The following is a 57,671-nucleotide window of genomic DNA, read 5'->3' as shown; positions in this document are numbered from 1 at the left end:
CTACGTGCTGGCGATCGCGCCCGAGAGCCTGCCGCTGTTCCAGGCCTTCTGCGAGCGCGAGCGCTGCCCCTTCGCGGTGCTCGGCACTGCCACGGCTGATGGCCACCTCACGGTGTCCGACCGCCACTTCGGCAACAAGCCGGTGGACATGGACATGAAGGTGCTGCTCGGCAAGCCGCCCAAGATGACGCGCAACGTGTCTCGCCGCGCCGTGCATCTGCCGCCCTTTGATACCACCGACTTCGATCTCAAGGAAGCCGGGATGCGTGTGCTGCGCATGCCGGCGGTAGCCAGTAAGAGCTTCCTGATCACCATTGGCGACCGCTCGGTCGGCGGCCTGACCGCGCGCGACCAGTTCGTCGGCCCGTGGCAGGTGCCGGTGGCCGACGTCGCGGTCACCGCGATGAGCTTCCAGGGCTACCGCGGCGAAGCCTTCGCCATGGGCGAGCGCACGCCGCTGGCCTGCGTCGATGCAGCGGCCTCGGGTCGCATGGCGATCGGCGAGGCCATCACCAACATCGCCGCCGCCGACATCGCCAAGCTCGGCGACGTCAAGCTCTCGGCCAACTGGATGGCCGCTGCCGGTCATCGCGGTGAGGATGCCAGGCTCTTCGACACCGTCCAGGCGGTGTCCGAGTTCTGCATCAGCGCCGGGGTGTCGATCCCGGTCGGCAAGGACTCGCTGTCGATGCGCACCGCCTGGCGCGAGGGCGAGGAGGACAAGCAGGTCGTCGCCCCGCTGTCGCTGATCGCCACTGCTTTCGCGCCGGTGCAGGACATCCGCAACACGCTCACACCGCAGCTGCAGCTGCCGGAAGGCGTCGAGACAGAGCTACTGCTGATCGACCTCGGCAACGGCAAGAACCGCCTCGGCGGCTCGGTGTTCGCCCAGGCCTACGATTCGGTCGGCGAGCATGCGCCCGATGTCGACCCCGTCCAGCTCAAGGCCTTCTTCGAAACCATCCAGCAATTGCGCCGCGATGGTCTCTTGCTGGCCTACCACGACCGCTCCGACGGCGGGCTCTTTGCGACCGTGTGCGAAATGGCCTTCGCCGCCAGGTGCGGCCTGTCGCTGATTCTCGACACCGTGTGCTACGACCCCTACATGATGGATGTCGATGGCCTCGAGAAGAAGCCCGACACCCTCAAGGGCCGTTTCGCCGACCGCCTGTTCGCGGGCCTGTTCGCCGAGGAGCTTGGCGCCGTCGTGCAGATCCGCCGCGAGGAGCGCGCCCGTGTCACCGAGCAGTTGCGCGCTGCGGGCCTCGCCTACCACTTCATCGGCGAGCCCAACACCCAGGACCAGATCCGCCTGCGTCGCAACGCCAAGCTGGTGTTCGAGGGCAGTCGCGTCGAGCTGCTGCAGGCCTGGTCGGAGACCAGCTACCGCATCGCCAAGCTGCGTGATGATCCAGAGTGCGTGCAGCAGGCGTTCGACGCCTTGGCGGATGCGACCGACCCAGGCCTGTCGGTGTCGCTGTCCTTCGACGTCAAGGAGGACGTGGCCGCACCCTTCATCGCCAGCGGTGTGCGTCCCAAGGTGGTGGTGCTGCGCGAGCAGGGGGTGAACTCCCAGTTCGAGATGGCAGCCGCCTTCGAGCGTGCCGGCTTCACGCCGGTGGACGTGCATATGTCCGACCTCCAGGCGGGCCGCATCGACCTCGCCGACTTCCATGGCCTGGCCGCCTGCGGCGGCTTCTCCTACGGTGACGTGCTCGGCGCTGGCCAGGGCTGGGCCAAGTCCATCCTGTTCAACGCCCGCTTGCGCGACGAGTTCGAGGCCTTCTTCCGCCGCAGCGACACCTTCGCGCTCGGCGTGTGCAACGGCTGCCAGATGATGGCTCACCTCGCACCGATCATCCCCGGCGCCGAGGCCTGGCCGACCTTCCGTCGCAACCGCAGCGAACAGTTCGAGGCTCGCTTCGTGATGGTCGAGGTTACCGACAGCCCGTCCATCCTGCTGCAGGGCATGGCAGGCAGCCGCATGCCGATCGTGGTCAGCCATGGCGAGGGCAGGGCGGTGTTCCGCAGCGAGGCCGACCAGGACAAGGCGCTGCTGGCATTGCGTTTCGTCGACAACCACGGCAACCCTGCGCAAGCCTACCCGGCCAACCCCAACGGTTCGCCGGCGGGCGTCACCGGCTTCACGACTGCAGACGGGCGTTTCACGGTAATGATGCCGCACCCTGAGCGCACCGCCCGCACGCTGCAGATGTCGTGGGCGCCACGGTGGCTGGTGAAGGATAGTCCCGATGCTTCTCCCTGGCTGCGCATGTTCGGCAACGCGCGGCGCTGGCTGTGCTGATCCTGTAGTCGATTGCCGCAGGCCTGCCGCGTCGGCTGCCCTGTTCATGAAGGGGTGACGGGATGTCCGTCAAACTGGCTTTGACCGCTGCCTGAAGAGGGGCAGCGGTAAGTTCACGTTATGGGAGCCATCGTTTGAAGCGCACGCTGTCGACTCGTGATGTGAAGATCGGCATGTTCATTGCCGAGATCGATCGTCCGTGGATCGAAACGCCGTTCCGCTTGCAGGGCTTTCTGCTAGAGAACGTCGATCAGATGCGTGCGCTGCAGGAGTACTGCCGCGAGGTGGTGGTCGATCACACCCTGTCGGTAGGCGAGCATCACAGCAGCAGGGTGATCGATGTAAGCGCGCGTCTGCTGGGGCTGGACGGTTTGCCGCGCAGCCATCCCAGCGATGTCGAGTCCCGCCTCCAGGCAAGCCAGTTCCTCAATGTTGCCCGCAGCTTCAAGGGCCGGATCCATACGACGCGCGTAGCCCATGTCCCGCGTATTCGCAGCGACGATGGGCGCAGCCGTCTCGAGTCGGAGCTGCTCTATTCGGCCCCGATCGTCGATGACGTCTATCGCGCCCTGCGTGAAGCTCGAATGGAGATCGACAGCGCGGGCGCTGTCGATGTCGAGCGCCTCGACGGCCTCGTCGGCGAGATGGCCTCCGGTGTGGAGCGCAACCCCGATGCGCTGCTGTGGCTCACCCGCCTCAAGCGCACCGATCACTACGCCTACGACCATGCGCTCAATGTCTCTGTCCATGCAATGGTGTTCGCGCGCTTCGTCGGCCTGAGCAGCCGCCAGGTGAGGCAGGTGGGGCTGGCGGGTTTGCTCCAGGACATCGGCAAGGTACAGATCGACTATGCGATCCTGAGCAAGGCGGGCCCGCTCGACGACCGGGAGTTCGAACTCGTCAAGGCGCATGTCAGCAACACGGTCGACCTGCTGCGGGCGAACGAGGATTTCGATTCCGAGGTGCTGGGAATCATCGCCGCTCACCATGAGCGCTTCGACGGCACGGGCTATCCGCGCGGCCTGGCGGGCATGCGAATCCCCTTGTCCGCCGAGATCGCCGGCATCGTCGACACCTACTGTGCGATGACCCGAGACCGGGTCTATCGCGATGCGGTATCCAGCCAGAGGGCGATGGAGACGCTCAATCAGCTGCGTGGCACCCAGTTCCGCGACGCCTTGGTCGACCAGTTGCTCCAGTGCATTGGCCTGTACCCGATCGGCACACTGGTCGAACTCAACACCGGGGAGGTGGGCGTGGTGGTCCAGCAGAACCAGGTACGCCGGCTGCAGCCCCGGGTGTTGGTGCTGCTCGCACCAGACAAGACGATCGATCGTTTTCCGCGCACGCTGGATCTCATCATGCAGCCGTTGGCGCACTCCGGCGAGCCGTATCGGATCGTGCAGGCGTTGCCGCCCAACGCGCACGGTATCGACCCTGCCGACTTCTTTCTGGTCTGAGCATGGACGTCCGTATCCCGCCCGGTCTACTGGCGGCCTTGTCCGAACTTTCCGCGCGGCTGGTCGAGCAGAAGTCCACGGATTGTGGTGTCGGGGTCATAGCCTTTGCCGTGATCCCCGATCCGCTGATCCTGCGCCTGCCGTTGGAGCATGTGCGCAAGTTCGAGCGCGCACTCGAGCGCCGCCTGCTGAACAGCCTGCGGGCGCAGGATCTGCTGTTTGCCCTTGACGGCAACGAGTGGTTGATCTTGCTGCCCGCGCTGTCGAGTCCCGCCGTGCTGACCTTGGCCATGCTCAAGCTCGATCAAGCCTTTGGCCGCGAGCCGGTGCAGGTGGAGGGGCTGGACCTGCAGGTCAAGGTCGTCAGCGGTGCGGCGATGTCGCCGATCCACGGCCAGGATGCCTTTCACCTCCTGCAGTCGGCACGAATCGCCTGCCTGATGGCGCAGCGCAATGGGTCGGGCAGCCAGGTTTACGATCCGTCGATGGATCGGGTTTCGCCGCATGCGGCACGGCTCGAACGCGACTTGCGCGAGGCCTTCTTCGGTGGCAGTGCGCCCGAGCTCCATCTGCAGCCCAAGATCCACGTCGCCAGTGGCGAATGCCGCAGTGCCGAGGGCTTGCTGCGCTGGCGCGACAGCGGCGGCGAAGCCGTGCCTCCGCCCGTAGTCCTTGGGCTGATCGATCGACTCGGGCTGCGCCACACCTTCAACCGCTGGTTGTTCCAGCATGCAGCGCGCACTTTGCACGGGCTGCGCATGGCCGGGCTCGACATCGAGTTGTCGATCAACCTCTCGGCCACCGATCTCTACGACGCGGAAGTCCCCGACCTGATCGAGCAGGCACTCAAGACATGGAATGTGGCTGCAGCCGCGCTCTGCCTGGAGATCACCGAAACCAGCATGCTCGAGGAGGCGGAGGGCGTTGGTGTGACCGATGTGCTCAAGCGCCTGCGCGAGCTCGGGGTGAGTCTCTCCATCGACGACTTCGGGACCGGCTTCTCCGGCATGAGCCGCCTCAAGCAACTGGCGGTGCAGGAGGTCAAGATCGACCGCAGCTTCGTCACCGATCTAGTGAGTTCCGAGCGTGACCGCGAGATTGCGGACTCCATCATCGATCTCTCCCATCGCCTTGGCCTGAAGGTGACGGCCGAGGGTGTAGAGCGTGCGGACACGGCGCGCGTGCTGGCCGAGATGGGGTGCGACTTCATCCAGGGCTTCCTGTACTCCAGGGCCTTGCCGCTTGACGAGTTCATCGCCTGGGTGCGTGCCCGAGCCGGTATCTCGATCTGAAGACGAGGCGCGATGAGCTGCGGCCTGCGGCGTATTGCCGCAGCTTGCAGCCTGCAGTGTGCGGGAACTGACTGGAATCAATTGTGGGGCAGCGCCTGCCGGTATACTCCGTTCCGTTCCAGAGCACAGACCGAATCCATCGACTCGTCATGCGGCGCCTAAATCAACCCCTCTTCGCCTGGCTCGCGATCTTCGCGATGATGATGGCGGCGCTCGCGCCCACCATCAGCCGGGCGATGGGGCCGGATGCAGATGGACGGTACCTGATCGAGGTCTGCTCGGCTGAAGGGTCGGGTTGGGTCGCGGTCGGCGAAGATCAGTTCGGCCTGTATTCAGTACAGGGCCCGGCTGGTGGGGACGATGGCGATCCCCTGCAGGCCTTCAAGCAGTGTCCTTACTGTGGCGCCCATGCCGGCGTGGCCTTGTTGCCTGCCCTCGCCATCGCCAAGCCAGGGCCGGACGCGACGGGCAAATCTCATCCATGGCTTTTCTTCCACGCACCGCGTCCGCTCTTTGCATGGTCGCCGTCGCGTCCGCGCGCGCCTCCGCTACCGGCCTGAGCACTCGCCTCCCGAGTATGCGTGGGCACCGCCGTGTCACGCGTCTGGGAGGGTAGATCCCGGTTGATCCGGCGCGAGCCGATCGTTCCGCCTCAACCGTATGCCGTATGCGCCCCATTCTGGAGAATTCAGTCATGAAGAAGATTGCCCTTGCCACCCTGCTCGCCCTGAGCTCCCTCCACACCCTCGCCGAGGTTACCGTTGCCGAGCCCTGGGTGCGTGCCACCGTGCCGCAGCAAAAGGCCACCGGCGCCTTCATGCAGCTCAAGTCCGACACCGGCGCGCGCCTCGTTGCTGCAGATTCGCCAGTGGCCGGTGTCGTCGAAATCCATGAAATGCTGATGGACAAGGATGTCATGAAGATGAACCGGATCGACGCGCTCGAGCTGCCGGCCGGTCAGGTCGTGGAACTCAAGCCCGGCGGCTACCACGTCATGCTGATGGACCTGAAGGCGCAGGTGAAGGAAGGCGAGCAGGTGCCGCTGACCATCGTCGTCGAGAACAAGGACGGCAGCCGCCAGTCCATCGAGCTGAACGCCCCTGCGCGTGCGCTCAATGCGCCGATGAAGATGCAGCACGGCAAGCACTGAGCCCGCCTCGGCGCCTCCGTGACAATGGGCTGATTTTCCCGCCCGGCGTTCCGTCGCGCCCCTAGCACCTCACCTCTGTACATGAAGCCATCATCCAGGCGCCCAAGGGCGCCCGGAGGGGCGGACTCATGCCTGCGCCAGGCGCGTCCGGCACGGCTGCCCCAGATATCGAGAGCACTGAAATGAACAAAAATCTCCGCCGCCTGCCGCTTGCAGTCGCCATCTCCCTTGCACTCCCGGCGCTCGCAAGCGCCCAGGATGCCATGCTTGGCAGCGTTGTCGTCACTGCACCGCAGATGGCGCAGCCGCTTACAGTTGAAGTCGACCCGAAGGCGCCTCAGCAGCCGCTGCCCGCTAGCGATGGCGCGAGCTTGTTGAAGAACATTCCTGGCTTCTCGATCATCCGCAAAGGGGGCACGGACGGCGACCCGGTGCTGCGAGGTCTTGCCGGCTCACGACTGCCGATCCTGCTCGACGGGATGGATTTCCACGGTGGCTGCAACCACCGAATGGATCCGCCGACGGCGTACGTGTTCCCGGAGTCCTACTCCAATGTGCGTGTCATCAAGGGACCACAGACCGTGCTCTATGGCAATGGCAACGCCGCCGGTGTCGTGCTGTTCGAGAATGAGCGTGTGCCGATCTCACCGGGCGTGCGCGGCGAGGGCAGTCTTCTCGTGGGCTCGTGGAGTCGCCGTGACGTGTTTGCGAGCGGTGAGGTTGCCGGCGAGCAGGCAGCGCTGAAGGCCACGATCACACATGCCGAGTCCGGCAACTACGAGGACGGCGACGGCACCGAGATCCACTCGCGCTTCAAACGCCAGAGTGCCACGCTTGTCGGCAGCTACGAGCTGGATCGCGATACCCGGATCGATCTGGACGGTATCGTCAGTCGCGGCAAAGCGGCCTATGCCGATCGCGCCATGGACGGCAGCAAGTTCGACCGCGAGAGCTATGGCATGACTTTCCGCAAACAGGATCTGTCGCCAGTGGTCAAGGCGGTAAACCTGCGGCTTTACCACAGCTATATCGACCACGTGATGGACAACTACTCGATGCGTGACACCGCCTCGTGTGTTGGGGGCGCGGCGACCGGATGCGCGGCGATGAATCCCGACCGTGAGACGGACGGTGCGCGCGTATCGGTCGACCTTGCGCTCGGCGCACGTAACCAGCTCACCCTCGGAGCAGACTGGCGACGCGATGAGCACACCACTCGTCATCAGCGGGGTGCCAGCGCAGCCGCAGCAGATACCTACAAGACCAGAGACCGTCTGACCGATTACAAGAGCCGGTTCACCGGCGTATTCGGCGAGCTGACCCACGAATTGAGCGACAACCAGCGCTTGATCGGTGGATTGCGCCTGGATGACTGGAAAGCCGATCGTACGTTCATTGGCATGGGGGCAGTCGCCAGTGCCCCGGGTACCGCGCAAGGTCGGGCCAGCGAGACGCTCAGGAGCGGCTTCCTGCGCTATGAGCAGGACCTCAGCAGCCCGGCAACGGTCTACGTCGGCTATGGCATGAACCAGCGCCCGATGGATTACTGGGAGGCCAATCTCTACGAGGGCATTCAGGCTAACACCAGCGGCCTGAGGCCCGAGACCACGCATCAGCTCGATGCCGGGCTGATGTGGAAGAGCGAACGCTTGCAAGGCTCGCTGTCGGCCTTCTATGCCAAGGTCGATGACTACATCCTCCTCTACAGCGGACCCGGTGTCGGTACCGCGGGTGGGCCGATGGGAGCAGGCACCATGCCTGGCGGCGCTGGTTGCCTGGCCGCCAGCGGGCTGTCGAATTCGCGCAATCACCAACTCAACTCGTGCCTTGCCAGCGGTAACGTCGACGCGACGCGCTATGGCGCCGAGGCTGACATCGCCTACCGAATGACGGATGCGCTGACTCTGCGTGGCAGCCTCGCATACGTGCGTGCCACCAATGACACCATTAATGTTCCGCTCGCACAGACGCCGCCGCTCGAGGCCAAGATCGGTGCGGATTACACACTTGGTGCATGGGGCGTCGGCGGCGTGATTCGCGCGGTTGCCAGACAGGATCGCATTCATGCCCGATACGGAAATATCGCCGGCGTTGACCGTGGGACGACGACACCTGGCTTCGCGACCTTGTCACTGAACGGCAGCTATGCGCTGAACAAGCAGGCGAAGATCAGCTTCGGTGTCGATAACCTGTTCGATAGAACCTATGCCGAGCATCTGAGCAAGGGTGATGCGACGATCCTCGGCTATACGAATGCAGTTGGTGACCGCGTCAACGAGCCCGGCCGAACCTTCTGGCTCAAGGCGCAGGTGGCCCTGGACTGAGATGGCTAGCGCCCTGTCTCTCCCCGAGCATGTTCGGACTTCGTGCGGTGTGGGGGGGTCGCCTTTTAATGCCATAGTTATGTTGAGAGCACTGAAATGAACAAGAATCTCCGCCGCCTGCCGCTTGCAGTCGCCATCTCCCTTGCACTCCCGGCGCTCGCGAGCGCCCAGGATGCCATGCTGGGCAGCGTTGTCGTCACTGCACCCGTGACCGAGGCCCCGCTGACCGTCACTACTGATCCGAAAGCGCCGCGCCAGCCGCTGCCTGCGCACGACGGCGCCGACTACCTCAAGGCCATCCCGGGCTTCTCCGTCATCCGCAAGGGCGGGGCGGATGGCGACCCCGTCCTGCGCGGCATGTCGGGGTCGCGTCTCGGAATCGTGCAGGATGGATATGAGGTGCATGGTGGGTGTGGCGGCCGTATGGATCCGCCGACAGCCTATGTGTACCCGGAGTCCTTCGATCGTGTGACGGTGCTGAAAGGGCCGCAGACCGTGCTCTACGGATCAGGCAACTCGGCCGGCATCGTGCTTTTCGAGCGCGACAATCCGCGCCTGGCTGAGGCCGGCTGGCGCGCCAACGGCAGTCTCACGGTGGGCAGCTGGGGGCGCAACGACCAAGTCTTCGATGCCAAGGCAGGCAACCCCGACTTCTTCGCCCGCATCGGTGCGACGCGCTCGGACAGCAACAACTACAAGGACGGCAGCGGCCGAGAGGTGCATTCGTCCTACACGCGCTGGAGTACCGATGCCGCGCTTGGATGGACGCCTGACGACGATACGCTTCTCGAACTGGCCTTCGGGCGCAGTGATGGTGAGGCCGCCTACGCAGACCGTGGCATGGACGGCTCGAAGTTCGCGCGCGAGCATGTGAACCTCAAGCTGGACAAGCGCAAGCTCTCGCCGCTGGTGAGCCGTGTCGAAGCGCAGCTGTTCTACAGCTACATCGACCACGTCATGGACAACTACAGCCTGCGCCGGCCCATGGCGACGCGCAATGTCAGCAACCCCGACCGCGAGACCTGGGGCGCGCGGGCAGCGCTCACATTGACACCGTCCGACAATGTCGAACTGGTGCTGGGCGCCGATCTCAAGGATGACACCCATACCGGTCGCATGGTGTCGGTCGCTGCGCCGGCCTTCCCTGATCGCAATGCGGTAGCGCGCACGAAGGACTACAGCTTCGAGCGCCACGGCGTGTTCGGAGAACTGCGCTACAGCTTTGATGACGATAGCCGGCTCATTGGCGGCGTGCGTGCCGACCGCCACGAAGTGCGCAAGCACAGCGTTTCGCGAGACCAGGCAGATACCCTCGGCTCGGGCTTCGTCCGCTACGAGGCAGCATTCGATGAAGGGCGTGGCACATGGTATGCCGGCCTCGGGCATGCGAGCCGCTTCCCCGACTTCTGGGAGTACATGCGTGCATCTGGCGCCGGGGGTACCCGGACATTCGATACCCTGCAGCCCGAAAAGACCACCCAGCTCGATATCGGTGCGCTGTGGGCTGCGGGCGATCTGGCAGGGTCGGTTTCCGGCTTCTACGGCAAGATCGATGACCACATCCTGATCAAATGGATGCCGGCGCCAGTGGCCGTGCGCAACGTCGATGCTACGGTGTACGGGCTGGAGGGTGACCTCACCTGGCGCTTCGCCTCCAACTGGAAGGCGGTCGGCACGCTTGCGTGGGTGCGGGGCACGAACGATACCGACAACAAGGCGCTTGCGCAGCAACCGCCCCTGGAGGGCCGCGTCAGCCTGGACTACGATGACGGTCGCTTCTCGTACGGGGCGATGGTGCGCCTGGTGGCCAAGCAGGATCGCGTCCACATCGGCTACGGTGGCATCGTTGCCAATGGTGCGGATACCGGCACTACGCCGGGCTTCGCGACCCTGTCGCTCAATGCGGGCTGGCGTCACAGCAAGCATGTGCTGATGACCGCGGGTATCGACAACGTGTTCGATCGCACCTATCGCGAACATCTGTCCAAGAGCGGTGCGGCAATTCCGGGCTATATCGCGCCGAGCGGTGCGCCGATCAACGAGCCTGGTCGTACCTTCTGGCTCAAGGCGCAGGTGGCGCTCGACTAAGTCCGGTCGATCGCGGCAAAGTCAAAGCCCCCGGCGCCCCTCGAACAAGGGGAGCCGGGGGCTTTTCAGATGCGCTCCTGGATTACTTCTTGCGCATCGGCGGCAGGTCGGTGCAACTGCCATGGGCCACTTCGGCCGCCATGCCCACCGTCTCGCCCAGGGTCGGGTGCGGGTGGATGGTCTTGCCGATGTCGACCGCATCCGCACCCATCTCGATGGCCAGGCAGACCTCGCCGATCATGTCGCCGGCCGACGGCCCGACGATGGTGCCGCCGATCACGCGGTGGGTCTCGGCGTCGAAGATCAGCTTGGTGAAGCCGTAGTCGGCGCCGTTGGCGATGGCCCGGCCGGACGCCGCCCATGGGAACTTGGCGGTGTCGACCTTCTTGCCTTCGGCCTTGGCCTGCGCCTCGGTGTAGCCGACCCAGGCAACTTCCGGATGGGTGTAGGCCACGCCCGGGATCACGGTGGCGTCGAAGGCCGCCTTGTGGCCAGCGGCCACTTCGGCCGCGACGTGCGCCTCATGCACCGCCTTGTGGGCGAGCATGGGCTGGCCGACGATGTCGCCGATGGCGAAGATGTGCGGCACGTTGGTGCGCATCTGCGCATCCACCGGGATGAAGCCGCGCTCGCCGACGATCACGCCCGCCTTGTCGGCGCCGATCTTCTTGCCGTTGGGCGCACGGCCCGCCGACTGCAGGATCATGTCGTAGCGCACCGGCTCCGCAGGGGCGCCTTCGCCTTCGAACTTGACCCACAGACCGTCGTCCTTCGCCTCGACGGCGACGGTCCTGGTCTTGAGCATGACGTTGTCGAAGCGGTGGGCGTTCTGCTTCTCCCACACCTTCACCGCGTCGCGGTCCGGACCCTGCATCAGGCCGTCCATCATCTCGACCACGTCGATGCGCGCACCGAGCGTCGAGTACACCGTGGCCATCTCCAGGCCGATGATGCCGCCGCCGATGACCAGCATCTTGCCCGGCACCTGGCGCAGTTCCAGCGCGCCGGTGGAGTCGACAATGCGCGGGTCCTTCGGGATGAAGGGCAGGTGCACCGCGGCCGAACCGGCAGCGATGATGCACTGCTTGAACTTCACCACCTTCTTGGCGCCGGTCTTGTCCTGGCTGGTGCCGGTGGTTTCCTCGACTTCGAGGTGATGTGGGTCGAGGAAATGGCCGTAGCCGCGGATCACATCCACCTTGCGTGCCTTGGCCATGCCGGCCAGGCCGCCGGTGAGCTTGCCGATGACGCCGTCCTTGTGCTTGCGCAGCGCGTCGACATCGACCGACGGCTTGGCGAAGCTGATGCCGGCGCTGTGAACATGCTCGGCCTCCTCGATCACCGCGGCGACGTGCAGCAGGGCCTTGGAAGGGATGCAGCCGACGTTCAGGCACACGCCGCCGAGGCTGGCGTAGCGCTCGATGATCGCGGTCTTGAGGCCGAGGTCGGCAGCGCGGAATGCCGCCGAGTAGCCGCCCGGGCCGGCGCCGAGCACGACCATGTCGTACTCGACATCGGCCGCGCCGCCGTGCGAGGCAGCGCTCGGTGCCGCAGCGACGGCAGCAGCCCCTGTAGGCGCGGCGCCAGCCGCGAGCTTTTGGTCTGCAACCGTGCCAGCGGGGCCTCCCGAAGGGCTCGCGGCTGGCGCCGCGCCTACGGCGGAGGCGGCCTCGACCTTCAGCAGCACCGCGCCTTCGGCAACCTTGTCGCCAACATTGACCAGCACTTCCTTGACCACGCCGGCAGCCGAGGACGGTACGTCCATCGTTGCCTTGTCGGATTCGAGTGTGCAGATGGCGTCATCGACCTTGATGCTGTCACCGACTTTGACGAACAGCTCGATCACCGGCACGGAATCGAAATCGCCGATGTCCGGAACCTTCACTTCAACTAGGCTCATGGCGATCTCCTTACAGCATCACGCGGCGGAAGTCCGCCAGCAGTTGCGCGAGGTACACGTTGAAGCGGGTGGCCAGCGCGCCGTCGATGACACGGTGGTCTGCAGTCAGCGACATCGGCAAGGTCAGGCGCGGCACGAAAGCCTTGCCGTCCCAAACCGGCTTCATCACCGACTTGTTGACGCCCAGGATGGCGACTTCGGGCGCATTGACGATGGGCGCGAAGTAGGTGCCGCCGATGCCGCCCAGCGAGCTGATCGTGAAGCAGGCGCCCGACATGTCGGCGGGCTTGAGCTTGCCGTCACGCGCAGCCTTGGCCAGCGCACCGGTTTCGGCGGCGATGTCAAACACGCTCTTCTTGTCGGCGTCCTTCACCACCGGCACGACCAGGCCGTTGGGGGTGTCTGCCGCGAAGGCGATGTTAAAGTACTTCTTGTAGACCAGATTGTCGCCATCGAGGCTGGTGTTGAACTCGGGGAACTCCTGCAGCGCGCGTACCGAGGCCTTGATGATGAAGGCGAGCATGGTGAGCTTCTTGCCCGACTTCTCGTACTCCTTGTTCATCTGCACCCGGAAGGCTTCCAGGTCGGTGATGTCGGCATCCTCGTGATAGGTCACCGCCGGGATCATCACCCAGTTGCGGGCGAGGTTCTGGCCGGAGATCTTCTTGATGCGGCTCAAAGGCTTGACCTCGACCTCGCCGAACTTGGCGAAGTCGACCTTCGGCCACGGCAGCAGGTCGAGTCCACCCAACTGAGCACCGCCCAGAGAGGTGCCAGCCGCGACGGCCGGGGTCTTGCCCGGCACCACGCCGGTCGTCATCGCGCCCTTGATGAAGGCGGCGACGTCTTCCTTGAGGATGCGGCCCTTCGGCCCGGTGGCCTTGACCTGGCCGAGATCGACGCCGAGCTCGCGGGCAAATGCGCGCACCGAGGGGCTGGCATGCACCTTTCCGCCGACCTTGACCGCGGACGGTGCCGCTGCGGGCATCGAGGCGGGAGCGCTGACGGCGGGGGCGCCGTCGACCAGCGGCGCGGGCGAAGGCGCGGCGACCTGAGCTGCCGCGGCGGCCGGAGCGACGGGAATGGCGGCGACCGCTGCACCAGCGGCCTCGACCTTCAGCAGCACGCTGCCTTCGCCGACCTTGTCGCCGACCTTGACCAGCACTTCCTTGACCACGCCGGCGGCGGAAGACGGCACGTCCATGGTGGCCTTGTCCGATTCCAGCGTCGCGATGGCGTCATCCACCTTGATCGTGTCGCCGACCTTCACGAACAGTTCGATGACGGGCACGGCGTCGAAATCGCCGATGTCCGGCACCTTCACCTCGACCAAGCCGCCCGCGGCGGGCGCGGCAGCCGCCGGCGCGGCGCCGGCCCCTGCGGGAGCGGGGCTAGCCGCGAGCTTTTGCTCCGCGGCGGCGCTTGCGGGGGCTCCCGAAAGGCTCGCGGCGGGCGCCGCTCCTACAGAGGCGGATGCGGCGGATTCGAGCTTGATCAGCACGGTGCCTTCGGCAACCTTGTCGCCGATGCCGACGAGGATTTCCTTGACCACGCCTGCGGCGGACGACGGCACATCCATCGTGGCCTTGTCGGACTCCAGTGTGGCGATCGCGTCGTCGATGGCGATGGTGTCACCGACCTTCACGAACAGTTCGATCACCGGCACGGCGTCGAAGTCGCCGATATCCGGAACCTTCACTTCAATGAGTTGGCTCATGTTCTTGTCTCCTTGCGCGCTCAGACCGACATCGGGTTCGGCTTGGACGGGTCGAGGTTGTACTTGACCATCGCCGCGGCGACCTTGTCGCGGCCGATCACGCCGTCATCGGCCAGCGCCTTCAGCGCAGCCAGCGTGACCCAGTGGCGATCCACCTCGAAGAAGTGGCGCAACTGCTCGCGGGTGTCGGAGCGGCCGAAGCCGTCCGTGCCCAGCGTGACGTAGCTGCGGTCGAGCTGCGAGCGGATCTGCTCGGGGAACATGCGGATGTAGTCGGTGGCGGCGATGACCGGGCCTTCGAAGCCGGCCAGCTTCTGTTGCACGTGGGTCTTCTTCGGCTCTTCCATCGGGTGCAGCAGGTTCCAGCGCTCGATGTCGTGGCCGTTGCGGGCCAGTTCGTTGAAGCTGGGCGCACCCCAGATGTCGGCTTCGACGCCCCAGTCGGCCTTGAGCAGCTCGGCGGCGGCGATCACCTCGCGGAAGATCGTGCCCGAACCCATCAGCTGCACGCGCGGTGCCTTGGCTTCGGCGCCCTTGCGGAACAGGTACAGGCCCTTGAGGATGTCGCTTTCGGCGCCGGCGGGCATCTCGGGATGTTCGTAGTTCTCGTTCATCACCGTGATGTAGTAATAGATGTCCTCCTGCTCGGCGAACATCCGGCGCATGCCGTCCTGCACGACCACCGCGACCTCGTACTGGAAGGTCGGGTCGTAGCTGATGCAGTTCGGGATCATGTTGGCCATCAACAGGCTGTGGCCGTCCTCGTGCTGCAGGCCTTCGCCGTTCAGCGTGGTGCGACCGGCGGTACCGCCGATCATGAAGCCGCGGGTGCGCTGGTCGGCTGCCGCCCAGCACAGGTCCATGGTGCGCTGCAGGCCGAACATCGAATAGAAGATGTAGAACGGCACCATCTGCACGCCATGCACGCTGTAGGCGGTGCCGGCAGCGATCCAGTCAGCCATGGCGCCGGCTTCGTTGATGCCTTCCTGCAGCACCTGGCCGGTCTGGCTTTCCTTGTAGAACATGAGCTGGTCATGGTCTTCCGGCACGTACTTCTGGCCTTCCTGGTTCCAGATGCCGTACTGGCGGAACATGCCTTCCATGCCGAAGGTGCGGCTTTCGTCCGGCACGATCGGCACGATGTGCTTGCCGATCTGCTTGTCCTTGAGCAGCGTGTTCATGATGCGCACGATGGCCATCGTGGTCGACAGCTCGCGGCCTTCGCCCGAGGCCTTCAGCAGCGCGGCAAAGGCATCCAGCGCGGGCACGGCCAGCGGCGCGGCCTTGGTGCGGCGCTGCGGCAGGAAGCCGCCGAGGTCCATGCGGCGCTGCATCATGTACTTGTATTCGGGCGAGCCTTCGTCGAACTTCAGGTAGGGCAGCTCTTCGAGCTTGTCGTCCGGCACCGGCAGGCCGAAGCGGTCGCGGAAGCGGCGGATGGCGTCGACGTCCATCTTCTTCTGCTGGTGCGAGATGTTCATCGCCTCGCCGGCCTGACCCATGCCGAAGCCCTTGATGGTCTTGGCCAGGATCAGCGTGGGCTGGCCCTTGTGCTCGGAGGCGGCCTTGTAGGCGGAGAAGATCTTGAACAGGTCGTGGCCGCCACGGTTCAGGTTCCACACCTGGTCGTCGGTCCAGTCGGCGACCAGGGCGCGCAGCTCGGGGGTGTTGAAGAAGTGCTCGCGCACGTAGGCGCCGTCCTTGGCCTTGAAGGTCTGATACTCGCCGTCGCACAACTCCATCATGCGCTGCTTGAGGATGCCCTTCTTGTCGCGCGCAAAGAGCGCATCCCAGGCCGTGCCCCAGATCACCTTGATGACGTTCCAGCCCGCACCGCGGAAGCCCGATTCGAGCTCCTGGATGATCTTGCCGTTGCCACGTACCGGGCCGTCGAGGCGCTGCAGGTTGCAGTTGATGACGAACACGAGGTTGTCGAGCTTCTCGCGGCCGGCCATGCCGATCGCGCCCAGCGACTCGACCTCGTCGGTCTCGCCGTCACCGAGGAAGGCCCACACCTTGCGCTGCTCGGCGCGCGTGGCGTCGATCATGCCGCGGCTGGCCATGTACTTCATGAAGCGCGCCTGATAGATCGCGCACAGCGGGCCCAGGCCCATCGATACGGTGGGGAACTGCCAGAAGTCGGGCATCAGCCAGGGGTGCGGATAGGACGAGATGCCCTTGCCGCCCACTTCCTGGCGGAAGCTGTCCATCTGCTCTTCGCTCAGGCGGCCGAGCATGAAGGCGCGTGCGTACACACCGGGGACCGAGTGGCCCTGGAAGAAGATCATGTCGCCGTCGTGCTGCTCGGAGGGCGCGTGCCAGAAGTGCGAGAAGCCGACGTCGTAGAGTGCGGCGGCCGAGGCGAACGAGGCGATGTGGCCGCCGACGTTGGTGTTCTTGTTCGCGCGCACGACCATCGCCATCGCGTTCCAGCGGATGTAGGAGTGCAGCTTGATCTCCATGTCCGGATCGCCCGGGTAGGGCGGCTGCTGCTCGGCGGGAATGGTGTTGATGTACTCGGTGGTGGCCGAGTAGGGGATGTTCACCCCTTCCTGGCGCGCGGTGGCGATCAGGGTCTCGATCAGGTAGTGGGCACGCTGCGGGCCTTCGTGTTCGACGACGGCCGCGAGCGCTTCCAGCCATTCCCGCGTTTCCTGGGCATCCGTGTCGGGTTGCTGGAGCGCGTTGCTGATTCCGGTCATGGTTTGTCTCCTCATGACGTTCGGTTGGCGATGACTGCCTGGTAAGGCAGGACGATTTTGCTTGCGAGCGAGACCATGCCGATTGCCGCACGGCCATCTTTTCGAACTATAAAACGGTATTTCGCAATGTGCAATATGATTTCAGAAATTCGGTGAATCAGGCGGTGGCTCCTCATGCTTCGGTTGGAGGGGGCACAATCCGGGGCGCAGCAGGTGGCTCGATTGCCTGCACCACCCGCCCGCCGCGCACCTCGCCGAGCAGGATCTGTCGCGCTGTGCGCAGCGATTCGTGGTTGTCGCGCGAAAACGGTGTGCGGTAGGTCATGACCACGCCGTCGATCTCCTCCCGCAGCGCTTCCAGGGCGGTGCGGATGGATGGCCCCTCAAGGTTGCCGGCCTGCCGGATCGCAGCGGCCAGCAGCAGCATCGAGTCGTAGCCCTGCGCGGCGGCTGGCGGCACGGGAATGCGGTCGCTGCCTGTCGCCTGCACCCAGGCATCGAGAAATGCTTGCTGGCGTGGTGTGCGTGCGCCCTGGATGAAGGTCTGCGGCATGCGCGCCCCCTCTGCATTGCGGCCGGCGATCTCGATGAAGTTCGACATCGCCAGTGTCCAGCTGCCGATGATCGGCACCGGCCAGTGCATGTCTGCGCGACCGTTTGCGATATGGGCGAGTTCGGGGCCGATGCCGTAGGTGAGCAGGGCCTGGGCGCCGGCGGCGCGGGCGCGCTCCAGCATGGGTTTCATGTCCGTCTGCCGCAACTGGAAGCGTTCCAGCGCCACCGCTGCGATCCCGCGTTGCGCCAGCGCGGCCACCAGGTCCTGGCTGCCGAGCACGCCGTAGTTGGTGGCGTCATGCAGGATGGCGAGGCGGGTCAGGCCGCGGCGCAGCACGGCCTCCTCGACGATGACCTGAGCCTGTAGCGTGTCGTTGGCCGAGACACGGAAAACGTAGTTGTCCGGGTGTTCCGGGGGCAGGAACTGGCGGGTGATCAGCGAGCCGGTTGCCACCGAGGTGATGACCGGCACGCGTGCAAGCTGGTAGTGGCGCTGACAGGCAAGCGCGACGCCGGTGTTGACGATGCCAAGCCCGGCGACGATGCGGTCGCGGTTGATGAACTCGCGCACGATGCGTGCGCCGAGCGCATTGCTTGCTTCGTCGTCGCCCTCCAGGAGCTGGATGCGGCGCCCCAGGATGCCCCCCGAGGCGTTGAGCTCGGCTGCGGCGATACGGATGCCGGTGCGCATCGACAGGCCCATTGGTGCGGAGGGGCCGGTAAAGGGGCCTGAGACGCCGATGCGGATGGGTTCGCGCTCACCTCCCGGGGTGCTGCGCAGGGGCGTCGCGGGCGCGGCGGCCAGGCAAGCGCCGACGCCCGCCCGACCGAGCGAAAGCAGGACTAGTGCACGGGCGAGAAGGGCGCGCCGCCTTTGCGCGATCGGCAAACTCATGAACTCACTGTAGGCAGTGCGCCTCGGCGGACAAATTGGCGAAAACCCGGACGGTGGCGGCGCAGTCGCGATCCGCCTTGGCGGTTGCAGTGGTGCGCGCAGCGTGGGTAAGGGTTAGACCGGATGACCGCTGGGGCGCCAATCGACAAGAATGCAGGATTCATCCCACGTGCGTTGCACCCGTCCAGTCCCATGCATGCTCCGCCGTCCGACCCCGCGCCGCCACGCTGGTACTGGGCTGTCCCCTATGTTGTCGTGACGCTGTTCGCGGTGTCGATGCTCGCGCTCGTGTGGTTGCTGCAGCAGCGCGAGTCCGATGTCGAACGCGGTGCGTTGGCACGCGACCTGCAATGGACGGAGCAGGCCATCCGTCGGGTGGTGCTCGGGACGGAGGAGTTCCTGGGGCAGCTGGCACGAGACATGGCAGCCGGCACGCTTGAGCACGACGGCTTCCAGCAGCGCGCGAACGAACATCTGGCGGTCAATCCTGCGCTCACCAACATCGCCTGGGTGGGCCGTGACCAGGCGGTGAGGTGGACGGCGCCGTTCGATGCACTCGACTGGCTTGCCGGCGACACGCTGCTCGGGCCGCAGGTGCAGGGCTTTCAGCACAGTGCGCTGTCGTCGCGGCTGACCTACGGGGCGGCGTATCGGAATGCGCGCGGGGACGCCGTGCTCGAGGTCTTCGTGCCCGTGCATCGCCAGGGCGAGTTCTTCGGCGCTCTGGTTGCGGCCTACTCGGTCGAGCGTATGATCAGCCGGCTGGTGCCGGACTGGTTCACCGAGAAGTACCGGCTCGCCGTACTCGATACCGATGGTGTTGCGCTGGCACTCAGTTCTGCGTTGCCGGATCGCGAGCATCATCTTGCGCTCGAGCTCGTCCTCGAGCCGCCACGCAACGGCATGCGCTTGCAGGCCATGGCCTTCAGGCCGGGTGGCGACGTGATGCACGCCTTGCCCGCGGTCATCATCGTTGGCCTGTCGCTGCTTGTGCTCTGGGGTCTCTGGATGCTGCGCGGCCATATGCAGCGCCGCGTCCAGGTGGAGCGCGAGCGCGACCGCTTGTTCAACCTGTCGCTCGATCTGTTGTGCATCGTCGATCTCGAGGGGCGCTTTCGCCGCTGCAATCCGGCTTTCGAGCGCGTGCTCGGGCATGATCCGGCGACGCTGCCCGGCGCCCTGATGATCGATTTCGTGCATGCCGAGGACGTGGCGTCCACACTCGACAACATGCGCCGGCTTGCAGGCGGCGAGCCGGTGAGCTTCGAGAACCGTTGCCGTTGTGCGGACGGCAGCTACAAGTGGCTGGCGTGGAGCGTGAACCCGGTACGTGGCGAGGGCCTGGTGTATGCGGTGGCCCACGACGTGACCGGCCGCAAGGCGGCCGAGGATGCGCTGCGGGCCGAGTCCGCGTTCCGCAAGGCGATGGAGGACTCGGTCGTCACGGGCTTGCGCGCCATCGATCTGAGCGGGCGCATCATCTACGTGAACTCGGCGTTCTGCCGCATGGTCGGCTTCGCGGAGAGCGAGCTGGTCGGCACGGTGGCGCCGTTCCCGTACTGGCCGCCCGAGCAGCTGGCGATCTGCGAGCGCAACCTGGCGATGACGCTGTCCGGGCAGGCGCCGCGCAGCGGTTTCGAGATGCGCATCCAGCGCAAGAATGGCGAGCGCTTCGATGCCCGCTTCTACCTGTCGCCGCTGATCGACCTGACGGGCCGGCAGACCGGCTGGATGGCATCGATCACCGACATTACCGAGCCCAAGCGCGTACGCGCCGCGCTCGAGGCCGCGCATGAGCGCTTCGAGGCGGTGCTCGATGGCCTGGATGCGGCGGTGTTCGTTGCCGATGCCCGCACCGACGAGATCCTGTTCGCCAACCTTGCCTTCAAGCGCATCCACGGTTTCGACGCCGTTGGCCGCACGGTGCGCGGAGTGGCGGTGCCACAGCCCGAGCGCGGTGACTACCGTGTCGATCCGCGCAACCTGGCGCCGGCCGACTTGCCGCGCGAACTCTTCGACGGCGAACTGCAGCACCCGCTGTCGGGGCGCTGGTACCACGTGCGCGAGCAGGCCACGCGCTGGGTCGATGGGCGGGTGGTGCGCATGGGCATTGCCACCGACATCACCGACCGCAAGCAGACGGCGGAGGTGGCCCGTCAGCAGGAAGAGCGCCTGCAGCGCACCTCGCGCCTGATCACCATGGGGGAAATGGCGTCGACGCTGGCGCACGAGCTCAACCAGCCGCTCTCGGCGATCGCCAACTACTGCGCCGGTTCGGTGACCCGCCTGCAAGCGGGCAATGCGAAGCAGGAGGACATCCTGGCGGCAATGCAGAAGGCCAGCTTCCAGGCCGAGCGTGCGGGCAAGATCATCCGCCGCGTGCGCGAGTTCGTTAAGAAGAGCGAGCCGCGGCGCGCGGCCGTGAGCATCGTCGATATCCTCGAAGACGCCATCGGCTTTGCCGATATCGATGCCCGCCGCACCGGTATCCGCATCGTGACGGCTGTCGAACCCGGCCTGCCCGCGGTGTACGCCGACCGGATCATGATCGAGCAGGTGCTGCTCAATCTTGTCCGCAACGGCATCGATGCGATGGCTGACGCGCTTCCCGAACGCCGCGTGCTGACGGTGCGCGTGCGTGGTTGCGGGCCGGGGCAGGTCGAAGTGGCCGTCATCGACCAGGGCCACGGCATCAGCGAGGAGGGGCGCAGCCGCTTGTTTACCCCCTTCTACACGACCAAGGCCGAGGGCATGGGCATGGGGCTGAACATCTGCCGGTCGATCGTCGAGTTCCACGATGGCCGCTTGATTGTCGACGACAACCCCGAAGGCGGTACCATATTCTCCTTTATCCTGCCCACGGAGATCGCGAGTGAGCGAGTTGCCCGCAGCGCCTGACCAGATTGTCCACATCGTCGATGACGACGAGGCCTTGCGCGATTCGCTCGTCTGGATGCTCGAGGCCAATGGCTACCACGTGGTCGCCTACGAGTCGGCCGAGTCCTTCCTTGCGGCATGCGACCCCGACATGACCGGCTGCATCGTGCTGGACGTGCGCATGCCAGGCATGAGCGGCCTGGAACTGTTCGAGGAACTGGGGCGTCGCCGCTGTGGCTTGCCGGTGGTGTTCATTACCGGCCATGGCGACGTGCCGATGGCGGTGTCGGCGCTCAAGAAGGGGGCAGTCGATTTCATCGAGAAGCCCTTCGGCGAGCGCGACATGCTGCGTCTGGTCGAGCAGTGCCTGCAGCTCGAGCGCGACAGCCGCGGCAAGCGCCGTCTCGAGGCCGATACCTCGCGTCGGCTGCAGCACCTGACTCAGCGCGAGCGCGAGGTGCTCGAGCTGATCATCGTCGGCAAGCTCAACAAGCAGATCGCCGACGTGCTCGGGATCAGCATCAAGACGGTCGAGGTCCATCGCGCGCGCGTGATGGAAAAGATGGGGGTCAACTCGCTCGCCGAGCTTGTCCAGCACGTTGTCTCGGTAGATTCTTTAGCTCCGCGCTGAACTCTGCGTTGAGAGGCTGCTCAAAGCAGCCCCCGAGATGGTGCGCATAATGACATGCGAGTGATGTCTGCGGCTCGCTGGCCGTAGCCTCTTGGCCGACCCCCATACATAACTTAACCACTGGCTGTCCGAATGACCGGCATCAACGCACTCTTCCTGCTCACCGGCCTGCTGCTGTTCATCAGCGTTCTGGCCAGCACCGTGTCGGCTCGCCTCGGCCTGCCCCTGCTGCTGCTGTTCCTGGGGGTGGGGATGCTGGCCGGCGAGGATGGGCCGGGCGGGATCGTCTTCGAGGACTTCTTCTTTGCGTCGATGATCGGACAGGCGGCGCTTGCCGTCATCCTGCTCGATGGCGGCCTGCGCACGCGGGTCAGCAGTTTCCGGGTCGCGCTCAAGCCGGCGGCGGTGCTGGCGACCTGGGGGGTGGTTGGCACGGCGGCACTGCTTGGCGTCTTCGCGACCTGGCTGCTCGATGTGGATTGGCGCCTGGGCTTGCTGCTTGCGGCCATCGTGGGTTCGACCGATGCGGCTGCGGTGTTCGCGTTGCTGCGCAATAGCGGCGTACGCCTCAACGAACGCGTGCAGGCAACGCTCGAGATCGAGTCCGGCGCCAACGATCCGATGGCGATCCTGCTCGTGACCGCCCTGGTCGGCATGTTGCTGCAGCCGGAGTCGGCCAGCGTCGGTGGTTTCGCCTGGTTGCTGACGACCCAGCTTGGGCTCGGCGCGGTACTGGGTCTGGCCGGGGGCTGGGTGCTGTCGCGCTTGATGGCTCGACTCAGTCTCCCCGAGGGGCTGTATGCGCTGCTGATCCTGTCCGGCGGCATGCTCGTCTTTGCGGCGACCAACCTGCTCAACGGCAGCGGCTTCCTGGCTGTCTATCTCGCTGGGGTCGTGGTCGGCAATCGGCGCAGCCACGCTACCGAGCACGTGCTGCGTGTCATGGACGGCCTGGCCTGGCTCGCGCAGGCGGGCATGTTCGTGGTGCTGGGAATGCTGGTGGTGCCGTCCGAACTGCTCGATCACGCATGGGAGTCGGTGGCAATGGCCGTCTTCCTGATGCTGGTGGCGCGCCCGCTGGCGGTTGCCATTGGTTTGTGGCCGTTCCGTTACAAGCGCAACGAGCTTGCGTATGTAAGCTGGGTTGGCCTGCGCGGTGCGGTGCCGGTCGTGCTGGCGATCTTCCCTGTGGTGATGGGGGTGCCGGATTCGCGCCTGCTGTTCGATGTCGCCTTTGCGGTCGTGTTGCTGTCATTGCTGGTGCAGGGGGCGACGGTGCCGATGGCGGCGCGCTGGCTCAAGGTGGAAGTGCCGCCGCGCGATGAGCCGCGCGACAAGCGCGAGGTGTGGGTCGATGAGGAGGCTGCGGTCGACCTGCTGGAGTACCGCGTCGCTGCAGGCTCGCGTGCCGAGGGCAGGCATCCGGACGAGGTCGCCGACGACTTCGAGGGCATCGGTGTGCGCTGCGTTGCACTTGTGCGCAGCGGGCATCTGCACCGGCTCACCCTGGATACGCGCATGATCCCGGGTGATTCCGTGTGGTTCGTCGCACCCGACGAACTGGCCGAGCGCATCGCCAGGGTGTTCGGGGGCACGGGCGGCGAACTGTCGGCCAATGCCAGCTTCTTCGGCGAGTTCGTCGTCGATCCGTCCTGCCTGGCGAGCGATCTGGCCGATGCCTATGGGCTCGACATCGGCGCCGACGAGCGCGTGAAACCGGTGGGCACTTTGCTCGAGCACCGCCTTGGCCGCGCCGCCGTGGTCGGCGACCGGGTGCAGATCGGCGCCTTCACGCTGACCGTGCGCGAGATGACGGACAAGGGCGTGATCACCGCAATCGGCCTCAAATGCCCCGCGCTGGGCCTGATACGCTGAGAAGCCAGCGCACTCGCCAGTCCGAAGACGCTGGGCAAGCGAGCGCGGGCGGCGCGTGATGCTGTAAAATCCCCGGTTTTTTAGGGGCTCTACCGATGACCGCTCGCATCATCGACGGCAACGCGCTCTCGGCGCAGGTTCGTGGCGAAATCGCTGAACGCGCTGCAGCATTGACGGCGCGTGGTGTACAACCTTGCCTGGCGGTCATTCTGGTAGGAGGGGATCCGGCCTCCGCAGTCTATGTGCGTAACAAGGTTGCGGGTTGCGAGAAGGCCGGCATCCGCTCGCTGCGCTTCGATTACCCCGAAACGGCCACCCAGGACGAGGTGATGGCCAGGCTCGCCGAACTCAACGCCGACCCGTCGGTGCACGGCATTCTCGTGCAGCTGCCGCTGCCCAGGCATCTGGATGAGACGGCCGTGCTCGAAGCGATCGATATCAAGAAGGATGTCGATGGCTTCCATGCGGAGAACGTTGGCCGCCTGTCGCAGAACCGCGAAGCCTTCATTCCCTGCACGCCGCATGGCGTCATGAAGATGCTCGAGAGCACCGGCACGACAGTGCAGGGCGCAGAGGCCGTGGTGATCGGACGTTCGAACATCGTCGGCAAGCCGATGGCGATGCTGCTGACCAACGCTGGTGCCACTGTCACCGTCTGCCACTCGAGGACGAAGGATCTGGCCTTCCACACCCGCCGCGCCGACATCCTGGTCGCGGCCATCGGCAAGCCGCGCTTCGTCACTGGCGACATGGTCAAGCCTGGCGCCACCGTCATCGACGTCGGCATCAATCGCCTGCAGGACGGCCCCGACGCCGGCAAGCTGTGCGGCGACGTGGATTTCGACTCGGCCAAGACCGTGGCCGGTGCCATCACCCCGGTGCCGGGCGGCGTGGGCCCGATGACGATCACCATGCTGCTCGAGAACACCGTGATTTCCGCTGAGCGCGCCGCTGGCAAATAAGGACAGTGAGATGAGCGAAACCAAACCCGTCGTCGGCATCATCATGGGCTCCAACTCCGACTGGCCCACGATGAAGGCGGCTGCAAAGATGCTGGAAGACTTCGGCGTGGCCTACGAGGCCAAGGTCGTCTCCGCCCACCGCACGCCCGACCTGATGTTCGAGTACGCCGAGGCCGCGCGCGGCCGCGGGCTCAAGGCCATCATCGCCGGCGCGGGCGGCGCGGCCCACCTGCCGGGCATGGTTGCGGCCAAGACCACGCTGCCGGTGCTCGGTGTGCCGGTGCAGTCGAAGGCGCTGTCGGGGCAGGATTCGCTGCTCTCCATCGTGCAGATGCCCAAGGGCATCCCGGTCGCCACCTTCGCTATCGGCGAGGCGGGCGCAGCCAATGCCGGTCTGTTCGCGGTGGCGCTGCTCGCGGTCGAGGACGCCGTGCTGGCGCAGAAACTTGCCGACTTCCGTGCCCGCCAGACCCAGGCGGTGCTCGACATGACCCTGGATTGAGAGCCGCATCATGATCCTCCCGCCTGCCACCCTTGGCATGCTCGGCGGCGGCCAGCTCGGCCGCTTTTTCGTTTCGGCCGCGCACGAGCTGGGCTACAAGGTCTGGGTGCTCGACCCCGACCCTCACAGCCCGGCCGGCCTCGTCGCCGACCGCCATCTGGTCGCCGCCTACGACGACTATGTTGCGCTCGACACCCTCGGCAACGAATGCGCTGCGGTGACCACCGAGTTCGAGAACGTCCCCGCCGACACCCTGGACTACCTGACCAAGTTCATCCCGGTGCACCCGGCGGCGAGCGCGGTGGCGGTATGCCAGAACCGCATCGCCGAGAAGAGCTTCCTGGCCGACAACGGCTTGCCGCACGGCCCCTTTGCCGCAATCCGCAGCGAGGACGACATCCGCAATGCCAACGCCGGCCTGTTCCCCGCCGTGCTCAAGGTGGCGCGCTTCGGCTACGACGGCAAGGGCCAGGCCCGCGTTGCCGACCGCGACGAGGCAGTGGCCGCCTTCCAGCACTTCAAGGGCGAACCCTGCGTGCTGGAGAAGATGCTGACGCTGGACTTTGAGGTGTCGGTGGTGCTGGCGCGTGACGAGGCGGGTAACGTGCGCTGCTTCCCGACCGGCGAGAACCGCCACCGCAACGGCATCCTCGACGTCACCATCGCGCCGGCGCAGGCGTCGGCCTGTCTGAGGGACAACGCCCAGGCAATCGCCGAGCGCATCGCCGACAAGCTCGGTTACGTCGGCACGCTCGGGGTGGAGTTCTTCGTATGTCGTGGCGAGCTGTTCGTCAACGAGATGGCGCCGCGCCCGCACAACAGCGGCCACCACACCATCGACGCCTGTGATGTCAGCCAGTACGAACAACAGGTGAGGGCGCTGTGCGGCTTGCCGCTGGCCACGCCGCGCCAGCATTCCGCGGCGGTCATGGTCAATCTGCTTGGCGAGCTGTGGTACGAGGACGGCAAGGGCCACGGCACCTACCGCGAGCCCGACTGGTCGGTGCTGCATGCCGTGCCCGGCCTGCGCCTGCACCTGTACGGCAAGCATCACGCCCGCCCGGGGCGCAAGATGGGCCACTTCGTGGTGACGGGGGCCAATGCCGAGGCCGTACTCGGGCACGCCCTCGCCGCACGTGCCGCGATCGGCATCCGCGACGAGTGAGCACGGGCCGATGACCACGTCCGGGGCTGGGCCGCGCGGCCGTATCGAGTCCGCCACGGCGGCGTCGATTGCCGAGGCTGTCGCGCTGCTGCGCGCAGGTGACATCGTCGGCATGCCGACGGAAACCGTCTATGGCCTGGCGGCCGATGCGCTCGACGTGCAGGCCGTCGGCAGGATCTTCGCCGCCAAGGGACGCCCCGCCGATCATCCGCTGATCGTGCATCTGCCCTCGGCCGATCATCTGCCGCAATGGGCTGCTGCGATCCCCAAGGATGCGCTCGCGCTCGCGCGTGCGTTCTGGCCCGGCCCGCTGACCTTGATCCTCAAGCGTTCGCCGGACGTGCCCGATGAGGTCACCGGTGGCCAGGACACGGTCGGCCTGCGCGTACCCTCGCACCCTGTGGCGCTTGCGCTGCTGCGTGCTTTCGACGGCGGTCTGGCTGCGCCCAGCGCCAACCGTTTCGGCCGCATCAGCCCGACCACCGCGGCACATGTGCGCGAAGAGCTGGGCGAACGTGTGGCCATGATCCTAGACGGTGGCGCCTGCGAGGTCGGCATCGAATCCACCATTCTGGACTTCTCGCGCGATGTGCCGGAGATCTTGCGCCCAGGGGCGATCGGCCCCGAGGAGATCGCGCGCGTCATCGGCCGCCGGCCGCGGGTGCGGGGTGAGGCCCTACCGAAGGCCGATGAGACGGCTGCCGGGCATGAACGTGCAGGTGCTGCAGCTGTCGTGGGCAATGACGTGGTTGCGCCTGCCTCAGCCGATGCCGCCAAGCCCGCCCCGCGAGTCTCTGGCGCGCTCGCCGCCCACTACGCTCCGCGCACCCCGCTGCGCCTGGTCGAACCCGCGCTGCTCGCCGACGAAGCCGCCGCACTCGCCGGCGAGGGCAGTCGCGTCGCCGTGCTCGCCCACTCCACGCCCGACCCGCGCGATGCCCGCCTGACCTGGCGCAGCCTGCCGGTCGAACCTGCCGCCTACGCCCAGGGCCTGTACGCCAGCCTGCGCGCGCTCGACGCCGTCGGCGCCGATTTCATCCTGATCGAGGCGCTGCCCGGCGGTCCCGGGTGGCGCGCTGTCGCCGACCGCCTTGGCCGCGCGGCAGTTGGCTCTGGCGGCGCCGAGACGTAGGCGCGAGCCCGCTCCGCCGGTCGCGGCGGAAAGGTCGTGGAGCCCCCATGGGAAGCAGGGATGGGGCTTCCATTTCGATCGTCCGCTCTCTATAATGCCGGCTCTTCTAGGGCCGATAGCTCAGCTGGGAGAGCGCTGCGTTCGCAATGCAGAGGTCGGGAGTTCGATCCTCCTTCGGTCCACCAAGAATTCCTAGTAAAAACAGCGCATTACACTTTGCAGTGTGATGCGCTGTTTTGCTTTGTATGGCAGGTTTTTGCGACCTCAGTGTGGCAAATTTGTGGCAAAGACCGGGCTTGCCACAGTCATGCACTGCGTGACACTGCGCAAGAACGCGTTGTAGGATAGCGCCACTCGCGCTGAGGACGTTGTGAACGGCTTCGAGAAAAAAGCAAAGGGTACAAGGAGCCTTGCAAGCTGAACCTTGCCCAACAAGCGAAAGCCACGGACTGTTCAGCGGCCGCCTCCGTAAGCGGATCGGAGGAGAGGTAGGAAAGGATGCCGACAGGCATCGCCTGGTAGCGCCCCGCCGGATGTTGTGATGAGGCCGGTTTGGCTGCGCTCCCCAGGAGAGCGAGGGCACCATGGGGGATAACCCCGCCGTGTTTGGCTTGTTGCAAAGTTGGCTGCAGTGGCACTGGGCGTAAATCTCCGGTCAACTGAGCTGGATACGGAACCGCGGACTCATCCGACATGACCGGCTTCGGCCGGTCGGTTTCGGAGACGTTCGCCCATGAAGGCCCTTCTGACCGTAGATCAGCTGTCCCAGTACCTGCACAAATCCGTCGCCAGCATCCGCAGCGATGCCACCCGCAATCCCCAGTCCCTTCCGCCGATCTGCCGGCTGCCCGGCACCAAACGCCTGCTCTGGCGTGTCGAGGACGTCGAGAACTGGCTCGCCGAGCACGTTGAGGGCGTGACCTCGCCCCAGCGGCTGCCTGTGGCGTTCGACGATCACAAGCCCAGACGCGGGCGTCCGACGAAGGCGGAGCAACTCGCCCGGCAGCGGCAGCTCCAGGCGTCCGGGCCCGGTAGAGGAGTCTCATCGTCCGCGCGGGCGTGAGCGATGCGAACCGCGACCGAGAGAAAGGCGAGCTGTCCTCAGCCGGCCCTTCCGACCCTTGCCCCTTCCGCGTCGGGGCATGGCCTTGCCGAGACCATGTCGAAGCTGCAGGAACGTGCCAAGGTGGCGCGCATGCGAATGGAGCACCGGGCGGCGGCTGAGCCCGTCCAGCTCTTCCTGCCCGGCATGGAGGCCTTCGTACGAGCCATGCCGAACCACATCGCCCGCTCCAGCCTCTTCGCCCCCGTTGCCCGGGGGCGCAAGCGTTTCTACAACGAGGAGCCGCTCATCACGCGATCCGACGTCGTGCTGACCTACACCGGTGAGCAACTCGACGAATCCCAGGCGGACGTCGCGCTGCAGCTGATTTATGAGGCACGCTGCATCCCTCTTGGCGTTCCCATTCGGATCAACCGGGCGGCGTTCCTGCGCGCGATCGGGCGCAGCACTGGCAAGCACGACTACGAGTGGCTGCATCGGGTGATGAAGGCCTTCTACAAGGCCAGCTTCATCATCGAGGTGAAGCGGCAGGACGGATCCACCAAGTACTGTGTTGGAGACACCAAGGCTTTCCGCATCGTTGCCGACCTCGACTACGACGCCGACAACGAGCGCTACACGGTCACGCTTGACCCGCGCTGGCGTCAGCTTTTCGAGAACCAGGAGTTCGCCCTCATCGACTGGAACAAGCGCCTGCAGATCGGTCGCGGGCAGGACATGGCCAAGGCGCTTCAGCGTCTGATTGCGGCGTCGGCCGACCCCGTGCAGGCCTATGCGATGTCTTGGCTGAAAGACAAGATGCAGTACGCCAGTCCGATGCGGAAGTTCAGGGAGGCGGTGGCGGCGGCCGCGGAGGAGCTCAAGCGGGTCGGCGTCATCTCGCGTGGAGAAATTGACGTCGGTAGGCGCGGCAACGCTCAGCTCGTCCTGTGGATAACTCGAGCTCGCGCATCGGGATAGCGTTCCACTTCGATCGGGATAGCGTTCCGCTTCGTCGGGATAGCGTTCCGTTTTATCGGGATAGCGTTCCTCCCCCCTCTCTGGAACCCGCGCCAGCACTGGGATTCAGGGCCGCAAATGACCGTCTACCTATTTCTACCTTATTTCTACCAAGGGGCTGTTGTGGACAACTGCCGATATCGGGGTGGTTCAGAACGGCTCGCGGGTAGGGCGTGTAGCAACGCGAAGTCTGCGATGCGCCGGTTTTAACGCCAGGGACAAGAGCGCTGCGAGCCGACTGCACGATGCTCACGAGAAGCCGGGGAAGGCGCTGGGTACGTGCCAAGGGGTGACTCTACCGACGATCACCATGGCATCATCTGTCGCTCATCTCCATTGACGGCGGCGTCCTCATGAAAGTTATCGGTCTCATCGGTGGCATGAGCTGGGAGTCCACCGTGCCTTACTACCGCCTGATCAACGAGGCGGTAAAGGCCCGGCTGGGTGGTCTGCATTCGGCGAAGATCGTGCTCTACAGCGTCGATTTTGCGGAGATCGAGCGACTGCAGCACCGTGGCGATTGGGATGAGGCTGGCGCGCTGCTGGCAGATGGAGCGCGGGCGCTGGAGCGGGCTGGGGCCGATCTTGTCGTCCTGTGTACGAACACGATGCATAAGGTGGCGCCGGCCATCGAGGCCGCGGTGGCGATCCCGCTACTGCATATCGCCGATCCCACGGCGACAGCGATCCGCCAGGCGGGCTTGTCCTGTGTCGGGCTCCTGGGAACGCGTTTCACCATGGAGCAAGACTTCTACCGTGCCCGGCTGACCGATCGCCAAGGCATCGACGTCGTCATCCCGGGCGATGATGACCGCGCGCTGGTTCATCGGGTGATCTATGAGGAGTTGTGCCTGGGACGCGTCGAGGAGGCGTCGCGCCGGGCGTATCGCGATGTGATCCAACGTCTGGTCGCGCAAGGCGCGCAGGGTGTAATTCTGGGATGTACGGAGATATCGATGCTGGTGGGCGCAGAGGACGCCGCTGTGCCGCTGTTTGATACGACAGGGCTTCATGCTGCGGCGGCCGTTCAGGCGGCGCTGTCGGGTAATTGAGCCCGTTTCAGGGGCTGTCATCGGCCAGCTCGTAGCGTACGCGAGCAGATGGGGTCGGAGGTCTCAGTCCGGCCAGTAGCCGTCATTGACCACCAAGCCGGATAGCGGTCATCTGAGTGATAGATTATGCTAATTGTTTTAAGCCGGCCCCGATGATGATTTCATTGCGACGTGCTTTTTGGTTCTTCCTGCTGATTTTCCTCTATGGGAAGTTGGTCTATTTGGCTATGGATGTGCGGGTGTTTGCCTTCGAGAACTACTGCCCAGAGGCACTGATGTATCGGTCCCAGGAGTTCGAAAAGCGCTATCTCGATTTCTACAACTATGTCGATTGGTGTGCGAGCGACTGGTGGCACCCTCTCCGGTTAGCCAGTCACCTCATCGTTGGCGGCTTGGCTGGAGCCTTGGCCTATCTGTCGGGTTGGATCGTCATGGGGCGTGAATTCATGCGCTCGCGAGTTGCGATGGTCATGATCTTTGTCATCGCGTCCGTGCACATGTTCTTGCTCTCTCTGCCCCCGACGATATTGTCATATCCCGACATGACCCAGAGAGCGTGCAACCACCAACTCTTCGATCAAGATGAAATGGGGCTGTGCGAAGTCCAGCTTGGCTCATACGGCGATGTTCGGTTCTTTTACCCCTTGGCTTATCTCGCGGTGTTTTTGCTAATCGACCACCTCAGGGTGCGGCGCACGCATGCGCAAATACACTGAACGGCTCATGCGGCGGATGGGGTTTGCTCTGACTGCGCTGTTGTCGTGCGTGCTTCTCTACACCTTGCTGGTTGAGCCTAGTTGGGTCGAGGTGACGTACCTCGGTGAGAGTTCTGCCGGTCGGCCGCCAATCCGCATCGCCGTGCTGTCTGATCTTCATCTTGACGGTATCGGTTACCGCGAGCGTGTCGTCATCGAGCAACTGCGCGAGGTGCGCCCGGACATCCTCATCCTGGCCGGTGACGTGATCGATGAGCCTAGTGATCTACCAGCCTTACGCACGCTGCTATCGCAATTCGATGTGCCGCACGCCGTCGCCGTGTTGGGCAACTGGGAGCACTGGGGCAATGTGTCCCTAGAGCAGTTGCAGAAGCTCTATCGAGATCACAAGGTGGCGTTGCTCGTGAATGCCACGACACAATTCCTGGTTGATGGTCGCCCGGTTCGACTGGTTGGCCTTGATGACGCGACGGCGGGGACTCCGCACCTCGATCTCGCCATTCGGGGCCCGGGGGTAGCTGCTGCGGAGCTCACGATCTTGGTCCAGCATTCCCCCGGGTTCTTTGCGTCGAAATCTGCGGATGTAGGGCTGACCAACAAAGCGTTCGACTTGTGTTTGTCAGGCCACACCCACGGCGGCCAAGTCACGCTGTTCGGCTGGGCGTTTGGGCCATTGCCTCCTGGCAGTGGCCCGTTCGTGGCAGGGCGGTACGAGACGGCGGCGTGTCCGCTGTATGTGTCGCGGGGGCTGGGTACATCAGTGCTGCCGCTGCGGTTGTTTGCGCGGCCGGAGATTGCGGTGTTTGACCTTTAACTATTTTAAGCAGCAGTACTGTTGCTGGAAAATAAAGCTGGTAATGGAGGTAGTCTGGGTGGATGGGGAACAACTTTCTAAGCTAGTAGAAGAGCTTTACAGTGTCGTTCACGAATTGGAAAAAATGTTTCCCGGCAGGCACTTCACTCCAGATGGTCATCTCGTCGGGAGCCTTGGTGAATGCCTGGCTGCACACCACTACGGATTGGATCTACTGCCAGCCTCTACGCAGGGCGTGGATGCGTTGAAAGGCGAGAAGAGGGTCGAAATCAAAGCGACCCAAGGCCGACGAGTTGCCCTTCGGTGCGCACCAGAGCACTTATTGGTTCTCAAGCTGAATAAGCGGGGAGGTTTCCAAGAAGTCTACAATGGCCCTGGTAGCCTCGTCTGGGAACAACTGGAGTGCAAACCAGCGCCAAGCAACGGGCAGTACCAAATATCGCTGGAGCGACTCAAGAGCCTCATGAAGAAGGTTCCGGAAAAGGACCGCATCCCGATGCTTATGCCGAACAATACGCGCCAGCCGATGGGTTCTTCCGTCTCCGCTCCAGAGGGGGCAACTTAACTTCAGGGTTGGGTCGCCGCTTCCCTGGAAGCTCATTGGCAGCAACGGGTCGTCCTGAGACGGTCGTGGCTGGCCTTCCGAGGTGCTGCGGGGTTCGGCCCTGGAGGTCTTAGTCCGGCCATGAGCCGTCAGTGGGCACCCACTTCGGATAGCGGCCATCCGGGCGAGTCGGTATGCTAGCTGCCTATGTACTGGATGAGTCGAATCACCCTACTATGTCGTTATGCATCACGGGGGACGTTGCAACCAATGGAAGCGAAGACCTGGCTCGACTACATCACCGCAATTGGAAGCATCGCCACTCCCTTGCTAGTTCTGGTACTTTCCGCTGTCGGGTGGCGAGTGAAGGCTGGAATTGAAAGGCGAATTGACCTTGAGAACCAGCTCCGCGAGGACCGAGTCTCTATTTACAACAAGATCCTCGAGCCATTCGTCATGCTTCTAATGTCGGACGCGGCATGGGCGTCTGACAAGCGAAACAAGGGTAAAGATAAAAACGAACTTGCGACAGCAAAGATGCTATCGCTTGAGTACCGTGAGTTTGGTTTCAAGCTTTCTCTCCTCGGTTCTGATCCTGTAGTAAATGCCTACAACGATCTTATGCAGTATTTCTACAACATTGGAGATAATCTGGCGGCAGATCCGCACCACAATCAGCTGCGAGAAATGATGAGGCTTTTAGGAACATTTCTACTTGAGATCAGGCGTAGCATGGGGAACGACGCAACTACGCTAGATTGCTGGGACATGTGTGAATGGTGGATGTCCGATACAAGGAGGCTTCGGGATGAAGCACCTGGTGCATAACGCATCACTCAAAGGGGCGCCCGTTTCACTGCATGCTCCTTAGCTTGGCGTTGAATCTCATGAACGACACACTCGATCCAGACATTGCCACCGCCGCTCTAATGTCGCTTCGCTCATTCGTCCTGCTGCCAGCACTTAGGCGGCCGCGCTCGTCTCTGCGCTGAGTCCCAATCGAACGTTAGGCATCCAAAACTCACATCTGTAACATGCGCACAAACACCGACCAAACCTCGCTCTTCGCCCGCGCGAATTTGTCAGACGCGCTGCGCGCCCACTCCGCAAACATCGAAAAGCGAGTTCAACTGATTGCCGAGAGTGTCATCCGAGCCAGGTCTGACGCGGAATTGGTTGACGAACTTACGCCAGAACTGCAGATTGTTCCTTTGTCACTGAATCGTGCCGGCGCGAAAATGGTGCGTGAAGAAACTCAAATCGATGTTCGTGGGGATCCCAGGCGAGCTGTTTTCGACCGTAGTAAGCCAGTATTTATTCCGGGAATCAAGGTAATTGTCTCGGTTCCGTTCACCGGCGACAAAGAACTTTGGTACTTGCAGCCAAGTTCCTTCCAACTCTCTAGCCCGAAGGGAACCATCCACTTTGACCAAGGGAGCGGTACTGGCGAACTCGATTTGGCGTTCAAGCAACCTTCTGACGAACCGCTTGACCAAATCAAGGCAGCGCTGGAACGCAGGCTCAACGACATCGAGTTCTTCCTCAATAGCCAAGCGCGAGACCTGGAAGGCTACAGTTCGCAACTTAGAAGCCAAATTGCCTCCGTCATCGCGGATCGACGATCTCGGCTGACAAAACACGATAGCCTCTCCTCCCTGCTTGGAATCCCGGAGGTTCAGAAACCCGAGAGCCCCATACAAAGCTCTACGCTTCCGGCAAACATGGCTGTCCGTGCTGCGAATTCGCAAACTACACGGACCTGGGATGTATTCGTGTCGCATGCCTCGGAGGACAAGGAGTCATTTGTTCGACCACTAGTAGATGCACTAAGAGAAAGCGGGATCAGTGTCTGGTATGACGAAGCAACACTGAGAGTAGGAGACGGGCTGAGACGCTCCATCGAAAGAGGCCTCGCAAAATCGCAGTATGGGATCGTCATCATCAGCAAGGCATTCCTAGCGAAAGAATGGCCCCAAAGAGAACTTGATGGCCTTGTTTCGAAGGAAGAAGATGGATCAAAGGTCGTTCTTCCCGTTTGGCATGACATCACTGCACAGGAGGTTCGTAGCCATTCGCCTATGCTTGCGGATCGCTTGGCAGTTCCCTCTTCCCGAGGTGTTAAAGCCGTAGTTCAAGAATTGCTTCAGGTCATTAGGCCCGAATAGTCCACGGAGCCTAACCCTCCATTCTATTTCGAGGTTACGTTCAATTCGTTTTGGGGGGCGCACTACCGGAACTGCACTTCAGAGCTGGGGACGTTGCAAGTGAACCCTGCCAAGGTCAGCCCGCCTAACCACGCGTTCGAGTGCAGACGCGCTGGGACGCGGCGCGCCGCTCAACGCGAAGGTTAAACGACAACTTTCCTCAAGGCTCAACGGCAGGAAGGGGGCGATTTCAGTAAATCATGGATGAGCAAACGAAAGACCTGACCCTTGAGTTCTCCGCACAGAGCAAAGAGGATGCGGGCACTTTATGATTTGGCGGGGTATGAATTACGAGCGTGGTCTTCGCATCCGCATCACGTTGCAGTGAGCTCCATCGCCACTGGCGTTGGCGCACGCTCAGCTCGAACGTTGAAGGACACCTCGCCCACAAGTTCAACGGCGGGGCGGTGTCCCGGAAAAAGCGATGGCACGATGGAAGTCGACCTGAACCTCAGTGCTGGCGCGGCATCGCCGGCTTTTCCATCAGCCTGTTAGCTCTATGACCGAAATACATGAGACTACCGAGTGTGCGGACTGCGGAGCCCCAGTCGACGATCATGCGGACGCATCGGAGATGAGAAAGCCCTGTAATGCGTGCGGGAGCACAAAGCGCATTCACAACGTTTCAATAACCGAAACGATTGTGGCCCGAGACGGATTCGGCTTGAAGGCAAAACGGCCCGGTGAAAAGAAGCCATACGTCGAGGACCTGTCGATGCCCGATTATTCCTACAGCTGCGGAAAGCATGTGCACCGGCAGCGAGTCATCGACAGAGACAAAGACTACTACTTTGAGAAAATTACCGATTACGAGACCGGAGATGTCATTCATCACTGCGAGGAACCTCTTTCGCAGCATCAAGGACACGGGGATGCGAAGCGCAAGAACAATGAGGGCTAACAAGGAGCTCCAGCAGACTGTTTTCCCGGTGCGGTGCGCCTCCAGATCGGCCGCTGATCCCAGGCGTTAACGACAGCTTTCCCCAAAGCTCGACGGCAGAAACGGGTCGTCCTGAGACGGTCGTGGCTGGCCTTCCGAGGTGCTGCGGGGTTCGGCCCTGGAGGTCTTAGTCCGGCCATCACCTGCCGTCTCGGACGAGCCCGTAAGCGGACATCTACGAGCAGATGCGCTATGCTGAAAATGTCCAGTAATTGAAGAACACTAACTCGAAACTGAGAGGTCAAGATAAAGGCATGGCATTCAATATTCTAATAACTTGTGCATTAATTTTACTCTCAGTTTTAAGCAAAAGCGCCATATCAAAAGGCCTCGCAGAGATCCAAAATGCCGATAAATTAAATATTGCATTTGGAACGGCCTTCTTCTACAACAGCGAAGGTGAAATGTTCACAAACAGGCATGTAATTGAAAGTTGCGATCCGAACTCAGTGGTCGTGAAGACTCACGATGGCAAGCTGAATAAAGCTAAAATACTTGCAAAAAGTCATGAATATGACTTGGCTGCAATAAAGATCAGTTATAAGAATGACGCTTTCGGTGCAATAAGAACAGTCGACGAGAAACATGTATCGGTCCCAGAGGAAACTGAAGATGTTTTTTCCAGCGGGTACTCATCGCCCCTAGAGCGTAAATTCGAACCCTACACACGGTGGGGGCAGATTCAGCGTTGGTTGTCTCCCAATGAATTTCCTTATATCAACAGGATGAGGATGGACGCTTACCCCGGAGCATCTGGATCCGCAATCCTCGATTATGCAGGTCTTGTTGTTGGAATATTATTCGCAGGTTCAAGAGAGCCCGTTGTCGACCTCAGTCAATTACACAGGGCGGGCTATGGGGACAAGTGGATTTTCTTGCATAACAACAACGCCATCGTCGACTTCTCCAATTCAAATAATTTGAGAATAAACGTATGGAGCCATTGGAGTCGCAAATCCCCGATTTTTATTGCTGGCCATGCGCTGAGAATCACAGGGTTGGTTGTTTGCGAGACAGCCAAGAGTGAATAAATACTAAGAAGATGTCATAGGAGGACCGCGGTGCTGCTCAAGTTCAAACTAAGGTGCTTTTTCAACTTGCTTGCTCTGTCGTTTTTCGCGTTTGGCAATATAGGAATCAGTCAAGCGGCTCCTTTTGGCGTGGAGATGGGGGTCGCTTTAAGTAAGCTAAAAGTCATTGAAGATATGGGTGACGATCTATACATAGTTGATCCCCCTGTAAAAAACGAAAATTTCGGAAGCTACTTCGCTTTCGTGAGTCCTGCACTCGGTGTTTGCGAGATATCCGCACACACCCCACCTGGACTGAAGGATAACAATAGTCTTCAGGAGCAACTGGAGAAAATTAAGGAGCAACTTGTAAAGATCTATGGGAAACACCTTCCGAGTGAGCCGCCTAAGATTCTAGCAGGCCAACAGTTAATGTTTGGCGCGGCCAAGATAACGCAACGTGAATATGCTTGGTTACTTAACCCGAAAAACAAAAAGCATGAAGGAGTGGAGAAAATAAGGCTGAGAACTGTAGAGGCAAGAAACGGCGGATTCATTATGCTGAAGTATTCGTTTTCGAATATCACAGAGTGTCACCTTGGAAGCGATGGATCGAGCGCGACGGGGCTTTAATAAGGTGCGATTCGTGGCGTCCGGCAACCTCGCACTTTATGCCCGTCCATGAGAGCCCTTGAAGCTCTGCTGTGCCGAGTATTTCTTAGTCGCGCACTAGAACGTGCATGCGAGCCACCCATTCCTCGTTCCGGCGAAGATGGCAAAAGAGTCAATTGCTTCAGTGTTTCCATTGACCGGTTCGGTGAACCATACTTTCTCGTGTCCGCTCTTTCGGGATCGAGACTTCACGGCCTAGAGTGGACCGGTGAGCGATACGCGATTAAGCGAAGTATTGAGCTTTCCGATATAGACCCTCGCGGTGTTTTCGTCGCGCACTATTATGGCCTGTCCGATATCAGCTACTCTGGCATTCTCGACTTGGCCATAGGTCGGATATTTTTCTGACCTTATATCAAGATCCACACTAACCGCTTCTTTTCGAGAGTTGACCAGTATTTCTTCAACAAGAAAAAACTCATTACAAAGCAGCGAATTGACCTATTGCGCTTCCTTGTGGATAGGCATCTTGAGGGCTCCCCGATCAGGGACACGATTGATTTAATGACTGCGCTTTACACTATAAAGTGGGTATTTCATCCTGATCGTGATTCACAACGCCTCAAACTGAGATTCTATCTTCGATCTCTTGTAGATACAGGCGAACTGAGGGAGTTAAATGGTGGCTATGAAGTTACTGGCAATGCGCTTCGTGCAATTGAAGAATACGAGGAGCAGGAGCGAAAGCACACAGAGAGTGTAAAAACTCAACGTAAGATCATGTGGTTGACATTGGTGATTGCATTTCTTACCGCCGTCCAAGCAGGGTTGCTCAAGCTCCCAACGATATTTGACCTTTCGGGTTAAAGCCTTTGGCATAAAGCGGCGGTCGAGGGGCGCGCCCCTCAACATGAATTCCGACGACGGCTTTCCTCAGGCGCCGATGACGGCTCTGGGTCGGGTTGAGACGGTCGCAGTCCGTTCGCAGCATCCCCGCGCAGAAGGAGCCGAAAGTCTCAGGCCGGCCAGAAGCTGCCAGTCACCTGCTGATCCAGCTAGCGGCCGCTCGGGCGAGGAGGTATGCTAACGGCCTGTATGTCATATTGGTAGCATCAACACGCAAGGCCGACGGCTTCTGCTTTTCCGGACCGGTCATTCTGTGTTGCGCGTAGTCTCTGATTCAAAATAGTAACGTGCAGAGCACTTTATCAGGCATTCCGATATTACGCGGAAGAACTGTTGCCCAAAAAAGTTAGCTATTACATCGCGATCTCTCAAACCATGGAAATGCATCAGACTCGAGACGTCTTTACACCGACAAAGCCTGCACGAATTGCGTTTGTTGAGCGCGACTCTGTTAACGATAAGCTAGTGAATTCTCTCACTACGCCGGGGAAGCAGATCGTAGTTTACGGACATTCCGGAACGGGTAAGACTACGCTCCTGGTCAACAAGCTAAATCAACTCTACGAGCATCACATCACGACACGGTGCATGAAAGGGCTTAAATTCGAGCAGCTCGTTCTCGATGCATTTGACCAGCTGGCCCCGTACTATACTCAGGAGCGGCAGACAGTCCTGAAAACGACGACCGGAATAGATCTTGGCGCCACGTACAAGATGCTGCAGGCCAAGATAACAGCCTCCTCATCTAAAGATGAATCTGAGAAGCAGAGCAGAATTCTCCCGCCGCAGCTGACGCCACAAACGTTGGGCCGATTTCTGGGTGCTCAGAAAGCATGTTGGGTTCTTGAGGACTTTCACAAAATTGATGAGGGGGAGAAGGAGCGTCTTTCTCAACTCATGAAAGTATTCATGGATCTGTCCGATGAGTATCAGGATTTAAAGATTATTGCCTTAGGAGCGGTAGATACCGCTAGACAGGTAGTTGACTACGACCCGGAAATGCGCAACAGGGTTGCAGAAATTCAAGTTTCAGTCATGACGGAACAAGAAATTGCCGCAATTATTGAAAAAGGTGAGTCGGCTTTGAACGTCAAGTTCAGCCCAGATATCAAGCGTCTTGTTGCACGCCACTCGAACGGACTGGCGTCCGTCTGTCATCATCTTTGTTTGAATATGTGCAACGCGGCTGGCGTAATGACTACCGTAGAAGGGCCTCCGATTGAGCTAACTAAAAAGCATTGCGAAGACGCGGTAAGAATGTACGTCGAAGAGGCATCCGATAGCATCAAGAGCGCATTCGACAAGGCGCTAAAACAACGGCGCAAGACGCAGTATGCAAATGCGCATCTCATACTGGATGCATTAAGTGGCCTCGGTGAATTGGGAGCTGCACGATCTGATATTCATCGTAGAATACAGCGTACGGAACCAAGATATCCGGAGGCGAACCTTAAATACTTACTCCCTAAGCTCTGCACGCCTGAGTATGGAGGGATTCTCCGATTTGATTCCAATTCTGGTCTTTACTCTTTCTCCGATCCAATCTATAGAGCTTACGCAATGGCTCAATTTCAGAGGGCACAACCGTCTGCCCGACCAATGTCGCAGAGTGACTTTGAACAGACCCTACTGAAGTTTCTCACAGAAAAGGTTAAGTTAGACGTTGGAACCGACTTCAGAATACTGATCGACCACCATCCAAAGAAAAAGACCTAACAGCTGCTTGCAGCGGATCGTCAAACTGCTGGGCGGTTTGCCGTCCGCTGAAGCAGCATATTGAACGACAGCTTTCAACAAAGCTCAACGGCAGCCACGGGTCGGCTACTGACGTTCGGATGACAGCGCCCTCCGCGGCACGTCACACCAGCGAGCTCCGCCAGAGCCTTTCGAGCTTGTCCCCAGCCGATCGGGACAGGGTTGTGGGAGGGCTTGTGGATAACTCGCGCAAGCTGTTGAGGCCAAGCCAGATTCGAGCGCTGCCCAATTTTTGAGCGGCGGCAGAGGTCGAGTCCCCGTCGAGGTCGGCGGTCTCGTGCTTGTAGCCGAGTCCGAGAGCGATCAGTTGCCGTTTCGCCACGGGAGGGGCGGTGCAACCAGTCGCGGCGCCTGGCCGTCGCCGATCACTCCGAATCGGGCGGCTCCTTGTTCCCACTCGGTTTGTGCCTGCGCGATGTCTGCCTTGCTGAAGCCGACGAAGTTCCACCACATCAGCACCGGCACCTCGAACGGCTCGCCCCCCAGGAACAACACCCGAGCGCCTGCGGGTAGCGCAAGCTGCAGTTTGCTGCGCCCCTTGCCGAGGTAGGCGAGCTCGTCGGTGGGGACGCTTTCGCCGTCGACCGTTGCGTCGCCCACGAGGGGCATCAGGCCGTACTCGAAACCGGGATCCAGTTCGAGCGTGAGTTCGCTCGGGCTGTCGCAGGCGATGTCGATGCCGACCAGCGGGGAGTGGATGTGCGCCGGCGCGGTTCGCTCACCGTAGCGGCCGGCGAGCAAGGTCAGTTCTGCGCCGTCTGCGCGCCAGTGCGGGAGTTCGGCGTAGTGATCGAAGGCGGGCGGGCAATCCTTGTGCTCCGGCGGCAGGGCGATCCACAGCTGTGCCGCGTGCAGCCGCTTGCCGTCGCGCAGCGAATCCTCGGTGTGGGCGATGCCATGTCCAGCGGTCATTAGATTGACCTGGCCAGGGCGGATGACTTGCTCGTTGCCCAGGCTGTCGCGGTGCAAGACCTCGCCCTCGATCAGCCAGGTGAAGGTCTGCAGGCCGATGTGCGGGTGTGCGCCGACGTGCATGCCTTTGCCGGGCTCGAACTGCACGGGGCCGGCGTGATCGAGGAAGCACCACGCGCCAATCATCCGCTGCTGACGATTGGGGAGCGCGCGGCGCACGAGCATGCCTTCGCCGAGGTCGGCGCTGCGGGGTTGGATGCGGACGATCGGGTTCATGGTCGGTGTCCTTGGGGGCTGGGCCTGTTGAGGGCCGCAGGAAATTTTAGCCGCTAAAGTTCTGCGGGCTCTTTGAGCGCCCACAGTCGCAGGGTGGCCTGCTGCCCACACGGCGCGGCGCTTCATGCAATCCAGTCTAGACGCGATGTCAGCGCATTCCACCTTGCGGCGGCGGGTGTCGTGGCGAGCTCTTCGTGTCCGGCCAGCCAACCGGAGAGCTCCGCATCCACATCGTCGAAGATCCCGAGCGACGCCAACTCCGCCGCAACGGCCGTGTCATCCAGGCAGCGCCGAATAGCTCTGTAGGTGCCCTCGCCGTCAATCCCGACGGGAATGATCCGGGCGTTCAGCTCATGCACCAGTCGATGCAATGCGACTGCCTTGGCGAGATGCGCAATGGTCAGTGGCTCTTGATAGGCCTCTGCCAGCAGAAGGTCGCCCTCGAACTCGGCCACCAGAGCCTCAAGCGTTGGCCACGAGGCGAGTTCAGTCGAGACGATCGACCTGAGATCGTGCAGCGGCGCCCACATGGCATGCCAGAGGTTTGCCGGTCCCATTTCATGGCGTTCAAACACTTCTGGGTCGATGCGCGACAGCAGCTGCAGTTGCTGTGTCGATAGGGCCTTTGCGCCGTTGAAGCTCGAGCGCCATTTTCCGGATGACTGCGTATTCATCCCGGTAAGTGCGTCGAAGTGAAGCGCGAATTGGTTTGGGTTCTGTACGTCAATTTGGAGAGCAAGCGAATTCATTAATGCTGCCGCTCGCATGCATCCCCGCTTTCGTTCGGTATCAGTCCTTCGTGGTCGTGCCATAGGGCATTTTGTCCTGGTATGAAAATGCCGAATTAATTGCACTCCAATTCTATCTTCGTTTCCACAAGAATCGCTGCATCGATCTCAGTCAACAGAATTCTGATCAAGAAAATGCGATCCACGATAGAGATACTGGAGGAGCGATTCGGGGCTGTGATGACCCTGGAGCAGCTCGCCATCACCCTGAGCCGCAAGCCCGAAGGGCTACGGATGGCGCTGCTCAATCCGAAAGAGGATTGGGTCCGGGAATTGAACGCGCGAAAGGTCTATCTGGGGCGTCGCATGTACTTCCCTGTCGAGGTGGTCGCGTCCTTGCTGAACGGGGAGCAGGTCGCTCAGGAGCAGGGCGAATGAGCGCGTTCCTCGACGAGCTGGCGGAGTGGGTCGCCTCGGCGCAGCGGCGGCGCAAGGAATCGCTGGTCGCCTTTCTCGCGGTGCGCAGTGACATCGAGGAGGCGATGCGGGCGGGCTATGCGCTCAAGACCGTCTGGGCGCACCTGCGCGAGACCGGTCGAATCGCCTGCCGTTACGAAACCTTCTGCGCCCATGTCCGGCGGCACATCAAGCTCCAACGCCCTGACCAGCGAATTGCATCTCCTGGCATCAAATCGAAGCGGTCCGACATGGCACCGAGTAAGCCTCTTGGGCAATTCACTTTCGACCCGAATCCTCGCAAGGAGGAATTGCTTTGATGATCTTCCTCATGCTCTGCAAGCCCGTGTTTATTGCGCTATGCGTGCGCTATTCAAGCGCTATAAGCACGCGGTTTTTCGCCACTCTTGGCCATTTCAGCGCGACAAGTGTTGAGCTACGAGGAAATAGCGCATGCATGGTGCCAAAACCGCATAGGCGTCCGTGCAGAAATGGCGCGCAAAAGGCGGGCAGGATGTGTGAAGTAGGCCCACCGCAAGCGGCGGTTCCTCCTTCACGGGTCCTTTTTCGCGCCGGGGGCGCTCAACGGACATCCTGCCCTGCGGGGCTTCCGGCTGCCGCCGTCTTGGAGCTACGCCATGGGTGAGGCGGTGACGACCAGGAAGAGCGGCACGCCGATCAAGGTGTATTGCCTGCCCGAGGAGAAAGCGTTGATCGCCGCGAATGCCCGGAATGCGGGCATGAGTGTGGCCCGCTTTCTGCGCGAAGTCGGGCAGGGCTACCGGGTCCATGGAATCGTCGATTACGAGCGGGTGCGCGAGCTGGCCCGAATCAACGGAGACCTCGGGCGTCTTGGGGGGCTCCTCAAGCTATGGCTGACCGACGACCGCCGCACTGCCCATTTCGGAGAGGCCACCATCCGCGCGCTGTTAGCCCGTATCGAGTCGACCCAGGATCAGATGGGTGCGGTCATGCACGCCATCGTCAGCCACCGACGCTGATTTTTTAGCCGCTAAAAATGTGAGGACGTGAAATGCACAAGACGAAATCCGTCGTTCTGACTGCCTTGGTCGTATCGATGACGCTTGGGGTACTGCCGCCGGTGCAGGCTGGCATTCCGGTGATCGATAGCACCAACTTGTCTCAGAACGTGATGACTGCGATCGAGAGCGTCGCCCAGACGCTGAAGCAGATCGAGCAATACCGGACGCAGCTGCAGCAGTACGAGAACCAGTTGCAGAACACCATGGCGCCGGCGGCCTACATCTGGGATCAGGCGCAAACCACCATCAATGGACTGATGACCGCCGTTGATACGCTCAACTACTACAAAACCCATCTCGGCAGCGTGGATGCCTATCTTGGCAAGTTTCAGGACGTCGCCTATTACCGCGGCTCGCCATGCTTCTCGGCAAGCGGCTGCAGTGCTGCAGAGTGGGCAGCGATGGATGACAACCGGCGCCTCGCCTCCGAATCGCAGAAGCGCGCGAACGATGCGCTCTTTCACGGCCTGGAACTTCAGCAGCAAGCACTCAAGACCGACGCCCGAACGCTGGAGCAGCTCCAGCGTCGCGCAGAGGGTGCCCGTGGGCAGATGGAGGCGATCCAGTTCGCCAACCAGCTTGCCAGTCAGCAGGCAAACCAACTGCTGCAGATCCGCGGCCTGTTGATCGCCCAGCAGAACGCCATGGCCACCCGCGCGCAGAGCGAGGCTGATCTTGCGGCGCGGCAGCAGGCGGCACACCTGGCTTCGACCGAGCGGCGCGGGCCGGGAGCTCTGCCCAGCAGCCCGATGCGCTGGTGAGGAGCTGGTCATGAACGTCGTCGCAATCGGTGTGCTTTTCGCTGCCCTGCTGGTCGGCTGCGCGCCCACTCCCGAGCCAATACCTGAGGTGACTGCCGAGAACTGCCACCCCGAGAAGATCCAGCAGATCAGGGACGAGGCCACGCGCAGGGAATTCGGTAGCCGCTGCTCGCGCCTGCCGGTCAGCCCCGACACCCTTCCGACCAACCCCAAAAGGTGGTGAAGACCATGAAGATCAACCGTTCAACAGCACTCGTCGTCGCCGCACTGATGCTTGTATCGGGCAGCGCCTTCGCGCAGCTCTCGTTTCATGATCCGGCCACCAACCGCGGTATCCTGGACCAGGTCGTCACCGAGTTTGCTGCGCGGGCATCCGGCTGGCAGGCGGTGGTGATGAACGCAGCAACCTGGCTGTTCTGGACGCTGGGCACCATCTCGCTCGCCTGGACGGGCGGCATGCTCATCCTGCGCAAGGCCGACATCGGCGAGTTCTTCGCCGAGTTCGCCCGCTTCATCCTGTTCTTCGGTTTCTACCTTTGGCTGCTGCGCAATGGCCCGGCAATTGCCGACGCCATCATCGGCTCGATGCGCCAGATCGGCGAATCCGCAATTGGCGTGTCCGGCCTCTCCCCCTCGGGCGTCGTCGATGTTGGCTTCATGATCTGGAAGCAGGCGGTGACGAACCTCTCTGCCTGGCAGCCCATCGACAGCTTCGTAGGCGTGGTGCTGAGTGCCGGTATTCTGTTGCTGCTAGCAGTCGTCGCGGTGAACCTGCTGCTGCTCTTCGTGTCGGGCTGGATCCTGATGTACGCCGGCATCTTCTTCCTTGGCTTCGGCGGATCGCGCTGGACCTCGGAGATGGCGCTCAGCTACTTCCGCACGGTGCTGGGCGTTGCGGTGCAGCTCTTCGTGATGACCCTTTTGCTCGGTGTCGGTCACGACCTGCTGTCGAGCTTCTACGCCAAGATGAATAAGGGCGCACTCAACTTCGAGGAGCTCGGCGTCATGCTGGTTTTCTGTCTCGCACTGCTCCTGCTCATCACCCGTGTGCCGCCACTGGTGGCGGGCATCATCACGGGGGGTGGGGTGGCTGCGGCTGGAGGCGTTGGCAACTTCAGCGCGGGTGCTGTTGCCGGGGCTGGGATGGGGGCAGTCGGCATGGCGGCTACGGCGGCGGGAATGGCCGGTGCAGCCGTCATGAGCGGCGCACAGAACATCGCGGGGGGCGTGTCGGCCGTGAAGGAGGCATTCGACAAGGCGCAGGCGGGGATCGAGAGCGGCGGTGGGCAGATGCCCAGCCTGGGACAGACAGCCTCCAGCGGTGGGCGAGCTGCGGCGGGGGAGGCTAGCGGCTCCGCCTTTGCACAGGCCGCAGGCTTCGGCGGATCGTCATCGGCCGGTGCAGGCGCTGGGCTTGGGAGAGCCGCGGCGCTCGCCAAAGGCACGGCGGCCAACCTGGCCACCGGGGCGGGGAGCGTGATCAAGGACAAGGCCGTGAAGCTGGCTTCCGACTTCAAGGAGGGGGCTGATCAGAGCTTGCCGGGCAAAGTGGCGTCGGCGATTCGAGGCGGTGGGGCAGACAACAGCGTCCAGTTCGAGGGCAACAGCCTGACGGGGACGGAGGTCAATGAGGAGGTGGCCACCTTCGTGAACAAGTCGAAGGGGGCTGCGTAGCGTGTTGTATGTTGTAGCGTATTACATACAGCTACAACGGCGAGCGCGCCGGTCCGCGTGGGTGCACGATTTTAGCGGCTAAAGAAAGACAGTCAGGGTGCCGGCCCCCATCCGAGTGAAGTGATCTGACGACGTGTTTGACTCTTGAGGGGCGGGGGCTGGATGCCTCAATTGGCTCGATACCGGCGCGGATTACCAACAACCGCGCCGATAGGGGGGGCGCCCCTCATCAGTCAAACTGCGCCCCTCAAGTGTCAAAGTCCGACGCCCGCCAGTCTCGCGCCGTCGAGCGTGCCGGTTGCCTCTTATCGCCCGCAGCCCAAGCGCCACATTGCATCCTTGACCTTTCGGCGGTCTTCCCGGAGCTGCTCCATACGCCATGAGGTGCCGCCGCGTCGCCCTTCAGCGTCGATGCGCTTGATCTGCTTCTCGAACTGTTCGCACTGGTACTCGTTCCCCTTGGAGTCGGGTGGCGTTCTTTCGATGAGGCCAACAGGCTTGGTGCTGGATTGGCGGGTAGGTGGCGCGTACTGCGCCACGGGCACGGGCGGGGGCGACACGACACTGACCGTTCCGCCCGCCACGGCGGCCTGCTTCGTTCCATCTGGGCAAGGTTCTGCCTGGTAGAGGACGCCGCCCGGGCCCTGGCAGCGGTAGAGCCCGTTTTCCGGCGGCGTTGCTTCCCGCCTCAAGACTGTGGTGTTGTCCCCTGTGGGCGAGTCGAACCGCGACCCTGCTTCCGGCGTACTCTTGCTTGGTGCAGCGCTTTCCTTCATTGGGGTCGGGCGCTGTGAGTCCCACCACAGCAAGGCTCCAACACCGCAGAACACGAACACCGTCAGCGCGAGTGCCAGCATGTTGTTCTTCATCTTCATGACATTTCTCAAAAGCATTTCTGCGTAACTATATCCATCCCGGATTAATTGGTCCGTGACCTACGGTACGGTGCTGACATTGACACTTGAGGGGCGGAGCCGCTTCGGCGTTAGGCCATCCGCGCCGGCGGAGGCGTCTGGCGATCTCGGCGACAAGGAGCGGCTTGGCTTCGACTGGAAAGAACCAGTCGCGGGCTTGCTCGCTTATCGAGACGACGTTCGAGCGCGTCCGCGTGATCAGACGCATGACACCTGGAACCATCGCGAGGCGCGTGCAAGGCCCTATCTGCGATAATCACGCCAAGTTTTCCACCAGCGCGCGAAGGGGAGGCAATGCGAACACGCGTGATTACCGAAGCGGATACGTGCCGCGAGTTCGTCACGCCCCGGCTGGTCGAGGCGGGTTGGGGCGCGGCGCCTCATGTAATCGGCGAGCAGAGGACCTTCACCAACGGCCGCATCATCGTGGCGGGTGGCAGGGTGCAGCGAGGCAAGCAGAAGCGGGCCGACTACCTGCTGTACTACCGTCGCGATTTTCCGCTCGCCGTAGTTGAGGCGAAGGAAGCAGGGCAGCCCGCGGAGACCGGGGTACAACAGGCGCGTGACTACGCGGAGACCCTCGGGCTCAAGTTCGCGTACGCGACCAACGGCCATCGCATCATCGAGATCGACTACATCAACGGCACCGAACGCGAGGTCGAGCGCTACGCCACGCCGGATGAGCTGTTCGCCCGCCTCAAGGCTGCCGCGCAGCTGTCCGAGGAGTCGGCGCCGCACCTGCTGGAGCCTTTCAACCTCGTGTCGGGCAAGGTTCCGCGCTACTACCAGCAGATCGCCATTCACCGCGTGGTCGAGGCCATCCTGCAGGGGCAGAACCGCATCCTGGCCACGCTCGCCACTGGCACCGGCAAGACCTGCGTGGCCTTCCAGATCTGCTGGAAGCTCTGGAACAGCCGCTGGAACCGAACCGGTGAGCATCGCCGCCCCAAGATCCTTTTCCTGGCCGACCGCAACATCCTGGTCGATGACCCGATGGCCAAGATGTTCTCGCCCTTTGGTGACGCCCGGCACAAGATCGCTGGCGGTGACGTGAGCCAAGGCCGGGACATGTACTTCGGCATCTACCAGGCGCTGACCACGGCCAGCGAGGATGTCTTCCGCCAGTACCGCCCGGACTTCTTCGATCTCATCATCATCGACGAATGCCACCGCGGCTCCAGCCGAGACGAAAGCGCCTGGCGTGCGGTGCTGGATTACTTTTCCCCCGCCGTGCAGTTCGGCATGACGGCCACCCCGTTGCGTGAGGAGTCGCGCGACACCTACGAGTACTTCGGCAACCCGGTCTACACCTACAGCCTGCGCCAGGGGATCGAAGACGGCTTTCTGGCGCCGTACCGCGTGCATCGGGTGATCACCACGGTGGATGCCGCCGGCTGGCGGCCGAGCAGGGACGAGGTCGACCGCTACGGCCGCGAGGTACCCGACGAGGAGTACCAGACCAAGGACTTCGAACGCGTGGTGGCGCTGCGTGCCCGTACGCGAGCGATCGCGCGGCACCTCAGTGACTTCCTCAAGGGCACGGACCGCTTTGCCAAGACACTGGTGTTCTGCGTCGATCAGGAGCACGCGGCCGAGATGCGGCAGGAGCTGCTCAACCTCAATAGCGACTTGGTGGTGCAGTACCCGGACTACGTCTGTCGGGTGACCGCCGACGAGGGCGCCATCGGCCTGACCCATCTCGCGAACTTCCAGGACGTGGACAAACCCACCCCAGTCATCCTCACCACCTCGCAGCTGCTGACCACAGGCGTCGACGCCGAAATGGTCAAGAACGTCGTCCTCGCCCGTGTCGTGGGCTCGCGCTCGGAGTTCAAGCAGATCGTCGGTCGCGGCACACGTCTCAAGGTCGACTACGGCAAGGAATACTTCAACATCATCGATTTCACCGGCACGGCCACGTACCACTTCGCCGATCCGGATTTCGATGGCGAGCCGGCACGCATCGAGGAGGTGACGATCGACGAGGCTGGCGAGCAGCTCACCGTGACGGCGCTCGATCCAGAGCCGGAGACCACCGAAACGACCTTGCGGGAGTACGAGCTGCCCGAAGAACAGATCGGACCGGGCAGGGGCGTGCTGATCGAGGAGCCGCGGCCCGAGCCCCGGAAGTTCTACATCGACGGTGGTGAGGTCGAGGTGATCGGCCACCTGGTGTACGACCTCGACACCGACGGCAAGAAGCTGCAGGTTGTCAAATACACCGAGTACTCCAGCCGTACCGTACGCGCCCTTTATCCGAACCGAGAGGCCCTGCAATCGGCATGGGCCAACCCGGACACGCGCAGCGAAGTGCTGCGCGAGCTCACCGAGCGCGGCATCAGCTTCGATGAGCTGACCGCCAGCACCGACCAGGGCGATGCTGATCCCTTCGACCTGCTGTGCCATCTGGCCTGGAATGCGCCGCTGCTCACCCGTCGCCAGCGCGCCGAGCAGGCGCGGCGCAAGGCGCCGGATCTGTTCGCGCAGTATGGCGAGACCGCCCGCGAAATTCTCACGCTACTGCTCGATCGCTACATCGAGCGTGGCATCCTCCAGTTCAATGCCTTGTCCGAGCTGATGAAGGTGCAACCCTTCGACCGCTACGGCAACCCCGCTGAAATCGCAGCCCGCCACTTCGGCGGCGTGCGCGGCATGAAGGACGCGGTATCGCGCCTGCAGACCGCGCTGTACCAATAAAGAGAATCCGACCCGATGGCCCGTTCCACCACATCGACCGCTGCAAGCAGTTCCGAGAAGAAAACCCGCGCCCCGCGCAAAGCCAAGGCGCCCCTTACCACCCGGGAGAACCTCTCCGCCCTGATCGGCACCGCGCGCAAGATCCTGCGCAAGGACAAGGGCCTCAACGGCGACGTCGACCGTCTGCCGCTGCTCACCTGGGTGATGTTCCTCAAGTTCCTCGACGACCTCGAGACCATTCACGAGGAAGAGGCCGAACTCGACGGCAAACCCTACCAGCCGATCATCGAGGCCCCGTATCGCTGGCGCGACTGGGCTGCGCGAGAGGACGGCATCACCGGCGACGAGCTGCTTGCCTTCATCGGCCAGGACCTCACCGTGCGCCCCGACGGCAAAACCGGCAAGGGCCTGTTCGCCCATCTGCGCAACCTCGCCGGGGAGGGCGAGAAGGGCAGTCAGCGCGAAGTCATCGCCAACGTGTTCAAGGGCGTGCAGAACCGCATGGTCAGCGGCTACCTGCTGCGCGACATCCTCAACAAGATCAACGGCATCCACTTCTCGTCCAGCGAGGAGATCCACACCCTCTCGCACCTGTACGAATCCATGCTGCGCGAGATGCGCGACGCCGCCGGCGATGCGGGCGAGTTCTACACGCCGCGTCCGGTGGTGCGTTTCATGGTGCAGGTCACCGACCCGCGGCTGGGCGAGACGGTGCTGGACCCGGCCTGCGGCACCGGCGGTTTTCTGGTCGAGGCCTACGACCACGTCGCCCCGCAAGTGACCACCACGGAAGAGCGGCGCACGCTGCAGCGCGACACGCTCTACGGCCAGGAAGCCAAGCCGCTGCCCTACATGCTGGCGCAGATGAACCTGCTGCTGCACGGCCTGGAGGCGCCACAGATCGCCTACGGCAACACGCTCGACCGCCGGATCGCCGAGATCGGCCACAGCGAGCGGGTGGACGTCATCCTCACCAACCCGCCTTTCGGCGGCGAGGAAGAGGTCGGCATCAAGGCCAACTTCCCGCCCAACATGCAGACGGCGGAAACCGCGCTGCTCTTCCTGCAGTACATCATGCGCAAGCTGCGCGTGGCCGGCGCCCCGGTGCCGGGTGGAAAACCCGCTGCGCGAGGCGGCCGTGCCGCGGTGGTCGTGCCCAACGGCACCTTGTTCGGTGACGGCGTGTGCGCCGCCATCAAGGAAGAACTGCTCAAGTCCTTCAACCTGCACACCATCGTGCGCCTGCCGCAGGGTGTGTTCGCGCCCTACACCGACATCCCCGCCAACCTGCTGTTCATCGAACGTGGTGGGCCGACCGAGACCATCTGGTACTACGAACTGCCACTGCCCGAGGGCCGAAAGAAGTACAGCAAGACCGCGCCGCTGCAGTTCGACGAGTTCGCCCAGGTCGCAGCCTGGTGGAACGACCGCCAGGAAGGCCCGCAGGCCTGGAAGGTGAGCGCGGCCGACGTTGCAGCGCGCGGCTACAACCTCGACCTGAAGAACCCCAACGCCAAGGCGGGGCTGGAACATGCCGACCCCAAGGATCTGATCGCCTCCATGCGCAGCCACGAAGCCGAGGTAATGCGCCTGCTGGGCGAGATCGAAGCGCTGGTAGCCGAGGTGCAGGGATGACGAAGCCCGCCACGCCGGCCACCCAGGCGCCGGCTGACTACGCCACTGTGCACAGCGACATTGTTGCGCTGCTGGAGGCTGCCCGCCGTGCCGCGGCGCGCAGCGTCAATGCGCTGATGACGGCCAGCTACTGGGAGATCGGCCGGCGTATCGTCGAGTTCGAGCAAGGGGGCGAGGCCCGCGCTGAACGGGGTCAGCAGTTGTTGGAACGCTTGTCTGCCGATCTGAAGCAGCGCTTCGGAAGAGGTTTCAGCGTCGACAATCTCGAGCAGATGCGTCTGTTTTACATCGCGTATCCGCCCCAGCGAATTTCCGAAGCACTGTCTCGGAATTCTGGTGACACGCCTGCCGATGCCAAATCCGAGACGGTGTCTCGGAACATCGCCCCGCAGCTGCTGGCCCAGGCCTTGCCGCTGTCTTGGTCGCACTATGTCCATCTGGTGCGCCGTACTCGATCCGAGGAGGAGCGCCGCTTTTACGAAGCCGAGGCTTTGCGTGGCGGTTGGAGCGTACGCCAGCTCGACCGCCAGATCAGCAGCCAGTTCTATACGCGGGCTCTGTTGTCCACCAACAAGCGGGCCATGCTGGAAAAGGGCAGCGACGCCCAGCCCGGTGACGCCGTCACGCCGGATGAGGCCATCAAGGACCCCTACGTCCTGGAGTTCCTCAACCTCAAGGACGAGTATTCCGAATCCCAGCTCGAGGATGCCCTCATCCACCGCCTGGAGGACTTCCTCCTGGAACTGGGCAATGACTTTACCTTTGTCGGCCGCCAGCGGCGCCTGCGAATCGACGAGAGCTGGTTTCGGGTGGACCTGCTGTTCTTCCATCGCCGCCTGCGCTGCTTGGTCATCATTGACCTCAAGCTCAACGAACTGAGCCATGCCGACGTCGGCCAGATGCACATGTACTGCAACTACGCCCGCGAGCACTGGACCCTACCCGGCGAGAACCCGCCGGTCGGGCTGATCCTTTGCGCCCGAGCCAAATCCGCCATGGCTCGATATGCGCTGGACGGGCTGCCGAACAAGATCATGGCTGCCGAATACCGGACCGTGCTGCCCAACGTGGAGCTGCTGCAGGCGGAGCTGGAGAAGACAAGGCGGGAGCTGGAGGCGCGGCAGATCGGGCGCAGTGCTGATAAGGAGAGCAGCCTGTGAAGACGTGGCCTAAAGTCGCGCTGTCTGAGATTTGCAGCCCTGCCGAGCGCTATACGACACCAACTCCTGGTGCAATGTATCGTCAGCTAGGAGTCCGTCTGTGGGGCGAAGGGGCGTATGAGCGCGAGCAAATCGATGGGGCGGATACCAAGTACGCTAACTTCAATCGAATCGACGCAGACGATTTGGTGGTCAACAAGATCTGGGCTCGCAATGGTGCTGTAGCGGTCGCGACGCAACACCAAGCGGACACGTACGTGAGCGCTGAGTTTCCGACGTTCGTTCTCGACCGATCTTCGATTGATCCCCGATGGATGCGCTTGATCACCAAGTGGCGCGGCTTTTGGCAGGCATGTGATGAGAAGGCACAGGGAACCAGCGGGAAAAATCGGATCAAGCCGGGGCAGTTCCTTGCCATTGAGATCCCGCTACCTTCGTTACCTGAACAGAATGCCCTCGTCGCGCGTCTTGACGCACTGGCAGCAAAAACCCGGCACGTCGAAGAGCATCTGGATGCCGTCGAGCGCGATGCCGAGCACCTGCTCGCACTGCGCTTCCGCGACGCTATCGCTGGTGCTCCGATGCTTACGATGGCGGAAGTAGCCCCTCACGTTCGCCGCCCGGTGATGTTGGACGTCGACACGCGTTACCGCGAGGTCGGTGCGAGATCCTTTGGCAAGGGTTTGTTCTTCAAGCCTGATTTTGATGGGGCTGAAGCAACATGGCAGAAACCTGTCTGGGTAAAGGCCGGTGATCTGGTCCTTAGCAACATCAAGGCATGGGAAGGTGCTATTGCACTCGCGAGCGAGGAGCACGATGGGTGCATCGCGTCCCACCGCTACATAACGTGCGTTCCAGACCCAGAGCGCATGATCACAGCCTTCCTGGCTTACTACCTGCTGTCCGAGGATGGGCTGGAGGAAGTCGGGCTCGCATCACCGGGCACCGCTGACCGTAACCGGACGCTCAGCTTGGGAAATCTCAGCAAGATAAGAGTGCCGGTGCCGACGTTGGCTACGCAGTCGGCCTTTGTCAGGCTTCAGGCCGAGATAGCAGCGCTCAAAGCCAAACATGCCGCCATCCGCGAAGCCAACGCCGCACTGCTGCCCGCGATGTTGGAGCGGGTGTTCGGTGCTGCCGAGCCGGCGAGCGTCTGACGGTTGCCAGCCGAGATCCGCCAACTCCGACCCCGTCCTCAAGCATCAAGAAGCGAAACCACGCATGACGACCCAGACCCACGCCAACCCCTCGACCACAACCTGGTTCGTCGGCGCCAGCTTCGGGCACACCGACGACCAGACCGCGCGCTTCCTCAAGGATGGCATCTGGGAGATCCTAACCCCGACCGAGAAGGAGCGCGCCCTGGTGCGCGCCATGCAGCCAGGTGAGCGCATCGCCATCAAGGCCGCCTACGTGCGCAAGAACGGACTGCCGTTCGACAACCGCCGCCATAGCGTCTCGGTGATGGGAATCAAGGCTGTCGGCACCATCGTCCACAACCCGCAGGACGGCGAGCGCGTGCAGGTGCAGTGGCAGCCGGCCGAGGGCGTGCGCGAATGGTATTTCTACACCTACCGCTCCACGATCTGGCGCGTGCTGCCGGGCGACTGGATGAGCGACGCGCTGATCGCGTTCGCCTTCAACCAGCAGCCGCAGGACATCGAGCGCTTTCGCAACGAGCCCTACTGGCGCGAGCGCTTCGGCACGATCGCGCCGGACAAGCTGCGCTTTCCGTGGACCCCGTTTTACGAGGCGGTGGCCGAGAAGCTGCTCGATTACGCGAATGACCGCAGCCCGCTGATCGAGGGCATCCATCAGATCGCTGCGCGCGTGCCCGGCCTCGGCTACCTGCAGGACAAGTTTGCCGATGGCAGTGTCGGCCCGCTGAAGGACATCTGCCCCTTCACCGTGATGGGCACCTTCAATCGGGGCCTGACCGATGCCAATCGCAAGGTCATCGCCGGCGAGCTGGCGAAGCTGATCGGCGTCACCGTGCCGGTGCCGCCCTCCTTCGAGGGCATTCCGATCCTGAACAACCAGCGCTCGTGGTTCTTCCGCTACGCCGACAAGCGCGGCGCGGGCGACATCGATGCGCTGTGGCGGGTGTTCGTGGCAGGGCATGCGCTGGTGGAAGACGACCAGCCGGAGACGCGCGAGGCCTTCGTCCAGGCCTACGACGCGGCGACCCAGGTGTGGGGCGTGGCCTGGAACCTGTCGGCGGGCCTGTACTGGGCGCACCCGTGGGATTTTCCGACCCTCGACAGCCAGTCGCGGCATTACCTCAACAAGCGGCTGGGCTTCAACGTGCCCGTCAGTGGCCAGCAAGGGCCGTGTGACGCAGCCACCTACCTGAAGCTGATGGACGACCTGCGTGCGCGCTTCGGCGAGAGCGACTACCCGGTCCACAGCTTCCCCGAGTTGTCGCTGGAATCCTGGAAGTACGAGGGGCCCAGCGTAGAGGTGATGTCGCCGGAGGATGCACACGACCACGCAGGGGAACAGGAAAGCGACGAGGCGCCGTCCGACACCGTGCAGGCAGCGCCGCCGATCGTGCCGTATTCGGTCGATGACATCCTCAACGACGGCTGCTTTCTCGAACGCGCCGAGCTCGACCTGCTGATCGACCGCCTGCGCGCCAAGAAGAACCTGATCCTCCAAGGGCCGCCCGGCACCGGCAAGACCTGGCTTGCGAAGCGGCTGGCTTTTGCGCTGATGGGGGAGAAGGACCCGAACCGGATCCGCGCGGTGCAGTTCCACCCCAACCTGTCGTACGAGGACTTCGTGCGCGGCTGGCGGCCGACCGGCGACGGCAAGCTCGCGCTGGCCGATGGCGTGTTCATGGAGGCGATCATCGCCGCGCGCAAGGCGCCGTCGGCCAAGTTCGTTGTGGTCATCGAGGAGATCAACCGCGGCAACCCGGCGCAGATCTTCGGCGAACTGCTTACCTTGCTCGAAGCTGGCAAGCGCACGCCCAGCGAGGCGCTGGAACTGAGCTATCCGGACGCAGACGGCAAGCGGCGCCCGGTCCACATCCCCGAGAACCTCTACGTGATCGGCACCATGAACATCGCCGACCGCTCGCTGGCCCTGGTCGACCTCGCGCTGCGCCGCCGCTTCGCTTTCATCGGGCTGGAGCCGCGATTGGGGGCAGCGTGGCGAAAGTGGGTCGTCGAGTCCTGTGGCGTCGATTTGACGCTGGTGGCGGACATCGAGCACCGCATCACCGCGCTGAACGACACGATCGCCGCCGACGCGCGCCTGGGCAAGCAGTTCCAGATCGGCCACAGCTACGTAACGCCGGCCCCCCGCCTGGAGCCCGGCGACACGCGCAAGTGGTTCCGCCAGGTCGTCGCCACCGAGATCGGCCCGCTGCTCGAAGAATACTGGTTCGATGCGCCGGCCGAGGCCGAACAGGCGACGGCGCGACTCACCCAGGGGTGGTGATGTCGGCTGTGGCCACATCCACGGCAAGCGCGACGTCGGGCGCGGCCGGCTACATCGGCCGCATCCCGGTCCGCAACCTGTGGCTGCTGATGCTCTATGCGTCCGACCTGTTTCGCAGCGGAGGCACGAAAGCTGTCGCGCTGGAAGACAACCCGGACGATCTCCCCGACCTCGTTGCCGAGCTGCTGGCGCACGCGGTCGAGGAGCGCCAGCGCCGTCGACTGAGCCTGGGCTATCGCGCCCGCGACGAGGTGCTCAACCGCGTGCGCGGTCGCATCGACGTGCTGCGCACCGAGCGCCACCAACTGCTGTCGCGTGGCCTGGTCGCTTGCCGCTTCGACGAGTTGAGCATCGACACCCCGCGCAATCGCTTCGTGCGCGCGGCGCTGGAATCGATCGCCAGCATCGTGAGCAGGAAAGACCTCGTCCACCGCTGCCGTGCGCTGGCGAACGGAATGAAAGCCATGGGCGTGTCGGGCCAGGCGCCGACGCGCGCCCAGATGAGCACTGACCGCTTCGGCCGCAACGACGCCGAAGACCGCATCATGGTTGCCGCCGCTCAACTGGCCTTCGACCTTGCCCTGCCGACCGAAGCCGCGGGCGCAAACGTGCTCGCGCTCCCGGACCGGGAAGTCGCCTGGGTGCGCCGTCTGTTCGAGCGTGCCGTGGGCGGCTTCTACGCCGTGACGCTGAGCCCACAGGGCTGGAAGGTGAAGTGCGGCGGCACACTGGGCTGGCAGATCGAGGACAGAACCGCCGGCATCGACCGCATCCTGCCCTCGATGCGCACCGACATCGTGCTCGACCATCCGGCGACTGGCCGGCGCATCGTCATCGACACCAAGTTCAACGCCATAGTCACCAGCGGCTGGTACCGCGAGGAGACGCTGCGTAGCGGTTACGTGTATCAGATCTACGCCTACCTGCGCTCGCAGGTGGGGCAGGGCGATCCGATGGCGGATGGCGCGAGCGGGCTGCTGCTGCACCCGGCGGTTGGGGAGACAGTCGATGAGACGGTGGTGATTCAGGGGCAGCGGATTCGGTTTGCGACGGTGGATCTTGCGGCGGGGGGGGGGGAGGTGCGGCAGCAGTTGCTGAGGGTGGTGGGAGAGGTGTGAGTCGGGTTCTCGGCCTCAGCGGCCGGTGCCTTGATGGCGCAGTCAGGCAGCAATGTGCTGGTCATCTGCAGTTCGAGCGTCAGGCGACGGTGAACGGCAGCGCCTCCATCCTTCCAACTGGAACTATCGACCCGTTGCTGCCGTTGAGCATTTACGGAAAGCTGTCGTTCAACGTCCAAGCTCAGGGACGCTGCGCGGCCTTATCGCGCAGCGTCGCTTGGAGCGCAGTGTTAGCAGTCTGATGCAAAAGCCGGCGCCACCGCGCCGGCACTGAAGTTCAGGTCGAATTTCATCGTGACATCGTTTTCCGGAATCGCCTTCGCACCGGGTTCGAATTGTCTTCGTGGCCGCACCGGCGACCGCGAAGGTTCATTTGCGCTGCTGTGCTCATGCCTTCACCTCCGAAACGCTCAATCTCGCGATTCGGAGCAGGTTGTATGCAGCACCAGAAATGAAGGCCGCCATCTGGGTCTTCGCCTGGCCGATGAAACGGGTCTTTCGCAATCCGCCGACCGTTTTCAACCAACCAAAGATCTCCTCGACGCGCTTTCGCGTTCGCTGGCTGACCTGGTAACCCTTGGTTCGGGTGGTTCGCCCATCCAGGCCGGGCGTCTTCCGATCCTTGATGCGCGCGATGTGCGGTCGCACCGCGTGCTCGCGCAGGTGCCCCACAAATTCCTTCACGTGATAGCCCTTGTCGGCGCCG

The 57,671-nt window shown here is 62.9% G+C and carries 46 protein-coding genes and 1 tRNA gene (1 of these 47 running past the window's edge); 39 read left to right on the top strand and 8 right to left on the bottom strand.

The annotated features are described in order from the left end of the window. The 7 genes from purL to P7F68_RS17735 all read left to right on the top strand — a co-directional run. Nucleotides 1-2,305 carry the 3' portion of a phosphoribosylformylglycinamidine synthase gene (gene purL, locus P7F68_RS17765; protein WP_277835153.1) on the top strand. Its footprint begins 1,631 nt before the window's first position, so the window shows 2,305 of its 3,936 coding nt (coding positions 1,632-3,936); its start codon lies off the left edge, out of view; it ends in the stop codon at nt 2,303-2,305. Between the two features lie 134 nt (nt 2,306-2,439). Continuing rightward, entirely contained in the window at nt 2,440-3,765 is a 1,326-nt protein-coding gene (locus P7F68_RS17760) for a cyclic di-GMP phosphodiesterase (RefSeq protein ID WP_277835144.1), read from the top strand. A 2-nt stretch (nt 3,766-3,767) separates the two neighbouring features. Continuing rightward, nucleotides 3,768-5,057 (top strand): putative bifunctional diguanylate cyclase/phosphodiesterase, encoded by a 1,290-nt coding sequence (locus P7F68_RS17755; protein WP_277835142.1) that lies wholly within the window; start codon nt 3,768-3,770, stop codon nt 5,055-5,057. A 149-nt stretch (nt 5,058-5,206) separates the two neighbouring features. Next, nucleotides 5,207-5,617, top strand: coding sequence for a DUF2946 domain-containing protein (locus P7F68_RS17750; RefSeq protein ID WP_002940923.1), 411 nt, complete (start codon nt 5,207-5,209; stop codon nt 5,615-5,617). Nucleotides 5,618-5,751: 134 nt separating this feature from the next. Continuing rightward, nucleotides 5,752-6,207 (top strand): copper chaperone PCu(A)C, encoded by a 456-nt coding sequence (locus P7F68_RS17745; RefSeq protein ID WP_002940919.1) that lies wholly within the window; start codon nt 5,752-5,754, stop codon nt 6,205-6,207. A 128-nt stretch (nt 6,208-6,335) separates the two neighbouring features. Beyond that, entirely contained in the window at nt 6,336-8,531 is a 2,196-nt protein-coding gene (locus tag P7F68_RS17740) for a TonB-dependent receptor domain-containing protein (protein WP_083491453.1), read from the top strand. Between the two features lie 96 nt (nt 8,532-8,627). Beyond that, a complete protein-coding gene (locus tag P7F68_RS17735; protein WP_277835138.1) occupies nt 8,628-10,619 on the top strand; it encodes a TonB-dependent copper receptor in 1,992 nt (663 codons plus the stop codon). A gap of 82 nt (nt 10,620-10,701) precedes the next feature. Here the strand turns inward: P7F68_RS17735 and lpdA are convergent, their stop codons facing one another. The 4 genes from lpdA to P7F68_RS17715 all read right to left on the bottom strand — a co-directional run bounded on the left by lpdA (nt 10,702) and on the right by P7F68_RS17715 (nt 18,388). Continuing rightward, on the bottom strand, nt 10,702-12,519 hold the full coding sequence (lpdA, locus tag P7F68_RS17730; RefSeq protein WP_277835136.1) for a dihydrolipoyl dehydrogenase: 1,818 nt from the start codon (nt 12,517-12,519) through the stop codon (nt 10,702-10,704). 10 nt (nt 12,520-12,529) lie between these two features. Then, on the bottom strand, nt 12,530-14,236 hold the full coding sequence (aceF, locus tag P7F68_RS17725; protein WP_277835134.1) for a dihydrolipoyllysine-residue acetyltransferase: 1,707 nt from the start codon (nt 14,234-14,236) through the stop codon (nt 12,530-12,532). 20 nt (nt 14,237-14,256) lie between these two features. Beyond that, nucleotides 14,257-16,938: a pyruvate dehydrogenase (acetyl-transferring), homodimeric type gene (gene aceE / locus P7F68_RS17720; RefSeq protein WP_002936832.1), complete on the bottom strand. Its 2,682-nt coding sequence runs from the start codon at nt 16,936-16,938 to the stop codon at nt 14,257-14,259. Between the two features lie 172 nt (nt 16,939-17,110). Beyond that, entirely contained in the window at nt 17,111-18,388 is a 1,278-nt protein-coding gene (locus tag P7F68_RS17715; RefSeq protein WP_277835132.1) for an ABC transporter substrate-binding protein, read from the bottom strand. 192 nt (nt 18,389-18,580) lie between these two features. Between P7F68_RS17715 and P7F68_RS17710 the strand changes: the two genes are divergently transcribed. From P7F68_RS17710 to P7F68_RS17615, 20 genes are all read left to right on the top strand, one after another. Continuing rightward, nucleotides 18,581-21,286, top strand: coding sequence for a PAS domain-containing sensor histidine kinase (locus P7F68_RS17710; RefSeq protein WP_002926692.1), 2,706 nt, complete (start codon nt 18,581-18,583; stop codon nt 21,284-21,286). Then, entirely contained in the window at nt 21,261-21,896 is a 636-nt protein-coding gene (locus P7F68_RS17705) for a response regulator transcription factor (protein WP_002926691.1), read from the top strand. The genes P7F68_RS17710 and P7F68_RS17705 overlap by 26 nt, the downstream gene beginning before the upstream one ends. A 132-nt stretch (nt 21,897-22,028) precedes the next feature. Continuing rightward, complete coding sequence (locus P7F68_RS17700; protein WP_002926689.1) at nt 22,029-23,771, top strand: potassium/proton antiporter; 1,743 nt, start codon at nt 22,029-22,031, stop codon at nt 23,769-23,771. A 95-nt stretch (nt 23,772-23,866) separates the two neighbouring features. Then, the gene (gene folD, locus P7F68_RS17695) at nt 23,867-24,733 is read left to right on the top strand and encodes a bifunctional methylenetetrahydrofolate dehydrogenase/methenyltetrahydrofolate cyclohydrolase FolD (RefSeq protein WP_002936826.1); all 867 of its coding nucleotides are present in this window, start codon (nt 23,867-23,869) and stop codon (nt 24,731-24,733) included. 10 nt (nt 24,734-24,743) lie between these two features. Then, nucleotides 24,744-25,235: a 5-(carboxyamino)imidazole ribonucleotide mutase gene (gene purE, locus P7F68_RS17690; RefSeq protein ID WP_002926686.1), complete on the top strand. Its 492-nt coding sequence runs from the start codon at nt 24,744-24,746 to the stop codon at nt 25,233-25,235. A gap of 10 nt (nt 25,236-25,245) precedes the next feature. After that, entirely contained in the window at nt 25,246-26,400 is a 1,155-nt protein-coding gene (locus P7F68_RS17685; protein ID WP_277835128.1) for a 5-(carboxyamino)imidazole ribonucleotide synthase, read from the top strand. A 10-nt stretch (nt 26,401-26,410) separates the two neighbouring features. Then, nucleotides 26,411-27,532 carry an L-threonylcarbamoyladenylate synthase gene (locus P7F68_RS17680; RefSeq protein WP_277835126.1) on the top strand — a complete coding sequence of 374 codons (1,122 nt, stop codon included), beginning with the start codon at nt 26,411-26,413 and terminating at the stop codon, nt 27,530-27,532. Nucleotides 27,533-27,641: 109 nt separating this feature from the next. Next, a tRNA-Ala gene (locus tag P7F68_RS17675) sits at nt 27,642-27,717 on the top strand. A gap of 548 nt (nt 27,718-28,265) precedes the next feature. Then, entirely contained in the window at nt 28,266-28,595 is a 330-nt protein-coding gene (locus tag P7F68_RS17670; RefSeq protein ID WP_277835123.1) for a helix-turn-helix transcriptional regulator, read from the top strand. Nucleotides 28,596-28,691: 96 nt separating this feature from the next. Further along, nucleotides 28,692-29,555: a plasmid replication initiator TrfA gene (trfA, locus tag P7F68_RS17665; RefSeq protein WP_277835121.1), complete on the top strand. Its 864-nt coding sequence runs from the start codon at nt 28,692-28,694 to the stop codon at nt 29,553-29,555. A gap of 392 nt (nt 29,556-29,947) precedes the next feature. Beyond that, on the top strand, nt 29,948-30,646 hold the full coding sequence (locus tag P7F68_RS17660) for an aspartate/glutamate racemase family protein (RefSeq protein WP_277835119.1): 699 nt from the start codon (nt 29,948-29,950) through the stop codon (nt 30,644-30,646). Between the two features lie 152 nt (nt 30,647-30,798). Continuing rightward, nucleotides 30,799-31,362 carry a hypothetical protein gene (locus tag P7F68_RS17655; RefSeq protein WP_277835117.1) on the top strand — a complete coding sequence of 188 codons (564 nt, stop codon included), beginning with the start codon at nt 30,799-30,801 and terminating at the stop codon, nt 31,360-31,362. After that, the gene (locus tag P7F68_RS17650) at nt 31,346-32,176 is read left to right on the top strand and encodes a metallophosphoesterase (protein WP_277835116.1); all 831 of its coding nucleotides are present in this window, start codon (nt 31,346-31,348) and stop codon (nt 32,174-32,176) included. Before P7F68_RS17655 ends, P7F68_RS17650 begins: the two co-directional genes overlap by 17 nt. Continuing rightward, a complete protein-coding gene (locus P7F68_RS17645) occupies nt 32,166-32,741 on the top strand; it encodes a DUF6998 domain-containing protein (protein ID WP_277835114.1) in 576 nt (191 codons plus the stop codon). The genes P7F68_RS17650 and P7F68_RS17645 overlap by 11 nt, the downstream gene beginning before the upstream one ends. Before the next feature lie 249 nt (nt 32,742-32,990). Further along, nucleotides 32,991-33,548, top strand: coding sequence for a hypothetical protein (locus P7F68_RS17640; RefSeq protein ID WP_277835111.1), 558 nt, complete (start codon nt 32,991-32,993; stop codon nt 33,546-33,548). 206 nt (nt 33,549-33,754) lie between these two features. Beyond that, a complete protein-coding gene (locus P7F68_RS17635; protein ID WP_277835109.1) occupies nt 33,755-34,885 on the top strand; it encodes a toll/interleukin-1 receptor domain-containing protein in 1,131 nt (376 codons plus the stop codon). Nucleotides 34,886-36,118: 1,233 nt separating this feature from the next. Next, nucleotides 36,119-36,895 (top strand): S1 family peptidase, encoded by a 777-nt coding sequence (locus tag P7F68_RS17630; protein WP_277835108.1) that lies wholly within the window; start codon nt 36,119-36,121, stop codon nt 36,893-36,895. Between the two features lie 30 nt (nt 36,896-36,925). Continuing rightward, on the top strand, nt 36,926-37,507 hold the full coding sequence (locus P7F68_RS17625) for a hypothetical protein (protein WP_277835106.1): 582 nt from the start codon (nt 36,926-36,928) through the stop codon (nt 37,505-37,507). Nucleotides 37,508-38,050: 543 nt separating this feature from the next. Beyond that, nucleotides 38,051-38,353, top strand: coding sequence for a hypothetical protein (locus tag P7F68_RS17620; RefSeq protein ID WP_277835104.1), 303 nt, complete (start codon nt 38,051-38,053; stop codon nt 38,351-38,353). A gap of 414 nt (nt 38,354-38,767) precedes the next feature. Further along, a complete protein-coding gene (locus P7F68_RS17615) occupies nt 38,768-40,108 on the top strand; it encodes an AAA family ATPase (protein ID WP_338405593.1) in 1,341 nt (446 codons plus the stop codon). A 342-nt stretch (nt 40,109-40,450) separates the two neighbouring features. Here the strand turns inward: P7F68_RS17615 and P7F68_RS17610 are convergent, their stop codons facing one another. Both P7F68_RS17610 and P7F68_RS17605 read right to left on the bottom strand, forming a co-directional pair. Beyond that, nucleotides 40,451-41,335: a pirin family protein gene (locus P7F68_RS17610; RefSeq protein WP_277835102.1), complete on the bottom strand. Its 885-nt coding sequence runs from the start codon at nt 41,333-41,335 to the stop codon at nt 40,451-40,453. A gap of 122 nt (nt 41,336-41,457) precedes the next feature. Next, nucleotides 41,458-42,084 (bottom strand): hypothetical protein, encoded by a 627-nt coding sequence (locus tag P7F68_RS17605; RefSeq protein WP_277835100.1) that lies wholly within the window; start codon nt 42,082-42,084, stop codon nt 41,458-41,460. A gap of 219 nt (nt 42,085-42,303) precedes the next feature. Between P7F68_RS17605 and P7F68_RS17600 the strand changes: the two genes are divergently transcribed. The 6 genes from P7F68_RS17600 (at nt 42,304) to trbL (ending at nt 45,997) form a co-directional block, all read left to right on the top strand. Continuing rightward, nucleotides 42,304-42,501, top strand: coding sequence for a hypothetical protein (locus tag P7F68_RS17600; protein ID WP_277835099.1), 198 nt, complete (start codon nt 42,304-42,306; stop codon nt 42,499-42,501). Further along, a complete protein-coding gene (locus P7F68_RS17595; protein WP_277835097.1) occupies nt 42,498-42,839 on the top strand; it encodes a TraK family protein in 342 nt (113 codons plus the stop codon). The genes P7F68_RS17600 and P7F68_RS17595 overlap by 4 nt, the downstream gene beginning before the upstream one ends. Before the next feature lie 318 nt (nt 42,840-43,157). Further along, nucleotides 43,158-43,520, top strand: coding sequence for a conjugal transfer transcriptional regulator TraJ (gene traJ, locus P7F68_RS17590; RefSeq protein ID WP_277835095.1), 363 nt, complete (start codon nt 43,158-43,160; stop codon nt 43,518-43,520). Between the two features lie 32 nt (nt 43,521-43,552). After that, nucleotides 43,553-44,323 (top strand): P-type conjugative transfer protein TrbJ, encoded by a 771-nt coding sequence (trbJ, locus tag P7F68_RS17585; RefSeq protein WP_277835093.1) that lies wholly within the window; start codon nt 43,553-43,555, stop codon nt 44,321-44,323. 10 nt (nt 44,324-44,333) lie between these two features. Further along, the gene (trbK, locus tag P7F68_RS17580) at nt 44,334-44,546 is read left to right on the top strand and encodes an entry exclusion lipoprotein TrbK (RefSeq protein WP_277835090.1); all 213 of its coding nucleotides are present in this window, start codon (nt 44,334-44,336) and stop codon (nt 44,544-44,546) included. A 5-nt stretch (nt 44,547-44,551) separates the two neighbouring features. Continuing rightward, nucleotides 44,552-45,997 (top strand): P-type conjugative transfer protein TrbL, encoded by a 1,446-nt coding sequence (gene trbL / locus P7F68_RS17575; RefSeq protein ID WP_277835087.1) that lies wholly within the window; start codon nt 44,552-44,554, stop codon nt 45,995-45,997. Between the two features lie 305 nt (nt 45,998-46,302). Here trbL and P7F68_RS17570 read toward each other — a convergent pair whose 3' ends face one another. Next, nucleotides 46,303-46,872: a hypothetical protein gene (locus P7F68_RS17570; protein WP_277835085.1), complete on the bottom strand. Its 570-nt coding sequence runs from the start codon at nt 46,870-46,872 to the stop codon at nt 46,303-46,305. A 333-nt stretch (nt 46,873-47,205) separates the two neighbouring features. Between P7F68_RS17570 and hsdR the strand changes: the two genes are divergently transcribed. The 6 genes from hsdR to mcrC all read left to right on the top strand — a co-directional run bounded on the left by hsdR (nt 47,206) and on the right by mcrC (nt 56,965). Further along, nucleotides 47,206-49,608, top strand: coding sequence for an EcoAI/FtnUII family type I restriction enzme subunit R (gene hsdR / locus P7F68_RS17565; protein ID WP_277835083.1), 2,403 nt, complete (start codon nt 47,206-47,208; stop codon nt 49,606-49,608). 15 nt (nt 49,609-49,623) lie between these two features. Then, the gene (locus P7F68_RS17560; protein WP_277835081.1) at nt 49,624-51,243 is read left to right on the top strand and encodes a class I SAM-dependent DNA methyltransferase; all 1,620 of its coding nucleotides are present in this window, start codon (nt 49,624-49,626) and stop codon (nt 51,241-51,243) included. Beyond that, complete coding sequence (locus tag P7F68_RS17555) at nt 51,240-52,403, top strand: PDDEXK nuclease domain-containing protein (RefSeq protein ID WP_277835079.1); 1,164 nt, start codon at nt 51,240-51,242, stop codon at nt 52,401-52,403. The genes P7F68_RS17560 and P7F68_RS17555 overlap by 4 nt, the downstream gene beginning before the upstream one ends. Then, nucleotides 52,400-53,560 carry a restriction endonuclease subunit S gene (locus P7F68_RS17550; RefSeq protein WP_277835077.1) on the top strand — a complete coding sequence of 387 codons (1,161 nt, stop codon included), beginning with the start codon at nt 52,400-52,402 and terminating at the stop codon, nt 53,558-53,560. Before P7F68_RS17555 ends, P7F68_RS17550 begins: the two co-directional genes overlap by 4 nt. Nucleotides 53,561-53,624: 64 nt before the next feature. After that, on the top strand, nt 53,625-55,847 hold the full coding sequence (locus P7F68_RS17545; protein ID WP_277835075.1) for an McrB family protein: 2,223 nt from the start codon (nt 53,625-53,627) through the stop codon (nt 55,845-55,847). Next, nucleotides 55,847-56,965, top strand: a complete 1,119-nt coding sequence (gene mcrC / locus P7F68_RS17540; RefSeq protein WP_277835073.1) for a 5-methylcytosine-specific restriction endonuclease system specificity protein McrC — start codon at nt 55,847-55,849, stop codon at nt 56,963-56,965. The genes P7F68_RS17545 and mcrC overlap by 1 nt, the downstream gene beginning before the upstream one ends. A 387-nt stretch (nt 56,966-57,352) precedes the next feature. On the opposite strand, the gene P7F68_RS17535 is transcribed toward mcrC, so the two are convergent. Continuing rightward, nucleotides 57,353-57,671: transposase (locus P7F68_RS17535; RefSeq protein ID WP_277835071.1), on the bottom strand; the 319-nt coding region annotated here is incomplete at its 5' end.

This window comes from Thauera mechernichensis (assembly GCF_029588855.1).
GTDB classification, from domain to species: domain Bacteria; phylum Pseudomonadota; class Gammaproteobacteria; order Burkholderiales; family Rhodocyclaceae; genus Thauera; species Thauera mechernichensis.
The sequence above is the reverse complement of the archived record's forward strand: the minus strand, read 5'-3'. Positions and strand labels throughout refer to the sequence as shown.

Bases quoted from the DNA above. Each gene is read 5' to 3' on its own strand.
- P7F68_RS17605 (WP_277835100.1), bottom strand. From the start codon at position 42,084: ATGAATTCGCTTGCTCTCCAAATTGACGTACAGAACCCAAACCAATTC.
- P7F68_RS17595 (WP_277835097.1), top strand. From the start codon at position 42,498: ATGAGCGCGTTCCTCGACGAGCTGGCGGAGTGGGTCGCCTCGGCGCAG.
- P7F68_RS17615 (WP_338405593.1), top strand. From the start codon at position 38,768: ATGGAAATGCATCAGACTCGAGACGTCTTTACACCGACAAAGCCTGCA.
- P7F68_RS17555 (WP_277835079.1), top strand. From the start codon at position 51,240: ATGACGAAGCCCGCCACGCCGGCCACCCAGGCGCCGGCTGACTACGCC.
- P7F68_RS17710 (WP_002926692.1), top strand. From the start codon at position 18,581: ATGCATGCTCCGCCGTCCGACCCCGCGCCGCCACGCTGGTACTGGGCT.
- folD (WP_002936826.1), top strand. From the start codon at position 23,867: ATGACCGCTCGCATCATCGACGGCAACGCGCTCTCGGCGCAGGTTCGT.
- P7F68_RS17745 (WP_002940919.1), top strand. From the start codon at position 5,752: ATGAAGAAGATTGCCCTTGCCACCCTGCTCGCCCTGAGCTCCCTCCAC.
- P7F68_RS17610 (WP_277835102.1), bottom strand. From the start codon at position 41,335: ATGAACCCGATCGTCCGCATCCAACCCCGCAGCGCCGACCTCGGCGAA.
- P7F68_RS17545 (WP_277835075.1), top strand. From the start codon at position 53,625: ATGACGACCCAGACCCACGCCAACCCCTCGACCACAACCTGGTTCGTC.
- P7F68_RS17620 (WP_277835104.1), top strand. From the start codon at position 38,051: ATGACTGCGCTTTACACTATAAAGTGGGTATTTCATCCTGATCGTGAT.
- P7F68_RS17660 (WP_277835119.1), top strand. From the start codon at position 29,948: ATGAAAGTTATCGGTCTCATCGGTGGCATGAGCTGGGAGTCCACCGTG.
- aceF (WP_277835134.1), bottom strand. From the start codon at position 14,236: ATGAGCCAACTCATTGAAGTGAAGGTTCCGGATATCGGCGACTTCGAC.
- P7F68_RS17715 (WP_277835132.1), bottom strand. From the start codon at position 18,388: ATGAGTTTGCCGATCGCGCAAAGGCGGCGCGCCCTTCTCGCCCGTGCA.
- P7F68_RS17700 (WP_002926689.1), top strand. From the start codon at position 22,029: ATGACCGGCATCAACGCACTCTTCCTGCTCACCGGCCTGCTGCTGTTC.
- trbL (WP_277835087.1), top strand. From the start codon at position 44,552: ATGAAGATCAACCGTTCAACAGCACTCGTCGTCGCCGCACTGATGCTT.
- P7F68_RS17755 (WP_277835142.1), top strand. From the start codon at position 3,768: ATGGACGTCCGTATCCCGCCCGGTCTACTGGCGGCCTTGTCCGAACTT.
- trfA (WP_277835121.1), top strand. From the start codon at position 28,692: ATGTCGAAGCTGCAGGAACGTGCCAAGGTGGCGCGCATGCGAATGGAG.
- P7F68_RS17570 (WP_277835085.1), bottom strand. From the start codon at position 46,872: ATGAAGATGAAGAACAACATGCTGGCACTCGCGCTGACGGTGTTCGTG.
- P7F68_RS17560 (WP_277835081.1), top strand. From the start codon at position 49,624: ATGGCCCGTTCCACCACATCGACCGCTGCAAGCAGTTCCGAGAAGAAA.
- P7F68_RS17635 (WP_277835109.1), top strand. From the start codon at position 33,755: ATGCGCACAAACACCGACCAAACCTCGCTCTTCGCCCGCGCGAATTTG.
- aceE (WP_002936832.1), bottom strand. From the start codon at position 16,938: ATGACCGGAATCAGCAACGCGCTCCAGCAACCCGACACGGATGCCCAG.
- P7F68_RS17740 (WP_083491453.1), top strand. From the start codon at position 6,336: ATGCCTGCGCCAGGCGCGTCCGGCACGGCTGCCCCAGATATCGAGAGC.
- trbJ (WP_277835093.1), top strand. From the start codon at position 43,553: ATGCACAAGACGAAATCCGTCGTTCTGACTGCCTTGGTCGTATCGATG.
- P7F68_RS17650 (WP_277835116.1), top strand. From the start codon at position 31,346: ATGCGCAAATACACTGAACGGCTCATGCGGCGGATGGGGTTTGCTCTG.
- mcrC (WP_277835073.1), top strand. From the start codon at position 55,847: ATGTCGGCTGTGGCCACATCCACGGCAAGCGCGACGTCGGGCGCGGCC.
- P7F68_RS17630 (WP_277835108.1), top strand. From the start codon at position 36,119: ATGGCATTCAATATTCTAATAACTTGTGCATTAATTTTACTCTCAGTT.
- P7F68_RS17670 (WP_277835123.1), top strand. From the start codon at position 28,266: ATGAAGGCCCTTCTGACCGTAGATCAGCTGTCCCAGTACCTGCACAAA.
- P7F68_RS17685 (WP_277835128.1), top strand. From the start codon at position 25,246: ATGATCCTCCCGCCTGCCACCCTTGGCATGCTCGGCGGCGGCCAGCTC.
- P7F68_RS17600 (WP_277835099.1), top strand. From the start codon at position 42,304: ATGACCCTGGAGCAGCTCGCCATCACCCTGAGCCGCAAGCCCGAAGGG.
- P7F68_RS17680 (WP_277835126.1), top strand. From the start codon at position 26,411: ATGACCACGTCCGGGGCTGGGCCGCGCGGCCGTATCGAGTCCGCCACG.
- P7F68_RS17640 (WP_277835111.1), top strand. From the start codon at position 32,991: ATGGAAGCGAAGACCTGGCTCGACTACATCACCGCAATTGGAAGCATC.
- lpdA (WP_277835136.1), bottom strand. From the start codon at position 12,519: ATGAGCCTAGTTGAAGTGAAGGTTCCGGACATCGGCGATTTCGATTCC.
- P7F68_RS17750 (WP_002940923.1), top strand. From the start codon at position 5,207: ATGCGGCGCCTAAATCAACCCCTCTTCGCCTGGCTCGCGATCTTCGCG.
- P7F68_RS17655 (WP_277835117.1), top strand. From the start codon at position 30,799: ATGATGATTTCATTGCGACGTGCTTTTTGGTTCTTCCTGCTGATTTTC.
- traJ (WP_277835095.1), top strand. From the start codon at position 43,158: ATGGGTGAGGCGGTGACGACCAGGAAGAGCGGCACGCCGATCAAGGTG.
- trbK (WP_277835090.1), top strand. From the start codon at position 44,334: ATGAACGTCGTCGCAATCGGTGTGCTTTTCGCTGCCCTGCTGGTCGGC.
- P7F68_RS17735 (WP_277835138.1), top strand. From the start codon at position 8,628: ATGAACAAGAATCTCCGCCGCCTGCCGCTTGCAGTCGCCATCTCCCTT.
- purE (WP_002926686.1), top strand. From the start codon at position 24,744: ATGAGCGAAACCAAACCCGTCGTCGGCATCATCATGGGCTCCAACTCC.
- hsdR (WP_277835083.1), top strand. From the start codon at position 47,206: ATGCGAACACGCGTGATTACCGAAGCGGATACGTGCCGCGAGTTCGTC.